Consider the following 53847-nt stretch of genomic DNA (forward strand, 5'->3'; position numbering starts at 1 on the left):
GGCTGGGAAATGGGCGCTTCGCGCCCATTTATTTCGGCTACGAAGAGCAATTGCCGCTAAAGCGGCAATTCGGCCAGAAACGGCCAGGGGGCCAATGGCAACGAATGCCCGTTTTCGCTTCGCGAAAACCCCGGGTTGCTCATGGCAATGAGGCTACTGCATGTCGGTAGCCGCGTCCACCAGGATGCGTGCGTGCCGTACGGCGGCGCGGGCGCGCGGGGGCCCTACGTAGACCATGCCGTAGTGAGCGCCGTCCTTGATTGCCAGGAGGCGCGTGAGAGCCCGTGCCAGTTCCTTGCCGTTGGCCCCCACTTCAGTCACAAGGTCCACGGCCTGGCCGTGGTCCTGGCCACGTGGCCGGCGGCCGAACTTGAAGCCGCAGGCCGCGTCGGTGGCGGCAATACCGGCGAGCACTGCAAGTGATGCCGCCACGCCAGGGTGGGCCAGGTCGTCGGGATCGTCGGCGACGAGCTCGGCCACCTCGAGGAAAGCCTGGGCCTGGCTCAGTCGGACACGGGCCTGCTCCGGGCTGCACGCCTGGGTCCGGCCCGTTCCCTTGGGAGTCACTCGGCGGTCCTGTGTGCCAGCTGGTTCCGCAGACGCCGGAAGTCAGGACCGGCCAGCGGGATCGTGTCCTTGATCCAGTCCTGCACGATCGGTTCGCCGGCCACGAAGTGCTCCTCCAGTTCGGAAAGGCTCAGATCGTACATCTGTGCCATGTTCCCGCTCCACCCGCGAATGGACTCTCCCAGCTCGGATAGCTGATCATCCCAGGCGTTCTCGGATTCGGTGCTGAATTCCTCGTGTACGAGCAGAATGTCAACGTCGCTGGCGATATCCCCATCGCCGCGGGCCGACGAGCCGAACATGCTCACGTGCACCGGCTGAACCGGCCAGGCCTTGATCGCCTCGCGAATCCGCTCGAGCAGGATCTGCCGGAGCCCTGCCAGTTGCTCCACCGCGGCTGCAGCAACGTGCTCGCGGTTCAGCACGTACAACGTGCTCGCGCCAGCCTCCGTCGCCGTGACCAGACCGGTGGCACGAAGGCGGGCGAGAACCTTCCGTACGCCGGGGGCGCTGCCGGTCCTCGCCAGCTGCTGCACCTGGCGGCCAGACAGAGGCCGCGTCGTACCGGCCAGCACCTGCAGCACGGGCCCATCCAACGACGGCACCACGGTGCCGATCGGCCGAGACATGTCCATGGATAGAAACTATAGGTTCTCTATAGCAAGAATAGTTACTACGCCCCAGTTACTACACGAGCCGCTACTGCGGGCGCTGACTGGGCGGTGCGGCCAGTCGGGCGCACGAGCGCTGCGGGGCGGTCGTACGGGGCATTCTGGCCCGCTGAGCCGCGGTTTCGCGACCGCCGGCCAAACTCCGGGAATTGGAACGGGGAGGCACCGCGGGTGCGTGATCCTTCACCGCGGCCCTCCCCGAGTCTTGGGTCGGTCGTCGATCTGCAGTTGTTGACTGGGCCCCGTCACGCGGAGCCCGTGGTCACTTCGGCGCTCTCAGAAGGTGAATCAGACGGCCGGCGATGTAGGCCTCCCGCTCGGCCCAGCCGTCGAGCATGTCCCTGCGCTTCTCGGCGGCGTGGTAGTCGAGGCTCAGTTCCAGGTCCTCGAGCTCGGCCTCCGAGTCGTCCCGCTCCTTCTGGATCGCGTCGTACGCCTCCAGCAGCGACCGCAGGTCCGGGGCCGTGGCAACCAGGTTCTCGGTCAGCGCGGTGGCGGCGTCCAACCACTCGGCGGGCTGTTCGCTATGGGCGGCGATCGCCCGATCAAGTCGGGCGAGGATCGTGGTCATCTCGTCTCCTTCAGCAGTGCGCCGCGAACGGCTGAACCAGGGCCTCGCGGATCGCCCGGGCGGCACGCTGCGCGGGCTCCATGTCGAGCAGGTCCGCCACCGAGCCCCGCAGGTCGACCGCCAGTTGCTCGAAGGCCGTCTCGTACAAGAGGCCAGCCAGATAGGCCGCCTCTCGGCGCAGGACCTCGCACTGACGGAGTTCGTACGGGAGCCGGACCAACGCTTCGTCGATCGCCGACAAGGAGTTCAGGGCCCGGACATGCCGGGTGGAGTTCAGCGTGGTCGTCATCGTGGGAAATCCCTTCTGTGCTTGCGGTTTCGGGGGTGGTTGTCGCTACTTGCCGTGCATGTAGGCGATGAGCGCCACGGCGTCGGCGAACGACGGGGCAGCCATCAGCGGCTCCTCTTCGATGCCTTCGACGAGGCCGTAGATGCGGACCTTGTTCGGGTTGCTCGTGTCGAGCACCCAGCCCGGAATCCCGGGGTGCGTCAGCCGCGCCGAGTCCGCCGGGTCGGCGACCCAGGTCGACCGGTCCGCGATCGTGCTGACATCCGGCATCGGAATCCGCTGCGCTCGCGGGAGGTCTTGGTCGTTCCGGTCCATTGCCTTGCTCTCCTTCGATGCCCTTGCTATCTGACAAGAATCAGTCTGCCCCATGGCTTGCCGTTTGACAAGGTTCTAGTTAAGATTGATCTTGCCGAACAGCAAACCGAAGGAGTGCCGGTGACCCAGGAACAGCTCGCAACAGGAACCGTGACGGATGGCCCCTCACGCAGCACCGGAGGCGCAATCGAGATCCACGCCGCGATCCACTTGAAGGACTACGAGGTCGTGTGGTCGACAGCGGCGCACACTCACGAGGACTTGATCGCGGCCATCAAGAAGTACGCCGTCGAGGAGTACTGCGCCGAGCCAGCCGACTACCCCGAGATCGCGGACGAGCAGCAGGCCGCCGAGCAGCACGGCGACGTACTCGATCGGATCGGAGTCCTGGTCACCGAGACCTTCTCCCTGCCCGCCACCGCCGACGCACCCGAGGACTGCCCCAGCAGCCCCTACACCCCAGGCCTGCCGGAGTGCGTGCCGATCGGTGATCGCGACCACGACGCCCACCGCTCGGGAGCCACGGGCTGACCCCCGCACCCGCGCCGGACCCTCGGAGAGTCCCGGCGCGGGTGCACCCCAGCAGCTCGCCGGCCACCTCCCCGGCACTCACCAACCGAGGAATCACAACCCCCATTCGAGAAGGGCAATCACGACCGATGACCAACACTTCGAACACCACCTTTGCCGACGTACTCGACTACGTGGGATCGACCGAGAACAGCGACGAGATCCGCGCACTGTTCGACACCGGCAACGCCCGCATCCGCCAGCTGCGCGCCATGGACGCGGCGAAGATGGCAGCCACGCTGAAGAAGGGCGACAAGGTCGAGACCCACGGCCTCAAGCCGAAGTACCTCAACGGCCTCATCGGCGAGGTCGTGAGCATCGGCCGCACCAACCGCGGTACGGCGGTCACACTCGACTGCGGCCCGCACATCGACCTGGGCCGGTACGGCAGGAACGGCATCTTCCGCGACGTCCCCACCTCGGCCGTCCGGCCGATCGAGCCCCAGACCGAACCGAACAACTAACCCCTCCCCTTGCTAATTGACAAGGCTTCCGGTATGATTTACCTTGTCAGACAGCAAAGATGAGGGAGTAACGGGTGACTCAGGAACACAGCACCGCGACGGACCAGTTCGCCGATCTCCAGCGCGGCGACCTGGTCCAGCTGCGGAACGATTTCAAATGGCTCAGCGGCAAGTTCGCCGGGAAGATCGTCGAGATCACACACGCCAAGGACTACGGCAACGAGGTCCCCGGCCTGGTGATCTACACCGGCCAGATGCGAGCCCGGGGCTCGGTCGTCTTCCACGCGATCCCCTTCACCTCGGCCGAGATCGCCACACGCGCGGCAGGCTGGTGCTCCACCGGCACCTGCGCCGCGCCGGTCATCAACGAGAACGAGCCCTGCGACGAGCACCGGCCACCGGCAGGCCCGCCCCGGCCGCTGACCCCTCCGGACTCGCTGGTGCACTTCGCCCACCAGCTGTACGCCGAACGGCTCCACGCCTTCGAACCCGCGCACGTGGGCGGGCCCTGCTGGGTCCTGGCCAGCGAGGTCGACGCCGACGACCACGTGACGATCGTCAACGCCGACGTCGTCAGCATCTACACCTGGAAGGCCTGGGACCCGTGCGGCGACGGCGGAGACCCCTTCGTCACGATCGACTTCGAGTACGACGACGACATCCCCGGCGCGAAGCTCCAGGCCACACTCCAGGCCCTGGACGAGCTGGAGGACATCTACCGCCTCACCTTCCGGGCCGCCCGGTGACCGAGACCGCAACGACGACCCGGGGCCAGCTCGACCAGCTGGCCCCGGCGTACGGCACCGAGCCCGCCATGGGCATCGTCTTCGATCTCTGGGAAGGCGAACGCCTCGAACTCACGCTCAACACCGGCAGCACCGTCCGGGGCTACTGCGTACCGTCCCGCGACCGGCTCCTGGTGCGCGTGTACACCGAGGCCACCTGCGACGAGTCCGCTCCGGGCCGCCTGACCATCTACAGCACCGCCGCCGTGATCGGCGTCCAGCACCTCGACACCAACCCCGACTACCCCCACCAGACCCAGCTCGCCGGATGAGCACCGGACCCAGAGGAGAACACGGCCCCATGATCGTCCTCGTCACCGACCCCGACGCCCCGTTCGACTCCCCCGCCTACGAAGGCCCAGCCGACCAGGCCCACACGGTCTTCGAACCCGGCTACTACAGCGCCACGGTCGTCTCCGACGACGAGGAGCTCAACGGCTCCAGGGTCCTGCTCCGGGTCACCGACAACAGCAGCTCGGCCGATAGCTGGGAACGCCCGATGGACACCTACGACGTACTGCTCACCGAGACCATCACCTACAGGTATCGCGGCATCATCTCGGACAGCCCGGACGCCGCCGAGTTGGCCGCCGAGCAGCTGCACCTCGCCGACACGAACCGCGACCGGTACGTGGTCGCGGTCGACGACCGCTCGATGAGCGCCACCGTGCGGCCAACGACAGCCCCATGACAGCTGGGTGGGCCGGTCCCCATGCGCGAGGGACCGGCCCACCCAGCACAAACGTGTACAGATCCCCCAGTCCGGCCGAGCTGACCATCAGCCCGGCCGGGCCGCACTCAGTTCAGGAGGAAACCGCGATGTCTCACACCAAGCTCAGCACCGAAATCGCCAATCTGCAGGCCGAACTCGACGCCGGCACCACCCGCCGGCGCATCTGTCTGCCGTACGAGGCCTGGTACGGCGAGGCGGCCCGTAAAGGTCGCCACCACGACGAGATCCACGAGATCTCGGTCGGCCTCGAGTCCTACGCCAACGGCCAGCACGAAGCGTGCGTCGCCGAGTGGCGGCTGGTGTGGACCAGGTTCCGCGACGGCCTGAGCCTGCGCGTCGACGCTGCGGAGGAGGCGTGGGTTGCGATGGCCGCGATCGGCTTCCAGGAGTTCCTGGCCGGGCTCGCGGCTGGCGATCTCGTGTCGTACGACAAGGTCAAGCAGTCCCTGATCGAGTCCGGGTTCGAGGACACCACCGCCTACACCGCGCCCAGGTTCGGGCATGTCTGAACTCCCGTCCCCATCACCACAGGGCCGAGATCCGCACAGCGGGTCGAACCCGATAGCAGGAGACTGACTCCCATGGGCGAGCGATTCGAAGAGAACCCCACCAGCTGGAGCGTGCGGTACCACGTGCCCCGGTCACAGGTCTGGGAAGGGTCGCGCACTCTGACCGCCACGACGGGACGGCGTACCTCGATCACCCGCCATTCCGGCGCGGCGATGTGCAACCGCTACGCGTGGTACGACCGCGACCCGATGACTGCCGAGCAAGGCCCGGAACACCGGTGCCCGCGCTGCGTCACACTGGCCGATCGATACGGCGTCGACTGGCCCGCCGGCCCGGAAGGAGCGAACTGATGACGGGCCTCGGACTGACCGTCACGCAGATGCGTGCGCTGCACGCCGTGTACGACCTGGCCGGCGGCGAAGCGGACGGGCGCTGCGACATGGTCAGCACGAGATGCGCACCCTTTGGGCTGTCGCCCGACACGGCGTCGACGTCGTACGGGCCTCCCGCACAGCACGGACCCCTCCCGATCCCGACCCCGGAGCGGATCCGATGACCCTCGAGATCGCGCCGGGCTTCGCGCTCCCCGATGACGCGGTGACCGAGACTTTCGCGATCCTGGCCAAGCGGCGCGCGGGCAAGAGCAACGCTGCCGTCGTCATGGCTGAGGAGATGTACGACCGCGGCCTGCCGTGGGTTGCAATCGACCCGAAGGGCGACTGGTGGGGTGTCCGCGCCGCCGGCGACGGGAAGGCCCCCGGTCTCGGCGTACTCGTGTTCGGCGGTCGCGCCGGGGACGTACCGCTGGAGCCAACGGGTGGCCGCCTGGTCGCTGACCTGATCGTCCAGAAGCGCCTGACCTGCGTGGTCGACGTCTCGCGGATGACCGGCGCCGACCAGCGCCGGTTCCTCATCGACTTCGTGCTCCGCCTGTACGACGAGAATACCGAGCCTCTGCACGTGTTCTGCGAGGAAGCCGACCGGTACATCCCCCAGCGGGTGACGGGCGACAACGCGAAACTGGTCGGCGCGTTCGAGCAACTGGTGAAGTGGGGCGGGTACAAGGGACTCGGCTGCACCCTCATCACGCAGCGCTCGGCGTCATTGAATAAGGACGTCCTGACACAGGTCGAGACCCTGATCACGCTTCGCACGATCGGCCCGCAGGACAAGGCCGCGATCCTCGACTGGGTCAAGGACCACGCGACCGGTGCTGAAGCGGTCGCCGACCTGCCGTCGCTGGCAGACGGAGAAGCGTGGGTGTTCTCCCCGGAGCGCCTGAAGACGCTGGAGAAGATCAAGTTCCGGCGCCGGCGCACGTTCGACTCCGGCGCGACCCCGAAGGTCGGCGCGAAGCCCCGGCCACCGGCCCGGCTCGCTGAGGTCGACGTCGACGCGATCAAGGAGGCCATGGCCGAAACGATCGAGCGAGCGCAGGAGAACGACCCGAAGGCCTTGCGCGCCCAGATCGCCGAACTGAAGCGCGCCCTGGCCGCCGCCGAACGCGCACGCCCCGAACCGAAGCCCATCGAGGTGCCCGTCGTGACCGAGGAGATGCGCGACGCGCTCGCAGGCGTTGCCGCGGACATCCTCGCTGGCCTCGACGCGGCAACCGCGCAGATGACCGTCACCCTCCAGCCGATGCTGGAAGGGCTCAAGCGCACCAACGTCCAGCTCCCACCGCTGCCCGCGCCGAAACCACCCAAGCTCAACGACGTACGCGCGCCCACGCGCACCGCGAAGACAAGCGACGCGACGCCTGCGCGCCCGGCACCGCGGGCCAACCCCGCCGACGACTCAGTCAGATTGGGCAAGGGAGATCGCAAGGTGCTGGAGGTACTAGCGCAGTGGGCTGAGGGACGCACCCACAACGAGCTGGCGTTCCTCGCCGGGTACTCGTCGAAGGCATCAACGCTCGGGGTGATCTTGGCGAAACTGCGCCGCGCCGGATACGTCGCTGAGGGGCAGCCAATACGACTCACCGAAGACGGCCTGGAAGCTGCTGGCGGTGTGCAGCCGCTGCCCAGCGGCGCCGAGCTGCTGGCGTACTGGCGGAATCACCCGCGGATGGGTGAGGGAGAGCGGAGGGTGCTCGACGTACTGATCGACGCCTACCCGGATGCCCTCAGCAACGAGGAACTCTGCGATCGCGCCGGCTACTCACCCACTGCCTCGACGGTCGGCGTGATCCTCAGCAAGCTGCGCAAGCTCGGCCTGGTCGAGAAGGGCGCCCGGCGAACGGACCCCACTTTCATGACGAGCATCGGAGCTACCCAGTGACCCCCGACACCTCGCGGGTCGCCGACCCACGCCGGATAGCCGACACAGCCCCGATCTACGTACCCGCAGGGAAGTGAGCACTCACAATGAGCGAAACCCCGTACATCGAGGCCAACCTGATCCTCGCCGAGCAACGCGGAGACGATGATGTGGTCGACCAGATGATCGACGACCTGCTACCCGGCGAGCGCCGGGAGCTGGTCGAGGCCTGCGATCGCCTCGCGAGGAAGCTCCGGATCAGAGACGGGCTGATCGCATGGTGACCGCTCCGAGCAGCACTCGGACAGCCCGCACAGCGACTCCGCTAGGTTCTGAGCCAGTATCCAGCCACCGAGAGGAACTCCCCGTCATGGCCGGCGACACCGTCCAACCGCGATACGACGTCGAGGTCGAACTCGAGCGCGGCACCAACACCCCGGCCGTCGAAGGCATCATCGACATGCTGGCCGGGGCCGCACTCGGCGGACGCGAGGTCTCCGAGCGGAGGCTCGTCCTGTACCTCCGAGTGCCCGCGGACTCGCTGCAGCAGGCAATCACCGCTGCCTTCGGTCTCGTCGCGCAATTCGGAGTGCCAGCTGCGGTCTGGGGCGGACTCACCGCGGCAAAGACCTCGAGCCCGCCGGCGGTGCCGGATTTCGTGTCCGTGACCGAGACCGCTGACGCAACGGGCCGTACCCGCCAGGCGATCCTGCAGCAGATCGGAAGCGGCTCTATAAAGGCCGGCAAGGTCGGCCGCGAGTACGCGATCCGGCGAGCGCTCGTCGCCGGGCGCAACACGCCCTGAACCGGCCCTGGGACAGCAGACAGCAGGAGGACGTAGGTGCCTGAGCCAAGCCCTCTGCAGGGAGTCCGCGTACGCGGACTGTGGTCCCTGCACGACGCCGTGCTGGACCTTCGCAGTCCCGTGACGGTGCTGATTGGAGCGAACGGCGCAGGCAAGAGCCAGATGCTAGCCGCGTTCGACATCCTGGGCCGAATCATCGACCACCAGGACGTCGGTCGCTGGCGGCCCATCCCCGCCGGAGCCGAGATCGAGGTCTGGGCCCAGCAGCCAGGATGCCCACCAGACGGCTTCCGCGTGCGCCTCGACCCAACCGGCGAACGGCATGCCCTCGCACCGATGGGCGGCCGGCAGACCAAACCAGGTGCAGGCCTGGTCCAGTCGCTGAACGGCTGCCGGGTTCATCACTTCGACGACACCAGCCTGGACGCTCCGGCCAAGCGGCGGGTCGACCCTGCCGACAACATCACCCTTGCCGACGACGCGCACAACCTCGCGGCTGTGCTCCTCCGGTTGCGAGCTGACGCACCGAGCCGATACCAGCGCATCGTGCGGACGGTCCGCACGATCGCGCCGTACTTCAGTGACTTCGTCTTGGACGTTTCCGGGTCGACGATGAGTCTGCAGTGGCTCGAACATGGGCTCGACCAGCCAATGTCCGCCGGGCAGCTCGGTGACGGGACCTTGCGGTTCATCTGCCTTTCGGTGCTCCTTCTGCAGGACAACCCACCGGGCACGATCATCATCGACGAGCCCGAGCTCGGCCTACACCCCTTCGCGGTTCATCAGGCCGCGGCACTGATGAAGCGTGCGGCCCAGGATCGGCGGGTTGTCGTCTCAACGCAATCGACAACGCTGCTCAACCAGTTCGGTCTGGACGACGTGGCAGTCGCGGAGCGGACTGCTGCCGGCGTCCAACTGCGCCGGCCAGACGCAACTGGACTGGAACCATGGCTCTCGGATACAACCCTCGGCGAGCTCTGGGAGGAGAACCTGCTGGGTGGCCGACCACGCCCCGACGAGTCACCCAGCTGACGAGGCTGCAGCGCCCACCTCGTCATCACCGGGTCTCGGACTCACTGTGCCCAGTACTCCTGTTCCAATGTGCCGGCAAGCTGCACAGCCTCGGCCTCCGGGACGCCGATCGTCACGGCCTGGTCCTTCAGGTGATCCCACACCGTCCACTCACCGGCGGGGCCGCTCGGGTACGCCGTATAGATCATCGGCTCGGACATGGTCCGTCACCCCTTTTCTGCGTATTGGCTGTCAGCCGGTCGCGGCGGTGGTAGAAGATCTGTCTGTCGCCGGGGTCGGTGCAACGAGGTCCGACCTGCGGTCGGCGGTTACCGCTCGATCCGTCGACGCGACTTCGCGGGGTTGTGGACTCGGGCTGGCGCAGGGATCTTGATCTCGTGCACGATCGGGCCCCAGGTCTCTTCACCGATCGTGACCGTGCAGCGCAGGTACACGGTCACGCCATCGGCAGTCGGAGTCAGCCAGATCGCCGGGCGCTTGGGTGTTCCGGCCTTCATTGTCCGCAGGTTCACCTCGGGGTTGTGGCCGAACATCGCTTCGGTGAGCCCGGCACTGAGGCCAGCGACCTCGGTGGGCTCCGTTCCCTCTGCCAGCTCGAGGACGCAGCTGTCCAGGTCCTTGTCGGTCTCCACGATCAGCTCGTAGCCGCCCGGTTCCGCCCGGCCTTCGCCGAGGCGGACGGTCAGGCCTGGGGTGGCGTTGCCGTGCCATTCACGATGCGCGAGCTCGCGAACCGCGGCGGCCTCCGCCAGGGCCTTTCGAGCGATCTCGTTGCTCGTAGCTGCAACGGCCTGGGCCGCTTCGGCGGCGTCAGCCTGTCTCTTGGCGTGCCGGGTCGCGCGGGCTGCAACCACAATCGCCACGAGCGCGAGCAGCGCACTCACAATGTTGAACACCAGGTCACTCAACTTCGTCTCACTCTCTACAACCCATGACGTTGGTGGTTCGACGTGTGGGGCCGACCTTCCGCTCCCCTTCCGCACCGGTACGTCGCGGTGCGCCCTGAAATCAGTCCCCGGCAGGGTCGGTCAGTGCTTCTACTGCCTCGGCGTCGACGGCGGCGTCCTGCTCGCTGAGGCCGATCTGGCGCAGGGCCCGGTCCACGGCGCCGGCCGCCGCCGGTCGCGGGTGCCTCGCCGGTGGCCGGTGGGCCACTGGGGTCGGGCAGTACGACGTAGAAGTTGTGGCGGAGCTCGGTGACAGGCCGGACGGTGGCGCCGCCGGCGGTCGTCATTGTCACCGGCAGGCGGGCGTAGATGCCGAGGGCATCGAACATCTGGGTCCAGAAGTCCTTCACGTTGGTGAACCGGGGAGGAGCGGGGGGTGCCGCGAGGTCGACGGGCACTCGATAGGTCATCACGGGCAGAGCGTCGTACGTCGACGTAGCGGCAGTCAATCGGCCGGATGTGCGCCGCGGCGAATCGCAGCCGAGGCCAGGTGCTGGGTCATTCAGTTGTGCGAAGGGTCGAAGGTTCGCTCGACGGTCCATGTGGTGTCTACCGGGCCTGGCCCGCGGTTCCCGGTGATCAGCCAGGTGGCGTTGGTTACCTGGTCCAGCAGGTCCGGCACGCGCACGGTCACCGACCCACCTTGATCGCGGATGAGCTGGACCAGCAGGGCATACAGCACATCGGGCATCGGACGGCTCCTTCCAGCGGCGGACCCGGTCCGCGGCGTCGAGCAGACCCATGAGGGGTCGGAGATCACCCCATGCTGCCGTCTGCGCAAGCCCGCGACGGTCCAGAAGCCGCACTAATCTGTCCAAAATGCGAACCCTCGCCGGGTGCCGGCGCCGGTCGCTGAGGGCGGGCGCGCGGTGGTCGTTCCTCGGCTGCGTCCCTGCTACCGGTCACACTGTGTGCATGAGGCCTTCGAAGACTGTTGACGAGATCCAGGTGGTACGGCCGCGGGGAGCGTGCTGAGTGGCGATCACCGACGTTGTCGTCGACGACCGGATCCGCGCGGAGCTCGGCGACCGGCTGCACCAGGTCCTGGGCTGCCTGTACGCCGGAAACTGTCAGACATGCGGACGGCCACTGGGCCAGGTTCCGACCACGCTCAGCGTGAGCGACCTCGGCAGTGCGATCGCTGCGGACCTGCACCACGCGACGTGCCGGCTATCCGCGTGGCGGGAGATCCAGATCACCTGGGCCGATGCCCACTTCCGGACCAGCCACACGATCGGGTTCGTCATGCCCGGGGAGAGCCAGGGGCGACCTGACCCGCGCGCCATGCTGCTGGTCAATCCGTCGCTCGAGCAGGTCGTACTGACCCGCGACCGCGGCGGCCGGCCCACGGTTCAGCCGAACGTCGGCTTCCAGGCCGCCGGTCTCCGTACGCCGCTCGAGGTCGGCTTCGATCGACCGCTGGCCGACGTGGTCGCCGAGCTACGTGCCGACCGGGCGGTCGTCGTGTTCGAGTCGGGCCTGTTCGGTCCCTTCGAATTCGTGCTGGACCAGGAGACCTATGAGCTGGCTGCGCGGCATGGCAGCGTGGTCCTGGCCGTCACACACGCGGTCGATCCGCACGCGGTGCGGGGATTGCCCGACCTGGCACCAGTGATGGGTGGCCAGGCCACGGTGATGGGGTTGGTGGAGCTGGAGTCCGTACGACGGGGCCGGCCGAACGTTCCCGGGCCGGACCTGGGAAAGCGCCTGGTTGTGCAGTGGGATCCGCACGAGATCTGGGCCGGAGAGCTCGTCGACCACCAGGCCGAGCTGCTCAGCGATGCCGACGCGAAGGCGTGGGCCGAGCAGCGGCTCGCGGGACGGGAGCTTCACCCGTGGGAACCGCTCGGGGCCGCCGGGCCGGTGGGCTGGAGCACCGTGGTCAAGGACCTGCACAACCAGTTCGTGCTCGTGTGTCACTCCGATGGGTGGAGGCTCGTCGAGCTGTACGCCCGCAGCCAGGGAACCATCGACGAGCCCAACGCCCGCGCCTGGGCATCCGAGGAGATCAAGCACAGGTTGGGGATCCCAGCCGCCGTCTGGACTCCCGGTCCGACCTCGATCGACGCAACGACCCTGTACGCCGCCGTCTGACCTGGAGGCCCCTGTTCTATGACTTCAACGCCCGACGTCTACTTTCTCGCGCTTCACGAGCCGTACGCCGATCAGCAGCAGCCCAGGCCGATCAACGCGACCATCGTCCACGCGGCCACGCTCCTCCACCCCGCACTCCCCCAGCCCGACGCCGGCAGGATCTACCGATGCCTCACCGAGTTCCCAGGCCGCGCTGCCGGGTCGCTCGTTCCACTGTCCACGCTGACGTTCGAACTCGCCGGCGGATCCTTGTGGTCACAGATCGGTGACTGGGAAGCCGTCGTCGCCCAGCTTGTGAGGCTGACCCGGTCCCAGGGATGCGACGCGCTCCGGTTGGGTGTTCCGGAGATCACCGCGGCCTTGCTCAGTGGCGGCCCGAACACCCGGCAGGTTCTTCACCAGGCCGGCGGCGGCCAGCTCGTACTCGGAGCAAGCGATCGGCAACTGCAGCTCGACGAGTTGTCCGGGCACGTACGCGCATTCGTTGCTCAAGGTCCGTTCTGGCCAGGTGACGGCCTGGTTCCGCCCCCGCTCGACCCACCGGTGCTGCCACATCTTCACCGCTGACCCTCAAACGTCGGGGCCCAGAAGCCTGTTGGCTTCCGGGCCCCGACGTTGTTTGTGCACGCCTCAGCCGCGGGCGAACTGCTCCAGGAGCCTGGCTGCGTTGGCCCGGAGCTTGTTCTGCACCGCGTCAGTAACGGTGTCCGGGCCCAGGGCGTCGACCTGGTGGTTCACGTCGTACATGACCCGGTACAGCACCACCGCTTCGGCCGCCTCCAGCCACTTCATGCGCCGATCGGACGGCGGGCGTTGCCCAAGAGCGATGCTGAACCACAGCGGCGGCAGCTCGTCGGGCTCGGCCAGCATCGCCTCGATACGGGTGCGCACCTCGCCCGCGAGCTTCGTACGCGCCGTCTTCCCGGTTATCAGCGTCGACCCGAACTGTTCGAGCAGGGCCTTGTGATCGGCCAGCGCCCGGCGTGCGCGGGAGGCCTGAGGCTTCAACCAGGCCTTGTACTGGGCATGGTCCTTCTGCTCCTTGGCCAGGCTCTCGACCTTCGCCACACCCACCGGGCCACCATCGGCCGGTACGGCGTTCACACCCCGCAGGGCCGACTGTGTCGCCGTGATCAGCTCGGTATCGAGCCTGTCTTTGGTGCTCTCCCACTTCTCCCACGCCACGATCTCTCGCTCGTGCTGTGCGACCTGGGCGTCGGTCAGCAGCTGGGAGGTCATGACCTCGTACGTTCGGGCAGCGGTCGCACTGCGCTTCATCGACGCCGTGACCTCGTCGAGCATGGTCGGCCGACCAGTCGTCAGCGTGACGTGCTGCTCCAGCCAGGCGAGCTGGCGTACGAGGCGGCCGATCACGGTTGCCTGACGGGCTGTGGTCGACGTCAGCTCGTCGACGGACTCTTCGACGTCCTGCTGGAGCTTCTCGACGTCGCCGGACAGGTCATGTGTCGTCCCTTCGAGCATCTCCACATCGCGGCGGACCGATGAGACGCTCTCCTCGAGCTCGCGCTGGTTGGACGAGACCGTGCCCTCGAGGCGGCGCAGGTCTCTGGCCGCGGCATACCCGCCGACTGGTTCGTCGTAGCTCACTGGGCGTCTCCCTCGACTTGTCCCTGGGCGAAGGCCGGATCGCCGCTGATCACTCGGTACCCGGCCACCATCGCGCATGTGAGAAGCGGCCCGATGAAGAACGGCCACGGAAGGACGCCAAGCCCGGCCAGCACGCCAGCGATCAGCAGCACCATTGACACGACAGGCACCGAGACCGGGACGCCGATCCATTTGCCAGCTGCGTCCGTCAGGAACGCGATCGCCGCAACAGCTGCGATCGCAACACAGAAGCCGAGGACGGACAACGACCCTACGAACGCCACGACGACAAGCAGCAGTACGGCGACCGCGTGCACCGCCGCGGCCAGCAACGTTTGCCGGCGGCGGCTCATGCGCAGTTCCTCGCGAGCTGTGTCGGCCTCGGCTTCTTGCCTCAGCTCAGGGATCTGCTCCCGTCGCTTCAGGACCTCGACGACCCAGGCCAGGTCGCCCTCGTCGACCGGCATCTCATCGCCCCGGGCCTTGGCTGCTTCCATTTCGTTGACGATCACGGCCGCATGCTTGAGGTCAGCGTCCAGGTCCTTTTCAAACTCGCGGAGCCATTCAGCTGTGACGCGCTCCGGTATCGCACTGTCGCTACGAGTCATGCACACAGTGTGAGCTCAGGTGCCGACACTTTTGCGGGTGCGGCGCAGACCGTTAGCTGATAGCTGAACTGGTTGAGGAGGTCCGTTAGGTGGGTAAGGCGGACGGCGGATCGGCTTGGCTTTCACCCGCGCCCGGCACAGGCACCGCGTGAGGTCAGCCAAGGTGGCGGACCACCTCGCCACCCAGCAGAGGCTTGTCCTCTGGGCCTTTGATGTAGGGGCCGCGGTAGAGCACCTTGTGGCGCTGCTCGGAGGGGTACCACTGGCGGACCTTGTGCATCCGGACCACCCAGCGGTGGTTCCAGGTTGCTCCGGTCTCTGGGTCGTTTCCGCCGCGGGCGCTGGTGCGGAGGTGGGTTACGCGGACCTCTGGGCTGGTGCCGGCACGTTCGGCCGCGGCGCGGGTTGCGTTCTTCACCGGGGCGTCGCTGATGTCGGTGATCCGCTGTGCGCAGAGTCGCCAGAACGCGTAGAGGAACTTGATCGAGAACAGACCGTCGACGTCGGTGATCTCCGAGCCCGGCACGTAGTCGGCTTCGACGTTGTCCTCGTCCCAGCCCACGGCATCTGCCATCGCCCGGCTCGACGCGTTGACTGCCTGGGCGGCGCGGCGGTGATCTTCGATAGCAGCGCGCTGGTCGCCGGTCGGGGTCCAGTCGTAGCGGGTGCAGCGGATGCCGTCGAGCATCAGGGGTGGAACCGGGGTGCCTTGAAGTTCGGCGTAGCTGGCGAAGTCGCGGAAGGAGTCCGGCTGGATCGGGCCGTACGAGTCTGAGAACGAGGTGACCTGTACGGCGGGAACACGGGTCCAGGCCAATCGACGAAAGCGGCCTCGCTGGTGCTCGTCGACCATCGACAACCCCGCCGTCCCGTCCCACATGTAGGCGAGGTCGTCGCCGAGCTGGCCCTTGGCCGTGGTCACGATCAGCGGCTCGGGCAGCACCAGGAGCCCTTTGAGCGCGGGCAGGTCTTCCTGTGTGAGCAGGGCGATGTCATCGATGGTCAGGCTCAGCGCTGCCGCGACGACGACGTCGCGCATCGCTGGACTGAGCACGTAGAGATCCGCGGCGGTCATGGTTTCGGTCAGGTCGCCGAGGACGGTGTCAGCGACCTCGACCCAGTCGTTTGGCCGCCAGTCCTCGGTGTAACCGAGTCCGGTGGTCAGCAGGAGTGCTGCCGAATCGGAGTCGCCGACCGCGTGCGTCTTGACTTGGTGCTCTTCCATGAACCGGCCGCCCTGCCACAACCGGGCAACCTCGGCGTCGCGCAGGAACGCAGCTGTCGCGACCCGGGCTTCGCGCGCAGTCCGGGCTGCACCAGCCGCGGTCCAGGAATGCTTCTTGCTGGCCACCTGACTCCTCTGCTTGACGAGTACGTAGGGCCATCCAGTGTGGCGGAGAAGGCCGACAATTCGACGCGACGCAACGGTTCAGTGCGTGGTAAGCCAGGCTCCACCGGGCCGCACCATGGTGGCCCGGGAGGTGGGCGGGAGCTCATCTGGCTATCGGGGTGGATGGGTATGACGACGATCAATGAGGAAGAAGTGCGGCGGGAGTGCGAGCGGCAGCTGGCCGACATCTTTGCCTACGTCGACAAGGTGCAGGCACTACTCGACGGCCCGCAGAGCCGGTTCGCGGTGAAGGCAGGGAGCGCACTGGCCGGCGACGACAAGAAGTCGGATCCGTACCACGTGTCCCATGACGCCGGCCGGTTGATCGGTGTCGGGTACCAGCACCTTCACGCTCTCGGCTGCCTGCTTCGATCCGGGGCCCTTCACACCAGCCCGCCGTTCACGCTGGTGCGGGCGGCCATCGAGACCGGATCGATGGCGTACTGGCTCCTGGAACCCAGACGGCGCCCGGCCCGGGTGCTGCGACGGCTCCAGCTAGCGCGTCAGGACGTGTACGACGGCGACACCGCAGCGACCCAAGCCGGCATCCCGGTGAACCGGTCACGCGAGGACCGGCTGAAGGATCTCGAGGCCATCGCGTTGCGGGTCTGCGGGTCGGACAAGATTCCGGGGCTCCGGCCTAGCGAGATCGTCAAGGAGGTGGAGGGCAAGCTGCCCGAGCGGCATGAGCGCCGGCAGTTCCTGGCGTGGCAGGCGTGTTCGGGCTTCACGCATGGACGTCTTTGGCCGGAGGTGTCGTTGCTGAAGCGCGAGCTCATCAGCCAGAACGGCGACGTACAGACGCTGCGAATGACCAATGACCTGACGCGGGTGTGGTGGGTTACCAGGGCAGCGTCGGGGGTCCTCGACGCGGCGGTCGGCATGTTCGATGAGCGGAACCAGGGAAGCTGAGCTGGTCAGGTGCTTGGGAGGTCCGGGAGGTCTTCGGGTGTCAGGTCTGGCCGTATGCGGCGGTAGCGCATCAGGTGGCGAGCGTGGCGTCCCTGGGTGGCGGTGTCAGCGGACACCTCGACGACCACCTGCGGGTCCACTTTCGTCAGGACTTGCTTGGTCGCGCGACTGCTCCACGGGTACGCCGAGATCTCGTCCGGCCACGGATGATCAGGAGCTGCAGGGGTCAGTGCTGCGGCGAGCTGGGCCGACTGAATGGGAGAGAGCGGCCCGGCGCGGCCGACGATGACGAGGTCGCCGGCTTCGTCGTACCGGCCAGCGATCACGACTGCCGGGCGAGTGATGGGGCCAAGGACGCCACCCACGATGACCTCCTGGGTGTCGCGGTGGCGGGTTTTGATCCAGATTCTTGAGCCACCCACGTACCGGGTCGCGGCGCCCTTGGTCACGATGCCTTCGATGCCCATGGAGGCGAGCGTTTCGAACCAGAGCTCCGCTTCGGCACGATCGTCGGTTGCAGGCGTGACTTGCAGCGGCGGGCGCCAGCCGGAGGCGAGGGCTTCGAGGCGCTGCCGACGTACGGTCCAGCGCTGTGTGCGCAGGTCGACCCCTGCGATGGCCAGCAGGTCGAACGCGACGTACGACGCGGGATACTCCGTTGCTCGCGCTCGGGCTGTACGGCGGCCGGCCACGAGGCGCCGCTGCAGCGCGTCGAAGCTGAGCCTGCCGTCGACGTACGCGACGATCTCGCCGTCCAGCACGACACCTTCGGGGATCTGGCGTACGGCGGCTGCGGCCACGTCAGCGAACGCGGCAGTGAGGTCGGTGCCATTGCGCGACCACAGTCGCGTCTCGTCGCCGACCCGGGTCAGGGTCGAGCGGAAGCCGTCCCACTTCGGCTCGTAGCGGCTGCCGCCGGGCAGCTCGTTGGGGCCTGGGATCTGTTCGGCGGCCTTGGCGAGGGCGACGTCGACAGGGCCTTGCAGCCCGGTCGGGATGGCCACAGGCTGGTCAGCTCGGCGGCCGGCCGGGCTCATCAGGTCTCCGGTCCGAGCGAGGGCGACCGACGACGGGCCGGCCGGGCTCATCAGGTCTCCGGTCCGAGCGAGGGCGACCGACGACGATTACCCTCTCGACTTTCAGCGCCGGGTCGCGTTTCGGGCAGAACCGGTGGTGCTCGGGGACGTTGACGGCCCCTTCGCACTTGCCGCAGTGCCATTCACCGGTCACAACGTCCAGCATGCGCCCGGTGGCAATCCTACCCTACGTTTTGTATGACACAACCTAGGTTTTGTAGTACACTACCTGTATGGCAATCACGTGGGCACCGAGCGCAGACAAGCACGGCATCGACCGTGAGGACGCGGTGCACGCGATCATGAATGCGTACTACGTCGAGCAGGAGTTCGACGAACCCCGGCCTCCCGCCACGGTCCGGCCGACGCTGTTCATCGGGCCGCCGCGCCAGTTGGGTGGCGCACTGTTGGAGGTCATGGTCGAGGTCACCCCACCCCGCGATCTGCACATCTTCCACGTGATGCCCGCCAGGGAAAAGCACCTCAAGCGCATGAAGGAGGACCAATGACGAACCACGACTACGACGCGGCAGCCGAGTGGGCTGAGCACGACATGGAGCTGCCAGCCAACTCAAAGACCGCGCTCCGCGGCGATGCAGCCGCCACCTTCGGGCGAGAGCTGCTCGAGCGATCGAGCGGAGGCCGGCCAACTCTCGACCCCAACGCGCCGGGGGCGAAGTCCCCGGTGCGACAGACCCGGCTGCCCCGGCACCTTGACGCAGGCCTGGTCACATTCGTCGACCACAACGACACCACCATCAGCGAGGTTTTCCGGGACGCGCTCGGAAGCTATCTAGACCCCGACCTGATCGCCTACGCCGAGCAGCGGCACCTTAAGCCGGCCGCGGTTCTGCGAGAGGCAATCCAGGAATATCTCGATACGCACAGACGCGCCGGCTGACCCGCTGAGCTAACGCAACTGGCCGACTCCACCGGCGATCAGCTCGCCCGTCCACTCTGGCGTGGACGCGGATGACCTCATGGCCAGATCGGGGTCTGGCCAGTACATGCACGCCTCCAGCCCAGGTTCGGTGAGGTCCTGGCCAGGAAACAAGCTCCTGATTTCGTCGCGCGTACGGAACCAGGCGCTGCCGTGCTCGTTCACGGCCAGGTGCTTCTCGATCTGCCTGACGCGAGCGGTCCGCTCGGGGATTTCGGGATCCATGAAGTGGGAAATCACCGTGTAGGAGCCAGAAGGGAGCGCGTCGACGTAGGTCTGCATAACGCCAGCGAGCTCGGCCACGGGGCCTGGGTGGTAGTGGAGTGTGGCGGTCTGCAGTACTGCGATTGGCTGGGTGAAGTCGAGTAGGTCCCTTATGGCTGGGTGGCTGAGCAGGCTGTCGGGATCGAAGATGTCGCCCTCGACGACCGCGATGCGGTCGTTGACCTCGAGCAGGGCGCGGGCATGGGCCAGCACGATCGGATCCTGGTCGACGTACACCACCCGGGCCGTGGGTTGGAGTTTCTGGACGACGTCGTGCACATGCGCGCCGATCGGCAATCCGGGGCCACAGTCGATGTACTGGGTGACGCCGGCCTCGCCGGCAAGGTACTCGCAGGCCCGGATCAGGAAACCGGCGTTCGCCTCTGGCAGCTTGCGCAGGCCGGGCGCGACGTCGGCAAGGATCGGGGCGAGGAGTGCTCGGTCGACGGCGAAGTTGTCCCGCCCGCCGGCGAGCGCATTCCAGACTCGGGCGACCGAGAGGTCGAAGCCGATATCGGTCACGCGAGTCCGCCTCTAGCGCTGTGTCGGGGACCCGTTGTGGGTCGTGGGTTGGACCGGCGGGCGGGCGCGGACGACGTGATCAGCACGCCCACCCACCGGGTCTGATGGAGTCCTCGGCCTCGGGGAGGGGGCATCCTCACCTGGCTCGGTGGTCAGGGGGCCGGTTGAGGATGGGGCCGAGGACTCCGGTATGAGGGGGCAGAGCCGCGGGACACGGTGGGTTGAGGAGCCCATGGCGCGCACCGGGTGAGGATTCCCGGGCGGCTCTGCCCAGTTCTCAGGGCGAGCCGGCCACCTGGACGGTGGCCTGGGTGAAGTGCTCGATGTGAGCCTTCTTGGACTCGCGGCCGATCGGCTGGACGTGTGCCAGGCCCGGGACCAGGACGTGCCGTACGTCGTACCGCTCGACGGCCGCCATCAAGGCCTGGAATCCGACGCGGCCGTCGACATCGTGCTCGACGTAGATGCTGCCGAGGTGGAAGTCGGCTGCAGCGGCGTACTCGTGCAGGCGGTCCTTGGTGCGCTCCAGGTCGGCCGGGCCGAGGAGCAGTTGTTCGCAGACGTAGCCGACTACGAACGGCCGGGCCGCTGGCTGCGCGGGGGCTACTCGTCCATCCATCGGCGGAAGGTGTCGTTCAGCCGCTGCCACCAGCCGTGTGCCCGGCGTCGTACGGCGTGCGCCACCCTCGACCAGGTCCCAGGCATGATTCACGATCGCTCCCCCGGCCAGGGGGTCAGCGCTGCGAGCTCGGCGGCGGTCAGCGGGACGCAGGTGACAGGCCGATAGCGGAACTGCTGCTGCAGGTAGCCGATCGCCCGGGCCGTTGCCGCCTCGGTGCGGGTGATCTGTTCGAGGATGGCGACTTCACCCAGCCAGACCTGTACCCGGTGCGCGACCGGCGCTTCTACGACGGCCACGGTCACCGGTCGGCCTTCTGCGTGACACCGAGGTAGACGTACCAGGCGAGCGCGATCACATAGAGCGCGACGAATTCCTTGCTCACGTTCCTGTCCCCGTTCCGGCCTGCTGTGGGGCCGCCGGGGCTGAGAATGGGTAGTTGCTTCAACCCCGGCGGTGCGGCACTGGCCGGGTGCCACAAGACCCACCCTTGCCGTCACCTTATGGGCTGGTGAAGTGACACAACGTATTGATCTGCTCGCGCGGTCCGGCAGGGTAATACGGAACGTGTCAGTTGGGAACCGGGGTGTAAGGAATCGGGGCGTACCGTTGGAGGTGTCGAAGTCTCCAGGGAAGGTACGCCCCGATGTTTGAGAATACCCCGTCCGTTGGGGAGACGGTGGCTCGTCTTCGCTACCGGCGCGATTGGACACAGGAAGAGCTGGCTGAGCACGCCAGAGTGTCGGTGGCCACTGTGCGCGCGATCGAGCAAGGCGCACGCGCCGGGCGGATCAAGACGTTGGGCAAGCTGGCTCTCGCGCTTGGGGTCAGCACGTCGGACCTGCTCGCCTCGGCGAGGGGCGTGTCCGTCGTCGCCGATCGAGAGCCGGGCGGCCTGCTGGCGATCCGGCAGGTCCTCACTCCCCCGCTCGGCCTCGACGCCGGCCAAGCTGCCGACGCGGCCGAATCCGTCGACTGGCCCTACGAGCTCAGACGCGCCGAGCTGCTGTACGCCGAGGACAAGTACGACGAGGTCCTGGCCACGGTTCCCGGGCTGATCGAAGACGCCCGGGCGCTGGGATCAGGTGTGGAACTGGCCCAGGCATACCTCTACGCGGCGAACGCGCTGACCCAGGTTCGTCAGCTCGATCTGGCCAACCACGTCCTCGACAAGGCCATGGTCATCGCACAGACAGGCTCGGACGAGATGCTCGCCGCGTGGGTGGCCGGGATCCAGTGCTGGACACTGCTGCTGCAAGGCCGATTCCGCGACGTCGAGCAACTGGCCACGGTTGTTGCCGATCGCATCGAGCCCGGGATGGGCAACGACGACGTCGCCCGGCTCTCGACCTGGGGCTGGTTGATGATGAGGGCCTCTGCGGCGGCCATCCGCGACGCCAGGGTCGATGACGCAGGCGCCTATCTGCAGCACGCCCAGCGAGCCGCGGTGAAGCGCGCGGAGCGAACCAACACGAACGGGTGGGCTCCGCCGCCGGTGCAGCGCTTCTGCAGCGCCACGGTCGGGTTCAAGCAGGTGGAGAACGCCGTACTGCTCGGCGATCACGGCAAGGCCCTCGAGCTCGCCGGCGGAATCGCTCCGTCGCGGATGCCGACCGTCAACAACCTCAATCGGCACCGGCTCGATCTGGCCGCGTCCCAGCTCGCCGTACGACAGCCGGCCGCGGCCGTCGAGCAGCTGCTCGACCTCCGTCAGGCAGCACCGGAATGGATGCGCCACCAAAGCTACGCTCGCAGTGTCGTCAGGGGTCTTCAGCGCTCACGGCGGCGCGGGATCGGCGAGAGCATCGACCTCCTCGCTACGCACGTCGGGATCCCTGCATGACCTCGCGGCACGACCTCGACGACACCGGTGCCGAGCTCACGACGGAGCCACAAGACGTCGCACAGGTCGGCGAGACGCTGTCACGCCGCCGGCGCGATGCGGGCCTGACGCAGGAAGAACTCGCGGAACGCTCGCAGGTCTCGGTATCGGCGATCCGGGCGATCGAGCGTGGAGCCCGGGGTGGCCGGATCCGCACCCTGCAGCGGCTCGCACGGGCCCTTGGTGTCCGGACCAGCGATCTGATGGCGCCGGCGCGCGGTGCCGCGGTCCAGGGTGAGCAGCCTCCGGACGCGCTGCTGCCGATTCGGCGCGCGCTGTACCCGCCGCTCGGCCTCGATCTCACGACAGATCAGCCGGCCAGCCCCGATAGCTGGGACTCCACGCTTCGGTACGCCGAACGGCTCTACGCCGAGGACAAGTACGACGACGTGCTGGGCGCCGTTCCGGTGCTGCTGGAGGAAGCCCAGGCGATCCGGACAGCCGATCCCACGAACACGTTGCCAGCGGCGCAGGCCTACCTCTACGCCGCCCAGGTCCTCACTCAGGTCAGGCAACTCGATCTGGCCAACCATGCGCTCGGCAAAGCGATGGAGATCGCCCACGCATCCAGCGACGAGTTGCTCGCGGCCTGGACCGTCACGATTCAGTGCTGGACCTTGCTCCTGCAGCGCCGGTTTCCCGAGGTCGAGCAGCTCGCGATCGAGACCGCCGGCGGGATCGAACCACGCATGTCCGAGACGTCCCCGTTGAAGGTCGCGACCTGGGGGTGGTTGATGGTTCGGGCCTCAGCTGCCGCGGTCCGTGATGCGCGCGTCGACGACGCGGAGGAGTACATGCGGATGGCGCGCACCGCGGCGACCGGCCTGAACGACGCCAGCCGGAGCGAGCGGTGGATGCCGCCACCCGTGGCTGGGTTCTGCGCCGCCACGGTCGGATTCAAAGAGGTGGAGAACGCCGTACTGCTCGGCGACCACGGCAAGGCCCTCGAGCTCGCCGACCGGATCCTCCCGTCGACCATTCCCACCGCCAACAACCGGCACCGACACCAGCTGGACATCGCCGCGTCCCAGCTGGCTCTTCACAAGCCGAGCGATGCCATCGAGCAGCTGCTCGACGTACGGGAGCAAGCACCGGAGTGGATCCGGCACCAGGGCTATGCCCGCGGCCTGATCGCTGACCTCGTCGAGGCACGCCGGCGTGCGTACGCCGACGAGGTCGGGCTCCTGGCAGACCACATCGGCATCAGGCTCTGACCACAGTCCACGTTTCCCGCCCTCGCCCGGGGTTGTAGGACCACGCCGATCGAGCGCACGCTGAAAACGTGCTCACCGACGACGAGATGGCGTGGATCCGGCTGAGCCACCACGTCGACCAGCTGGAGCAGTTCCTAACCGGCGCCCCTGACGAGATCGCGCGCCGTCGTGCCGCTGGCCTTGATGAGACCCAGCTCGCTGATCTCGTCGAAGGGCTCCAGGCAATCCTGCCGGGCCTGCGCGACCTCGCTGCGGAGCATCGCGTCGTCGAGACGCTTGGGAACCTGCCCGCCGGCACCGGCCTGCACTTCGACGAGCTGGCCGCCGCGACCGGACTCACACCGGAGCGGCTCACCGACGCGCTGCGCCTCCTCGAGGACGACGGCATGCTCGGGCCCGGCCCACACTCCCGGCAGCCCCCGAAGCTCTGACCTGCGAGACGAAAACCAACCCGCCGTCAGTGAACCGAGCGAGTTGTAACGATCGCCCGGGTCGTTCCGATAGCTCCCCCAGGGGGAGGAAGCGATCTGTGATGCGACGACGCTGTCGATACAAGCCAGCCACGCCGGAGCAGTTCACCGCGGACCAGGTCCGGCGGCTGCTCGGGCTGCTCACGATCGTGGCCCGGCCGGTGGTCTGCTGTAAGGACCCGGTACGGCGGGACGACGAGCTGCTGGACCAGCTCTAGCCGGGCGGGGAGCGAGAGAGGTGTGGCGGTCCCGAAGATGGCCTCGGGACCGCCACGAGCGCACTCGTCATGCTCGGGGGGTTTGAGCATCTGTCGTAGTGCGCCGAATCGGGAGGATCAGCTCAGCGGATCGACCCAAACGTTCACTGTGGGCCGTGCCTTGGATCGCGGGCACATGGGTGGCCGGCTGTCTTCTGGCAACGCGACCCACATGTACCAGCGCCACTCCTCGGCAATCCGGATCCAGCTGCCTGCCTCGTCGGTGAAGACTTCCGAGGCGGCACGCAGGTTCGAGTAGCTGGCTGGTTTCCCGCTCTGCTTCGACCGGGCCACCACAACCAGACGCTTCCCGATGACGCTCGGCAGGTCCAGAACGCTCACGAGCTCAAGGCTTGGGCGTGGGTACTGCTTGTACCTGACGTCGGCGGGGTCGCGCAGGTCGGCGGTGAGCGCCTCAAAGGCCTCGTCGGTGAGCTCTGTGCTCTCCGACGAGGCCTGGCTGCCCTCTGCGGGCCCGTTCGGCTCGTCCGCCTTCATCCCTCCATCATGCCGTGTTCAGTCGCTCACGGGGTCACACCGTGGGCCTTGAGCCAGGTGTCGGGGTCAACGGGAACGCCGTTTTTCCGGATCTCAAGATGCAGGTGCGGGCCGGTCGTGTTGCCGCTGTTGCCAACGCGGCCGATGACTTCTCCGGCTTTGACCAACTGGCCGACCTTCACCGCCTGGTCCGACTGGTGGGCGTACCAAGATTCCACCCCATCGGTGTGCTGGATCTTGGTCAGCCGACCGTAGGGGCCTCCGTTGAGCAGGACAGCCGTCACCTGGCCGGCGGTCACCGCCTTGATCGGCGTACCGCTGGGGGCGGCGAAGTCGAGGCCAGTGTGCTTGTCCTGCCAGTTGGACCCGGAGTCGTTGAACCTGGCAGTGAGGTGGTAGGCGCCCTTGTCGACTGGCAGCACGAAGTCCCCACCACCGGAGCTGTCGCTCGCGGCGTTGCCGTACACGCTCACGTGCACGTGGTCCAGGTGCATCGAGGTCGCGTCGGTTGCTCCAGAGGGGTGGGTGTAGGGGCGCCACCCTTCCTTCTGACGCTCGACCGACCAGATCTTCGCGTTCCAGATGACGTACTTCACGCCGAGACCCTTGGCGTTGCTCACGGTGTACGCCGCGACCTGGTCGCCGAGGGCCTTCCCCTCCGGCTTCTCCCAGTCGGGAATCATCGCGTCGACGGCCCGGCCCGAGGGGTGATCCGATTGCGGGTTGGTCTCCCGCTCGCCGACGCCGCCGAAGCTGACGAGCTGCGGGAACTGCTGGTGTACGCAGCGCAGCACTCGCAGGGCATCGGGCGTGAGGCCTTCCTCTACGCCGAGGCCGGATGCCGGGCAGTTCAGTGCGTTGCCGTTGCCGCAGGTCAGCTGGCCGCCCGGGAGGTTGAGCAGTTGTCCCAGCAGCTGGCGGGCCAGCGGCTCGTGCTTGGCGTAGGCCAGGGGGTATGCGGAGTGCTGGACCGCCTGCGCCGCGACGGTGAGCGACATTGCCTGCCAGCCTTTGATGTCGACGAGACCGGGGTTCTTCGTGTGGCTGGCCAGGCCATAGAACGCCTCCGCCGCAAGTGTGGGATTGGTGATCTGCGCGATGGTCCCCCAGCCGCTGGAGGGACGCTGTTGGAACAGTCCCTGGCTGTCGCGGTCGCCCTTGTGCAGGTTGATCAGGTTGCTCTCCTGCATCGCGGTCGCGAGGGCGATCACCAGGCCGTACTCGGGGATCTTGTGGCGCTGGCCGACCGACACGATGATCGCGGCATTGCTGGTCTGCTCGGCAGTCACCTGCTCGAGCGCGCCGACGTTTGGCCGGCAGTCCGCCGTGGGTGGCGTCACGGCTTGGGCCGGGGTCCCGCCGGTCAGCAGGATCATCAGGCCGAGCGGGATGCCGATCAGGGTGACCAGGCCTCCGAGAACGAGGCCGACCAGGATCACCACGAGCAGCTTGCGAATACCCGGCTGACGTAGAACGCTCAGCAGGAACTTCGCGGTGGCCGGGTCCATTCTCGCCTCCTTATCGGGTAGTGCTCGGGGTGGGGTTCGACGGCGTGCTCGGGCCAGGCTCCACGGTGATGACCTTCCATCCCGGCCCGTCAGGGGTCAGGGTTACGTCGACGGTTTGCCCGTTCCGCAGGGAGACCCGGTATTGAGCCGACAACTCTGTCCAGGCGGTCAGCTTCGGCATGCCGTAGCGGCTGGACGCGGGCAGGGCATTGAGATCGGTGGTCGCCAGCGACGTCGCCAGAAACTCCGACGCGACCGCGCGAAGGGCCGCCAGCCGGGCGGCCGGTGGTTTACGCAGCAGCCACGCGTCAACGAATTGAGCAGCGACCATGGCTACCGCCTGGTCGGGACGCTTGGCTGTGCCGTGGTGATCAGTCCCCTCCTCCGGGGCCGACGCGGTCGGCGTACTCGATGAAGGCGAGGGCGTCACGGCGGTCTGGCTGGTCGACGGCGTCGCGGACGTCGAGGTAGCCGCCCCGCCGCCAGATGCGTCGGTCGCCTTGCGCGAGCGAGCCGCATTGCTCACCAGGAAGCTTCCAAGTATCACGGCGGCAACGAAGCAGACTGCCGTCAGGACGATGGCGAGCTTTCCCGGCCGGCGCTTCTCGGCACTGAGATCGACGTACCCATCGCTCAACCGGTCACGGGATCCCCTCACGAGCCACTCCTACCGGGCTCGTCATCCGCCGTACGGTAGATCAGCCACTCCTCGTTGCCGTTGTCGTCGAGCTGCTTCTCGGCGATCGGAACCTCGGTCTCGACGTCATCGCGGTCGTGGACCACGACGCCCGGCGAGTCACGGTAGATCGCATCGTCGCTATCGCTCCCGGCAGGCGGCTGCGCCACGAATCCGCCGCCCGGTGTGCCGCCGCCCGGCTGATCGGCATCGCCAGTACTGGACGCGGAGGATGCATCTGCGTCGGCCGATGCGCCCGTTGTTGAGGGGGCTGGCGGCAGCTCGTGTGGACCGTGGGTGTTGCTGCCCTCGACCTGAGCGTCGGCTGCCCCGCTGGCAGCGGCCGTAGCCGATCCAGCGGCTGTCGCCGGGGCCGAGTCGAGTTTGGCCGGAGCGGGGTTGAGGGCTGGCGCGGGGGGCGCCGGAGCGGGTTCGTCGTCGACGAAGACCTGCTCGTACCGGGTGTTCTTCTGCCCCTCCGACCACGCGGGCTTCGGTGTCGTTTCGACACCGTCGCCAGCGGGCTGCGGCTGCTGCGACGGCTCGGGGTCGGGAATCGGATCGATCGTCTGCTCTTCGTGCGTGACCCGTTCCTCCTGCTCCTCCTGCTCGCGCTTGGCCTCGTCCTTGCCCGCGTCATTCACACCATCGCGGGTTGCCTTGCGGGTGGTCGCGTAGTTCAGCGCCCTCTTGACCATGCCGCCGAGGTAGGAGTGGTTCGGATCCATTCCCGGGATGATCGTCTTCATCGCCCGGAACGGCTTGGTCAGCACGAACGCCGCGATCGTGACCACGATCAGGAAGAACAGCTTCATCAAGGCGTTGGTGGGGGCGCTGAGGAGACTGGCGGTCAAGATCGCGTACAGCGCGCCGGCAAAGGTGAACTTTGCGGCGTTGAACAGGGCCGATGTGAACAGGCCGAACAGCTGCTGCATCGCTGTCCACCCCTTCGGGTGGATCGCGACGATGGCAACCAGCGGGGCACCCATCACGAAACCTCGGGTCATCAGCAGCGCCATCGCGACCATGAGCATCGCAAAGAGGAAGTACAGCCCGGCCGGCCAGGAGAAGCACCCGGCGAAGATCGCGGCACCGAACCGGTTCTCGCCGGACTTGCCGGTGAGGTTCTTGTAGGCCTCCGGGTCGTTCTTCTTGATCTCCTCGGCCAGCTTTTTGAACCGGTCCGCCTTGGCCTTGTTGATCTCCTTCTGCTTCTTCTCGCTGTTGTCGCCCGCAGCGCGGATCGACTTCACGTCGGACCAGGAGTAGTGGGTGGACGCGTACAGGTCTGGCCCGTACTTGGTGGCGGTCTCCGAGTCGGACGATCCGAGCTCGCCCTTGAGCCAGGCCGGGTAGAGCACCTGGCGGTTGATCTGCTCGTCGATGCGACCGGAGCTGAACGGCGACGCGGCGGCATTGACGCCAACGCCGATGACCTTGTCGAACATGTCGTTGGCGCGGGTCGGGTACTGCAGGAAGAACACGCTGACCGTTGCCAGGAGCATGGTGATGCCGACGAGTCGGGAGGTCTCGGCGAAGTCAGCGCGACGGGCCCGCCAGACGAACCAGCAACCGAGCGCCATGACCGAGACCGGGAACCAGACCCGCCAGACCTTCGTGTCGATGTCGAGGTTCATCTGGGTGAGTGTGGAGTTCATCCAGTCGAACGGGTTTCCGGTCACGAAGCTCTTGACCGAGCTCGCGGCAACGGCGGGGATCTTCGCGCTCTCCAGGAAGAGGTTGCCGAGCTTGGTGAACATGACGCCGCCGGGATCGTTCAGCGTGTCCGAGCCGCAGCCGAGGTCGTAGGTGCCCCAGTGCGCGCCGTAGCCATAGACGTCGGTGAACGGGATCTTCGGGTCCTTGAACGGATCCGGTGTCTGGTCCGGGATCTTGCTCCAGTCGGGGTCGGTCGTCAGCCAGCCAGCGATCGTGGTGTCCGGTCCCGTGGGGGCAGGCGGGTCGCCTTCACAGATCGCCGCCGCGGGCCCGGTCTGGAGCACTACGGCGCCGGCGATCACGAACAGGCCGGCCAGCATGCGGATGAGCCACTTGCGGCGGCGTGGGCCCGCGGACGTGGCACCGCGGCGGGACAGCACCTCGAGCAGGCTGGTCATCAGGCAGCCGCCTCTCCAAGTCGGTGGACGTGCTCGTCCTCGGCGCTGAACAGCTTCTGGGCTTCGAGGACGAACTCGGGGTTCGGCACCAGCTCGGTGGCGAGCCGGGTGTGGCCGGGGGTGGTGTTGAGGGTCTCTTTGAGCTCGGGGTTCCAGCCCATGTCGATGCGGATCTTGTCCACCCGGCCGTACGGGTCGCGGTAGATGAACTCGCCGCTGCGGGATTGGCCGGCGCCGGAGGTCCCCGGTGCTGGGCGTGGCGACAGCTTCGTCGCGACGGGGGCGTACTCGGGCGAGACGCGCAGCAGTCGCATCGCCTTCTCGGCGGTCTCCGGGTCCTCCAGGCGGCCGACGAACGCGCCGCCGATCATCGCCTCAACCTTGCCGACGCCCAGGACGTCGTCGGGGTGCTGGCTCGCGGGGTAGACGGCCGTGTTCCATTTTCGGCTGTCGCGCGACAGGCGGACGAACAGGGCCCGGCCGCTGCCCCAGTTGCCCATGAAGTGGTTCTCGTCGAGGAAGATGTTCTTCCGGAGCTTCATCGACCGGCCGTAGATGAACCGGCTGGTGAAGAACGCGGCCAGGTGCAGCAGCGGCTGGGCGTAGAGCTCTTCGGTTGACCAGTCGTCGCGCGAGATGTCCGCGGACGGCAGGACGAGACCCGGCATGGAGATCACGACCAGGGTTTTGTCATCGGCGACGTTGGCGGCGATCTTCTCGTCGGCGCGGCTGGGGAAGATCAGTTCGCCGAGCGGGTACTCCGCGGCGTCGTTCAGCAGCTTGGCCACGCGCTTCGCGTGATCGTTGTTGCCCTGCTCGAGCACGTTGATCACTTGGCGCGGGTTAACGGTGGACTCGCCGCCGACCATGCGGATCGCATCGCGAAGCACCGAGTCGGTCTCGGGGTCGCGCAGGATCGCTGAAGGGAGCAGCATCCGGAAGGTGTCGAAGGCGAGCTGCTTGCGCTCGACCTGGGCCCGGGCCCGGGCCTGCATGTAGCCGCGGGAGTCGCCGGAGAAGGCGTAACCGTCCGGGTCTGGGACGAGTCCCCACGGCGCGAGCGTGCCCGGGGCTTCGTCGGTGAGGTTCAGGTGGCGTGAGTGCGGGGCCAGGGCCGGCATCTCGCAGAGCCGGGCCAGCGGGCCTGAGGGGTCGAGGATGATCGAGGGCTGGCCGCGGCGAGCCCCGTGGTAGGCGAAGGTGCCGATCAGGACAGACTTGCCGCCACCCGGCTCGGAGATGATCGGGTAGACGCCCGGGGCGTTGCCCTGTTCCGGTCCGAAGTGGCCGTCGTGGCGGACTGCTCGCCGGGCGGTCCCGATCGTGTAGCCGATGTACGGGCCGGTCGGCGTACCGACCGTCGAGCTGACGTGCGGCATGGACGCGGCCAGGTAGCCGACCGGCATCTGCCGCTGGTACCCGGTCGTGCTGTAGGGCTCGCCGGGGATGAACTCGCGCAGCAGCTCGCGCTGGCCGGCCGGGTGCGCCATCTCGATGATGTAGCGGTCGGCGTAGGTGTCGATCAGGGTCTGCACCCGGCGGATGCACTCCTCCTGGGTGTCGGCGTAGACCGCGGCCCGGACCGGGCCGACGAACCGGGCCGCGTCGCGCTGCTCGGCTTCGGTGATCTGGTCGTGGTTCTGGACGGCTTCGATGATCGCGCGGTCGACCGCTGGCGGAGGCAGTTCGCCGTGTTCGTCGTAGTGCTTGCGGATGCCCAGGGCGCGGTTGCGGTCGTACTCGGCGACCTTGGTGATCTCTCGGCCGGTCAGGATGCGGCCGGAGGCGGACCACTCGACGGGGAACTCGAGGCGGTCCGAGGCGAGCATCCAGGGGTCCCGGCCGGATTCGGGGAACTTCAGGGTCGGCATCCGGCCGACAGAGACGACCGCGACATAGCGAGTGATCTTGCGGCCGTTGACCCGGGCCCGGATTTCCACGGTGTCGCCCATCGGCGTGTACAGCCAGTCGACAGGGTCGGTGAACGCGAACAGATCCTGCTCGTCCCACACCGCGCCGGAGATGCCGGCGTGCTTGGGGACCGGCATGCCGATTCCGATGCTGCGGTGCATCAGCCACGCCATCTTCCGCGGCGTCAGCGGGGTTCCGTCGATGCCGGATCCGGCGATGAACTGGTTCATCTGGGCAACCTGATCCAGGACCTTTACGGCGTCGTTGGACAACGGCTTCGCGTCGTCGCCTTCGGCGCGCAGCTGCTGGAGTACGCCGCGGGCCGGGGTCATCCCGAGCCTGATGCCGATGGCCACCATCTTCTCGTCGACGGGGGCAGTCATCAGTCGGCGCTGCTGCAGCGCGAGGTAGTTGTTGAAGTCGTCAGCGACGCCAGGAACGTCCGGCAGGCGCGCCGGGCGGTTCGGGAAGCTGCGGTCGAACGCAGCGGGGGTGTCCTCGGCCAGCTGGCGCGCGAACTCGTAGACCGGGTACGGCTTGGGCGTCGTACGAATCCGGATCGCGTGGCCGTCGCCGCTGCCGAGGCCGGCAAGCCGGTTGGTCAGCGACTCCCACACACCGCGCCGCTGCGACAGCGTGTTGAACGCCCACTTCTGGGGCGCCATCTCGTACCACGCCCACAGGCCCGTTGTCGTCGCCTGCAGGTGGCCCACGATTTCCCTGGTCGACAGGTCCATGTGCGCTGAGCGGCGACGCGTGAAACGGGCACCCAGGCGGTTGAGGTCGAACTTCGGGATCTGCATCAGTTGATCTCTTTCCAGTCGCGCGGAATCGGGGTCACCGGACCGCGGCCCTGCGGAAACAGCTCTGCCTCAACGCGAGGGGCAAAGCTGGTCGGAACCGGAGCCATCAGCTGGTCCCGCTGCTCGGCGTCGACGTGCGTCGACGAGTTCTTCCACTCGCTCATCAGATGACGGCGATACCAGCGCAGCGGGCGGTCGTAGTCGATGTGCTTCATCACGCGCGGGGTGATCAGGTATGCAAGAGCAAAACCCCACGTCGGACCACCCATCGCCGCCAGCCAGCCGCTGGCCGGGATCAGCACGAGGACGAGCAGGACAGTCATGATCAGGCCGAGCGACAGGAACACACCCCACTGGACATAGGTCCAGTCGGCCGGCCACCTCAGCCCCTTCGGGCCCAGCCAGACCGCCCGGAGGCGGCGGGGTCCGTCGTCAGTACGTAGCTCCGGCATCGGGCGCCTACTTGTTGAAGATCAGCTTGAGGAGATCCCCGCCGAAGGCCAGGACCAGGCCGCTGCCCATCCCGATGGCGATGAAGACCATGCCGATCACGGAGATCAGGCTCGTTTGGGCGACGTCGGAGATCTGCGCCTTCTTCGACTTACCCATGATCGAGATCCCGATGAACATGCTGAGCAGACCTGCTATCACGATCAGGAAGGCCTGAATCCCGTTGACGTTCAACATCTTGCGTTCCTCCTGCTATGAACGAGCTTGTCCAGTAGGTTACATGCAACAACTTCATTGTACGTGACCAGCCTGCCGATTGCACCCCCTGTACGGTACGAACCGCCACCGACAAGAGACCGGCTGTTACCGGGGGATGTTGGTGAGACGCGGCACCTCCCTTGACGTGACGAAGGCCCCACCTGGTCGACCAGGTGGGGCCTTCGCCGCCGGAGACTCCCGGCAACGATTTCCAACAACAGTCCTCAGCAGAGGCAGCAGTACTGGCGACTCCAGCAGCGCTTCACCACAACCGACCCGAGCAGGCCCCCGAGCACGCTCACCCCGATAACGCCGGCGGAGTACGCACCGACGCAGAACCATGCGGCCAGGCCCAGCGGCGCAGCCACCAACAGCGACACCAGCTGGACCAGTGTCCAGGACCTCACCACGGCAGGGCCCAGGACTGATCAGCCACTACCGCACTGTAAGAGAGACTCGACACGATCCGCGCCTCAATTCCACGCATTTGCAGCTTCCTGCAATCAGATTGAGTTGCTTCCGGCAAGGATCTCACCCCTTTGCCTTACGCAACCGGTGGAACGAGTCATCGGGGTCCAGGTCGTACACCTGCGACTGCCCATCGACCTTCAGCTCAACCCGGATCACAGGATCACCGGTGAAGTCGTCCTCCGCCTCTTCAGGCACGGCAACGACGATGGCGTGTGCCATTTCCGCCACGCTGATCACGTCCCCCACCTTCAGATCGGACGGTTTCACCGGATCCCAGATGTGGCCCTCGGCATCGGTCTCGACAGAGACAGGCGCCGGCGTGAACTCGGCCGGCACGTCCTGAACCACGTCCTGAACCACGTCCTGGACAGCAGCGCTCGACGCGGTCTCCTCATCACCGGACGGCGAGGGAGACACCGGCACCCCGGCCGGGGCATCGGCTGGACCAGGCTTCTCCTCGAGCTCGCCACGCTGCCGCCGTCGGCCAATACGGTCGAGGTCGACCGATCCGCTGCCGGATCCGAATCCGTACCCAGCCCGCTTCCGCAGACCCATCGCCGCGGCCTCGATGCTTCGGGTCTCAGCCGAGGCATCACCCATATCCATGTCGGAGACGTCCGGCGCGACCTCTGTGAGCGCTTCCTGAAACTCCTGGCTGAGCAGCTCGGCGTCCGAGATGTAGACGCCCTTGTAGCGGATCGGGAAGCCGACCCCGACCTCCCGGCCGCGGTGGAACCGGGCGCCGTTGGTCATGCCCTCGCCGACCTTGTTGATCGGGATGACACCGGTCTGGCGGTCGCCCCAGATCTGCTCGGAGCCGATCGGGGACATCGAGCCCATCGACGTGCGGTTCGGGAAGTTGTCGCGCATCTGGGTGTTGTCGCCGAAGTTCTCCTGGTCGGCGCGCTGCATGCCCTGCAGGAGGTGCATCCTGGCTGACCGAGCCAGCTGGGCGATCTCCTTGAGCATGTCCGCGTGCGGTGGTGTCTTCGACGTGGCGCTGCCCTTGCCCCACTTGGCTACCAGGTCCTCCTTGTCGTCCTTCGAGAGCTGCTGCCACCAGGTGGTCAGGTCTTCGAGGTTCTGGGTCACCTCGTCGATGACGATCTGCATGTAGCGCCGATCGAGCTCGGACAGCTCCGGCAGATCGATCTCCATGTGCGGGTGCATCTCTTGGAGCTTGATCAGCGCCCGGGCACTAACCCGGCGATGCATCTGCTTCCACACCGCTGCGATGACCTCGGCCCGGTCTTCGGCCGACGTCGCGACAGCCGCGACACCTGGCATCCCGAGGAAGACGACCCAGTCCTCCGGCTTCGGGGCGATCACGACCTGGATCACGCCCTGCAGCATGAGCGAGGCCATCTGCGCCTTCATCGTCTCGGTCTTGCCGGTGCCGGTCGGGCCGACGACCAGGCCGTGCGGCTGACGCGAGCCGAGCTCGTGCCCGACGATGTGACCTTCCTCGGTGACGCCGTACACGCCAATCGGGGCCGACCCGTAGACGACGTCCTCCCAGAAGGACGGCCGTTGCCACTTCACAGGGTGCGGCAAAACCGGGACCGCCCGGAGAACGACCCGACGCTCCTGGGTGTGCCACTCCGAGCGCCACTGGCCACCGAACCGCTGGGTCACCTTCAACAGAACCCGGCCACGCCAGTTCGGGCTGATGTCCCGGTTTGTTTCGCCGTACCGCAGGGTGATCTCGCTCATCTCCCCTGATGGTGTGCGCCCGGTCACCTCGACCTGAGCATCGGGCACGAGCCCGTCGAGGGCCACGAACAGCCGACCTTCGTCGGTCGCCAGGATCTCTTGGGCCTGTCGCTCGACCTCTTCCGCGGCCAGACGCTCGGCCTCCTCAGCGGCCAGGCGCTCCATCTCGGCCTGCTCCTCGGCTGCGACCCGGGCTGCCTCATCAGCAGCGACGGCTCCCAGGTGCTGGTCGACCGCCTCTGCTGAGGGCACGGTTACCCTGGCCCAGCGGTCGAGCGAGGTCGGCCACTCCACCTCGAGGTACGGCACCGCGAGCCGCAGCTCGAGCGCGGATTGGAGCTTCAGCCGCCACTCGGGTACGTGGTCCTGCGTCGCCGCGGTCAACGACCACTCGAACCGCACCGGTCGTACGCCGCGCCAGCGGCGCACGACGAGGGACCGCTGCGGCCAATCGGCCGGCATCAGACCCCCGACGACCGCTACCAGGAGCCGGACCTGCTCCGCACGTCGACGCTCACGTCGACGTAGCCACCACCGGGCGACCAAGCCCGCGAGCAGGACAGTGACCACCACCGGTAGCCAGCTCAGCGCGACCTCCAGCACGTTGGCCGCTCCCCGGCCAACCGACTCGGCCTTGTCGCCGACCGGCCCGCCGGCACCTCGTACCAAGGGCCACAACAGCTTCAGCAAGGCCGCGGCGCCAGCGGTTCCCAGAATCAGGAACGCCATGCCGACCCATTCCGGCATCGGCCCCCGGCCCTCCCTGGCCGCGGATACACGCCGCGTCGACTCACGCGGTCGAGACTCCCGCACCCGGGCGGGCCGATCGCCACCGCGGCTACTGCCCGCCTCAGCCCTCTCAGCGGAACGAGCGCCACCGCGGCTACTGCCCGCCGCAGCCCTCTCAGCGGAACGCACACCGTCTTCCCGAGACATCACGACCTCCCAATCAGACTGCACGACGTCCTACGAGACACGCTCAACTCCACCACTGTCTGTAACTGACCGTGGCAAACCGCGGACCTGGACAGCACGATCCGGCAGCCGGAGGCAGCGGCCCCGATCGGCACCAGGCTCGACGCCCTCATGACCTCGTCGAGGCCCCCTCAGAGCGACCGTCAGGCGGCGGCGAACACGTTACCTGGGCGAGCTCCTTGGAAGCCTTCAAACGAACGCAAAGAAGGCATCTATTGCAAGTCATGCTTGCCCCTCACTTGACTCCCCGGGTAGGATTGCTCCGGCTGGCGTGGTTCTCAGCGAGGTTCCGACAGCCGGACCATCCAAAACCGGTGCGTCCGTTCGGGTTTTTCCAGCCCCGCTCAGCCATCCTTCTCCCCCTCTTCCGCGCGCCGCCTCGAGTGCTTCTTCTGCTGGAAGTCACGGAGCCGCTCGACCCCCTCGGCACTCGGCCCGGTCGGCAGCTTGGCCGGCGCCGGAGGGAACGGCTTACCGCCGTTCAGTACCCGCTCCCCCTCGAGAATCACCCACCACATCCCCCGCTCAACGCCACCGGCGACCGATGGCAGAACGTAACTGGGGTCCACTTCCTCCCCCCGCTGGATCTCAGCCAGCACCGAGGCGCGCCCCCAGTACGCCAACGCACGCAACCGATCCTTCGCTGCCTCGGAGATGTAGAAGGACTGCTGCACCCGCTTGCCCTGGGAGGCCTCTTCAACAGCGGCCATGACCTCGGACATCGACACCACCTCTTCTGCCTGGCCGGCGGAATCAGACGACCCCGGACCTTCACCGGACGACTTGTCAGTTGGCGACACCATCAGCTCCATTCGAGACGCAACTACCCGTTACGACCCTAGTTGCATTAAACCTGTGTGTCCAACCTGACCAGCCTAAATTTTGATCAGATTCTCAACAGCCTGAGGCTGGAGCTGGGTGGCCACTGGTCCTTGGCCGGCTGACCGGCCAGTGGCCGCCGCTGACCGGCCACCCTATGGCCAGACCGACGAAGTCCGCGAGGGACAGGCGGGCAACCAGGTTGTCCGTGGCCGGGTGGCCGGGTGGCCGGGTGGCCGGTGGCCGGGTGGCCGCCTGGCCGGTGGCCGGTGCGTGGCCGGTGGCCGGTGCGTGGCCGGTGGCCGGGTGGCCGCCTGGCCGGTGGTCCGGTGCGTGGCCGGTGGCCGGTGACTGGTGCGTGGCCGGTGGCCGGGTGGCCGCCTGGCCGGTGGCCGGTGGCCGGTGACCGGTGCGTGGCCGGTGGCCGGGTGGCCGCCTGGCCGGTGGTCCGGTGCGTGGCCGGTGGCCGGCGCCCTGGCCGGTGGCCGCCTGGCCGGTGGCCGGCGCCTGGCCGGTGACCGGCGCCTGGCCGGTGGCCGCCTGGCCGGTGGTCCGGTGCGTGGCCGGTGGCCGGCGCCCTGGCCGGTGGCCGCCTGGCCGGTGACCGGTGCGTGGCCGGTGGCCGGCGCCCTGGCCGGTGGCCGCCTGGCCGGTGACCGGCGCGTGGCCGGCGCCTGGCCGGGTGGCCGGGTGGCCGGCGCGTGGCCGGTGGCCGGGTGGCCGGGTGGCCGGGTGGCCGGGTGGCCGCCTGGCCGGTGGCCGGTGGCCGGTGGCCGGTGGCCGGTGGCCGGCGCGTGGCCGGTGACCGCGCCTGGCCGGGTGGCCGGGTGGCCGGTGACCGGTGACCGCCGCCTGGCCGGTGGCCGGGTGGCCGGGTGACCGGGTGGCCGGTGACCGGCGCGTGGCCGGTGACCGCGCCTGGCCGGGTGGCCGGTGACCGGCGCGTGGCCGGCGCGTGGCCGGTGACCGGGTGGCCGGCGCGTGGCCGGTGACCGCGCCTGGCCGGGTGGCCGGTGACCGGCGCGTGGCCGGCGCGTGGCCGGTGACCGGGTGGCCGGTGGCCGCTTGGCCGGTGGCCGGGTGACCCGGTGACCGGTGGCCGGCGCGTGGCCGGTGACCGCGCCTGGCCGGGTGGCCGGGTGGCCGGGTGGCCGGGTGGCCGGGTGGCCGCCTGACCGGGTGACCGACCCAGAACGGCCAAGGGTCCGGGGCATTGCCCCGGACCCTTGGCAGAGATGCTCAGCGGTACTTAGTTCACGGCTTGCAGGTTCCGACGCCGGTTCGCACCGCGATCCTTCTTCCACTCCTGGATACGCCGGCGCGCTGTGCGCTCCTTCATCCGCAGCTCGGGGTGCTCCTGGAGCAGCCGGGAGTTCACGGTTTTCCCCTCGGCTGCCCAGGAGTCGAGCAGCTCGAACACCTTCTCAAGCGTCCACGGCGCCGGGAGCTCCTCGCCTGGCTCAGCCTCCTGACTGGCCATGGCATCGGCATCACCATCGGTCTGGGCCGGCTCAGCGGGACTTGCCTCGGAGCCCTCGGCCGCCTGCGACATCCCCGCCGACGCGTTGGCCCCGACCGGTGCCGCGGCGTGGTCCTTGGTCGAGTCCACGTCCCCGGCCACCGCCGGATCGACAACCTCGCTCTCGGCATGATCCGACGTCGCCTCCGGACCGTCGCCCCGGGGACCGCCTTCCGGCGGGTCCGTGTCGGGATCCATCGCCGAAGTCGCCTCAGCTCCAGCGGTCGGCGCGGGCGGGAGCTCTGGGCGGTGCCCGCCCGGGCGGAGAACCTCGCTGAGCCGGTCGACGGTTCCTTCGTAATCGAGGCGGTCCTTCAGCATGTCGGTCAGGATCTGCATGTCGTAGGTCGCTGTGGCGATCCGGGCACCTCGCGGCCCGTACTTCTCCCCCTGCTCGGCCTCGATCAGGTCGGAGATGTGCTCCTTGATCGCCGTGTCACGTTGCTCGGCCTCGATCTGAGCCTCGGCGGCGCGGATGCTCTCGTACAAGCCAAGGCCATGCTCGAGCGCGAGCGACCGCGCCCTCCAGGTCACGAGGGGGTGCTGCAGCCACCGAATGAGCCCGTACACGGGGGCGGTCTGAGAGAGCATGCGCCGTCGACGAAGCGCATCGCGGCGGCGAGCGCTGCTGTGAGCGAGCCACAGGATGTAGGCGAACGCCGACAGGCCTGCGAAGCAGAACCCGATGAACCTCTGCGAGTTCCAGTGGCCAGCCAGGTTCACCACGACGGCGGCGAGCGCTGACAGGATCGAGAGGGTCCGGTAGACGTACGCGGTCTCCCCCAGCCGACGCCGTACGTCGGCCAGGCCGGCGGTCGCGACGCCGCCGAGCTCCAGGACCGCGACGGCCGGGGTGACCAGGGCGATCTTGGCCGCGATCGGAAAGGCGTCGGGCCAGCTGATGTGTTCCACGCCTGCCCACACCTGACCGGTGAGCGCGGCCACGGCCGCGGTGGCGTAGAAGGTGTACGCGATCTTGTCCGCCGAGGTGATGGGCACACTGGGCGCTTCGTCGGGCGGCGCGAGGGTGACCGTGTGTGTGGGATTGGTGGACGGCTCTCCAGCCTGGAGGCCGCTGGTAGCGGTGGCGGGTGAGTTCGTCATCATGTGTTGTAAGGCTCCCATTTTCTAGCGTGCTGCTTGGTGGGGGTCTAGGGCTGTCGAGGCTCGCTACAGCTTCGGCAGCCCGCAGCGCTTCACGTTGAAGGCGTGAAACGCATGCCTTTCACGTATTCAGCTGCCAAGCGGGCGGCCGGTGCGGAACTTGCCGGTGAAGGCCTTGTACGGCTCGCCGTCGTTGAACTCCTCGGCGAGGCGCTGGTTCTCCCGGATCAGGGCCGATTCGACGAGCTCGGCCAGACTCCGGGGCCCGCCGTACGGCGCGGTGAACATCACGACCGCCCGCGACTGCGCGAGCACCTCCTCCGGGATACGGGTCGAGAACTGCACCTCGGGGCCACGCTTGCCCTTGGGCTCGTCTGCCGGCGGGGTGGGCGTCTTTCGCGGGGCCTTGCGCTTCGCCGCGGGCTTGGGCTGCTCGACCTCCGCCGCACCCGCGGCCTCAGCCTCGCTGACAGGCGGCGTCGCGTTGGCTTCCGGCTCGGTCGACGGTGCTGTTGCCGGCGTGCTCGCAGCCGACGTGTCCGGCGCGGGACTGGCTGGCGCCGACGCAGCGGGGGCAGGAGTCGTGGCCGGCTGCTGGACAGGCGTGGTCAGCAGGGGCTCTACGTTGGCGGTCAGACGGCTGCCGGGATCGCCGGGGGTCGGCCGGGTACGTACGGGTTTGGCGCTCATGCCGCCTTCTCCTCCTGGGTGAGTTCGTCCAGCTTCTCGGCCAGCTTGTTCATCTTTTCGAGGAGTTCTCGCGGGCGAGCGGCTCCTCCGTAGGCCTGCAGTGGGGCAGCCGCGTCGGTCGCGTCCTTGGCTACGGCCCAGGCCGGGATCGGCGGATCCCAGATCGGAACGTCGGCGAATGACTCGGGGAGGCCGTCGAGCTGGAACTTGTGACCGGCAATGCGCTGGTCGTAGTTGTCCACGATCACGCCGCGCAGTCTTAGGTGGGGGTTACCCAGGCCGATCGCGGCGTTGTCTCTGACGAAGCTGTAGTAGCGCAGGGCACCCTGGACGTCGTCGTACTCCGGTTTGGTCACGACCAGTGCGTGGTCGGAGGCCGCAAGGCTCATCTGGGTCAGGTGACCGAGGCTCGGGGGGCAGTCGATGAGGACAAGGTCGTACTCGTCGTCGACGCCGTCCAGCACGACGTCCAGGCGCTGCATGGCCCCAATCACGCCGGCTTCACTGATCCGGTTCTCGAGGTAGTAGCTGGACGGGATCAGGTCGATCCGTTTCGCGACCTCGTGATCCCAGCCGCAGGGCACGATGACATCGGCGGCGAGACCGGGGCTGGCTTGCCGGAGCGCCTCGGCGATCGTCGGCAACGGGTTGTTGGGATCAGAGTTGAACCCAAGGCGGCGCGTCGCGTTGGCCTGGGGGTCCATGTCGATAACGAGCACTCGACGCTCCCGGGCGCTCATGACCGCGGCCAGCTGGGTGGTCACAAAGGTCTTGCCTGTGCCGCCCTTGTTGTTCCCGAAGCACACCCTCCGGCGCTTAGGCATCGGACTCGCCCTTCAGGTTGAGGGCCGGCCGCGTGGCGTCGCCGCGTCGGTCCGCAAGGTCGACCACGATGAGATCGTCCGTGCCGGCGCGCAGCTCCTGAACGTACGCGGAGAGGCGGATGGTGGCGCTGGTCTTACCCCCGGCGCCCTGGCTGTTTCCCGGCGCCAGCAGGCGCGGAGGCGAAGTAGACATGAAACGCATTCCTTTCTGGTGTTACTAGCCATGATTGCATACCAGGGAACGAACGCATAGCTTGCATGTCATACTTTCGTTGCTTCGATTGTGTGGCTTCCTTGCCTTACAGTCGTTGCTGTGCTTTCAGATGTTGCATCCGTTGCATGCGTAGCCTTCCTTACTTGACTTACTTGACTTGCTTGTCTTGCATGTGTTACTTGCCTTGCATGCCTAGCGTCCCTTGAGGGCTTTACTTGACTTGAGTGGGTTACTTGCTTTACATGCTTCGCGTGCGTAACAGGTCTTCCATGCTTTGCATGCGTTGAAGGTCTTGATTAGCTTTCGTGTCTTGCTGGTCTTGCATGGGTTGCGGTCGTTGCAAGGCTTACAGGCCTTGCGTGCGTTGCTTGGGTTGCACGGCTTCCAAGCCTTCCAAGCGATCCATGCGTTCCTGGCGTTGGTTGGGTTGCTGGCCTTCAGGTGCGTTCCGGGCGCCCCCCTCCGGGCTTGCTCCCGGTCCGGATCCTCTGGTCGGATCAATCCGTTGGAGTCGGGAGCAAGTCGGAGGGGGCCGATTCAGCTTGCCTTCGGTTCCCGCAGCTGGTCGTCGTACAGCTCGCCGAGCAGGCCGAGATCGTCGCCGCCCGCGGCCAGATAACCGACTGGGTCGCTCAAGCGACGTACTCGCTGCTCGATGAGGGGCAGGTAGTCGACTTCGCGCTCAACGGCGATGCAGCGGCGCCCCTCGCGAAGGCATGCCTCGACGGTGGTGCCGCTGCCGGCGAACGGCTCTAGTACGACGCCATCGGCCGGGGTTACCAGGCGGATGAGCCAACGCATCAGATCGACGGGTTTGACTGTCGGGTGCGTGACCAGGTCGTCCGGAGATTCCAGGAAGTACTGCTGCAGGTGGTCAGGTATGTCCTCCTTCTTCAGATCACGCAAGCGCTTCTCCTTCCTCTCCTGCGGCCTTGGCCAGTTCCTGCGCCACGTACTCCTGTTCGGCGGGGGACAGGTCATCCCTCAGCCGCATCGTGTGTCGACGTACGTGCACTCGCTCGCGGTTGTCCGGCTTCGGTTGGTACCTGAACACCGGGAATGAGCGGCTGGGGTGTCCATCGCGCCGCTCGCTGACACCGGCGCTGTCACGGTCGAACATCTCGGCGCTCGAGGTATCGAAGCCGACGTTCGTTGGCCAACGGTCTGGTTCGCCTTCGTCTCCAGGTGTTCGGCAGTGGTCGATGTTCAAGCCGCCGACGCCGTAGGCCATGACGTTGCCCGCGACCGTGCCCTTGAAGGGCTTTCGCGCGACGACACAAGGCTCGAAGGCCGGCTTCAGCGTTGTGCCGAGGCCTGGGTAGCGGGCCGCGGCTTCGGGGTCGACGCGGGCGATCGCAGCGGTCAGGTTGTTCGACTTCACCTGGCCCGTGGCGTAGATCCACGCGATCGAGTCCCGCACATGGAAGCCGGCATCCTCGATACCGGCTGCCAGACGGTGCCAGGTTCGGCTACCACCGAAAGCCAGAAGGTGCCCGCCGGGCTTGAGGACCCGCAGGCACTCGGCTGCCCAGAGGTGGACCCAGTTCTGGAAGCCGACGCCGTGCTCTGCGGCGCGGTGCGTGGCTTTCCAGGGGGCGTCCCAGTCGAGGCCGTCGAAGTGCAGGCCGTACGGCGGATCGGTGACGACAGCGTCGACGGACTCGGCCGGCAGCCGGGAGAGCACATCGAGGCAGTCGCCGTGGTGGAGTTCAACGTTCGGCAGGGGAGACATGTCCTCCAGTGGAGGCAGGAGCGGCGCCGCGGCGTACCGCATCTTCCAGGTCATCTCCGGCGCCGCGCGGGATGTCTGCCGCCGCAGGGAGCTGACCCAAGGATGTCTTGCCGACACGCCCATATGTGACATCTCGCATGCGGTTTCTCGCATATCCTGGTTATGCGAGATTCCGCATATACCTGGAGGTTGCGATGACTGAAGCACCGCGAGAGGCGAAGGCCTATCCGAACGTTGGCTTCGAACAGCCGATGCTGGAGGACTGGTTCGACACGCTGGAGTACGCCGTCGACCTGCTGCGATCAGGCAGCCTGAGGCTGGACGGCTCGCGCGATCCTGCGACCCTGAACGCCCTCAGCACCTGCCTGATCCACCTGGTTTCCAAGCTCCAGCCCCGGCTCGACGGAACGATCGACGCACTCCTGGTCGCACAACGCCTGGCCGGCGGATCGTGGAACGAGCTGTCACGCGACACGGAGGAGGCGATCGGCACGCTCCGGTCGCGGGTGAAGAAGATCGAGACCGATGGCTCCTACTGGGCCAAGTGGGCGCGTGGCGAGCTCAATCCGCACCACGAGCGGTACCCGGTCGAACTCACCGCGCCGACCACCGACTGGGACACCGACAAGCCGGTCGGCGCGCTGCTCGCGTACGTCGATCGCCTGAACGCGCAGGACGCAGCCGACGAGCGGGCCGGCAAGGGCGTCCGGCTCGGGCGGGAGGGCGTGGAGTTCCAGCTGGGAGAAGCCGGCCGGGACTTCCTCAGTGCGATCGCGCCTCTCCGCCCACCGACCGGGCCGATCCAGGGTGGCGTCCGTTCCCTCGACCCCGAGCTGGTGGTCCAGCTGGTCCCCGCGTACGGCGTCGACGGGTGGTGGCACCTCCAGATCCCGCCGCACTCCAGCCGCCTCGCTCAGACCTACATGATCGAGCAGGCCGACGCCGCCCGCCTGCTCGCCGCGGCAACCGCCGACCCGATCATTCCCGGCCGCGGCGAGGCTGCGGGTCAGGACGAAGGGAGCGATCGTGGCTGAAGCCGCACACCTTCGTGTCCTGAAGCTGCGCGCCGAGCTCGGGATCTTTCACACTGCCGGTGAGCTCACGTACGGCGCGGACAGCGACGATCCCGGCAGCGCAGACGAGGCCATGGGCCAGGTCCATCACCTGCTCGGCGCTGCGGCGACCGCCTTGCAAGGAGTCGTGATCAAGCAGGCAGACAGGACCCTGCTCAGCGACACGATCCTGCTCCAGGCCACCGAGGACCTCGAGGACGCCGTACGGATGCTCGGGTACGACAACCGGCGCACCATTGCCGCGCCTCTGGCCTGGGATCTCCTCAAGCAGCTCGTACTGGCCAGCGTGGCGGTCGGGCGTCTCGCCGGGCGCATCCAGGCCGACCTGCCAGCCTCGTTGGCCGAGTACGACGTCTTCGAGGACGACGAGGCACGAGACCCGACTACCAGCGTCAGCGAGGCCGGCAGGCACCTCGGTCGCGCCCGGGACCTCGCCGAGCAACTGGCCAAGGAAATGCAGGCCGCGCAGAAGGCGATCAACGGCCAGAGCCACAACGGACCCAAGGCCGACATCGCGACGCAGAGGCCCTCGTTGTGAAGCGCGGGCTTGGAATCCAGCGGCGGCGTACGCCGGGGTGGAGGCTGCCGGACGGAGCCGTGATCGTGGACCGGACCAGCAGCTGGGGCAACCCGTTCACGACCAAGGACATCCTGGCCGAGGGCGTGGCCGCGACCGAGGGGGAGGCCAGAGCCATCGCCGTACGGAGGTACGCGGACTGGCTTGACGGGAACGGCCCGGACGACCATCCACTCACCCCGAAGCGCTCGGTGTCGAGGGCCTGGATCCTGGCCCACCTTGAGGAGCTGGCCGGCAAGGTCCTGGCCTGCACGTGCCCGGTCGACGAGCTGCCCTGCCACCGCGACGAGCTGGCACGCCGGGCTGCCGAGCGCGCGGTCTATGCGGAGCGGGCTCAGTTGGTCGCGTTGGTGTCCGCGTGCTTCTGGGCTGCGCGAGCGGTCGATCCGGGCGAGCCGATGTGCCCCGACGTGATCTACCTCGAGACTCCGCAGGGGCAGCTCAGCTGGCATCTGGCCGCGGTCGACGTCGAGCGGTTCTTCAGGCACGTCGAACTGGTCGACGAGGGCCATGAACGCGCCCAGTGGGACGGCCACAGCACAACCGAGAAGTACCGCAGGATCAGCGAGCTGACCCAGCAACTCGCAGCGAAGCAACGCGAGGCGGACGAAAACCAGGCTGGTGCCACGATGATTCTTCCGCGGCTCAACCCGACCGACTGGGAACACATCAACGAAGCGTTGACCTGGCTCAAGGTGTCAGTCCGGGACGATCCCGATGGCTGGCCCGAAGTCACTCCCGCATCCATCGAGATCACCTGGGAAAAGACCGTCGTACGGCTGCCACCGACGTCTCGCCTTCTGGCTCAGCCCGGATCCCCCCATCTCAATGACGATACGTCCGAGGACACTCCATGACCGAAACCGTTCTATGGGTCCCCTCGGCGGTCGCAATCCGCGTGAGTGTCTCTCTCCTTCCCGACCCCGCGCTCATCGCCGCGGTAGATGACGCATGGACCACGCTGGACGTCCTGATCGACAGTCCGGCCGGACGACGACACCACCCGTGGGGACAGAACCTCGGCGCTCTCACGGTCTACGGACTGTGGGCGGCACTGGAACTGCGGGAGCGACAGCTGACCTCACCTGAGTCGCGCCGCGAGCAGGTCAGGCGAATCGCAGCTCGCCAGTACGACTTCAGGCACCTCGCGAGCGACTCGATCCAGCTGCATCCCGCCGCGGGACCCGACCGCATCCTCTGGAGTGCGTGGCGCTCCACACAGTGGCTGAAGCCCTCCTGGTGGGGATCCAAAATCCACCAGCAGCATCGGCGAGAACTAGAACAGACATACCCTTGCCATTTGACAAGTCGCTAGCTAAGCTCACCTTGCTGAATAGCAAATCTCCGCCGCGAAGGGAACCCCGATGACCCAGCAGTTCGAAGAGCGCGCCTGGACCGCCGCCCGCACCCTGTCCATCGATATCGACAGAGTGGAGACCACGAACGAGCCCCGCCTCGCCGGGAACGCCGTCGTACCGATCGCCGACCTCGAGAAGGTCGCGCGGCGGGTCGAGGCACTTGAGACGGCTCTCGCCAACGCGGAACGAACCGCCCGGCACACCTCAGCGATGCTGGAGTCGGGCCGATGAGGTGGCTGCAGCCCGATGAAGAGCGCAGGGCCTTCCGGTTCCGGATGACCCGATCCGACCGGCGACGGTGGGAGGCTGCACGGTCGCTGGCTGAGGTTGCCACCCTGACCGCCGAGTGGCTGGAGGGCGGGATCGAGTCTCAGCCGGGATACCAGCCTGGCTACGGGCCGGCAGCTGAGACCGCCGGCCTCATCGGCGTACTGGCGGCAACCAACCGGGCTGGCCTGCTGACGCACGGATCGCAGCCCGGCGAAGAGGTCACGGACGACGACGGCCGGGTCTGGCGGCAGCGCGCGGCCGTTGATCTGCATGTCCCGACCGGGCTCGCTGAACGACTCATCGACCAGTTCCGCGGCACCGGGCTCACCGTGATCAGGGAGAGCCGCATCCTCGGCCGCGACGTCATCGGCACGGTGGACATGCTCAGGCACGACGGCGCGCTGGGGTGCACCACCTGCGACGGTGTGCCCATGACGGCCTTCGGCGGACGTGAGCCGGATCGGTCAGTCAGATTCCGCTACGCCGGGCTCGACGGCGACGCGGTCGACGAGATCTGCGCCGCTGACCAAGTCACCATCGCCGACACGGCCTGGGGCCGCAACGACCGGCTCTGGCCTCTGCTCGAGGCCGCCGTTGCCCAGCACCACAACCCTCGAAGGACAGACCACCCGTGAACATCGCTGACCCCGACAACTGGAAGATCCACCACCTGCTCGACAAGACGAGCCTGAAGTGGGTTCTCGCCGTCGCGCTCGAGCGACACGACGAGGTACCCGAGCTCGACCCCCCGCTGCGGTCCGGCGACCGGCACCGGGCCGCGATCGAACTGCACGACACTCAGTGGGCGATCCTGCGGGATCTCATCGACAAGTACGACCTCGACTCGGTCCTGCGATCGGTGCTGCTGAGGGCGGGGAAGCTCAAGCCCCTCGAGTACGACACCGTCCACGACATGTTCGCCCGGGCGACAGCTGAGCTCGAGCTCATCGACCTGCCCGAGAACCCCATGCCGCCGGTCACGATCACCGAGGTCGCCAACGAGAGTCGCGAACAGGTGAGCGTCGAGCTGACCTTGTCGATGAGCCAGGAGCAGAGCGAGGCTCTCGACGAGGTGTTTCCGCCGTGGGCCTCGGGCAACGTCTGGGCCACCAGGTACGCGAATCTGACCGGCGAAGACGCGCTACAGCTGCACGACTGGCTCGACACCGTCGAGTACGCCGTGCACCTGCTGCGGTCGGGGTCGCTCAAGCTCGACGGGAACCGCGATCCGGCGACCCTGCAGGCATTGGACGCCTGCATCAAGGACCTGGTGATCGGGCTGCAGCCGCGGTTCGAGGGCGTCGTCGCCGCGCTGTACCTGGCGCGTAACACGGCCGGGGGATCGTGGGTGGAACTCGCGAAGCTCACCGGTACCGCCTCGACGACGCTGCAATCCCGCGTGAAGAAGATCCAGGCCGACCCGCAGTGGGTCGACTGGGCGACCGGTGCCCAGAGCCCCGACGCCGATCGGCACCCGGTCGTACTCCACACCCCGCAGTCGCCGGAGCCGAGTGCGCCGGGCAGCCGGCGCCGCGTTCAGGCCGCGACCGGGACTACCGCTGAGGACGGCCGACGATGAGCGGCACCATCAGGCGAACCCCGCCGAACCCGATCGTGCTGTGTGGCGGCATCGCGACCGAGACCATCGGAACCGAACTCGTTCGGGTCGTCGAGGGCCACCAGCCCGAGTTCGTCCGCGCGAGCCACCAGGGCCGACTGCGGTGGTACGGCTGCAGCTGCTGTCCGGAGCCGCGGCACGGGGGTGGCTGGCGGCGGATGTGGCTGGCCAAGGGCTTCGAGCAGCACGTCCGGGCCGCGGTCGTCGCGACGTTGTTCCAGGTGCCCGCGGACGGACGCCTGAGCGACCAGATGGACACCGACACGAAGGTTGGAGGTCCCACGACTCCGCCACCCGCACCGGGGAGGTCATCGAGTTCCTGGACTGGCTTCTGGCCTGGGACGACGTCCATCCGCCCGCGGGAGACCAGCCGACGTTCCCCCAGGTCCTCAACCGCGCGCACCAGGTGTGGTCAGCACTCGGGCTGCCGCCCGACTGGCGCCCGGGCTCCAACACCGCATCGCTGTAACCCGGCCCCGGCCGGCAGGAGTGCCTTCAACACTCCCACCGGCCTTCTTGGGTCCCCGCGAAACCTGACAGGAAACGGAGACTGATCGATGGTAGTAGCAGTCGCATCATCCGCCGACGCGTTCAGCTGCGTGGGCGTAGCTCTCTACGGCGCTCACGCTGTAGCCGACCACTGGGTCCAGACCAACGGTCAGGCCACCCGGAAGGGTCACCGGGCGCCGGAGGGCGTCCATGCCTGCTTGGCGCATGTCGCCTCGTACACCGTGGTGACGGCCGCGGTGGTCGCGCTGGTCTGGCATCTGTTCCAGCTGCCGATCACGCCCGCCGGATTCATCACCGGACAGGCGATCTCGGCCGCGACGCACTACTGGGCCGACCGACGATTCCCGCTCAAGGCGTTGGCTGAAGCGCTCGGGAAGGGCGAGTACTACGAAGCCGGCGGCGCCTACCAGCTGGACCAGTCCTGGCACCTCGGATGGCTGCTCGTAACCGCGATCGTCACGGCAGCACTCTGACCAGGGGAGCCATCGTCATGACCGAGATCGCACGCCGACAGCCCACCAACGAGCCGGCCAGCGCCTCGAGCGGCCATGCAGCCATGCGGCGGCGCATTCTGGCCGCCCTGCTCGAGCACACCATCACCTTCGACCGGATCTGCTTCTGCGGTCAGCGCTTCGCGCCGTGGCAGCCAGGCGAGAAGGTCGAACATCTTGCCGCGGTAATCGCCGAGGCGACCGGGCTGAAGCAGGCCTGGTCGGTCGGGGTCCTCGCAATACACGCCGGCCAGGTGCAGGGCACGGAGCCTCGTTGTGCCTGCGGGGCCGAGGTCCGTGAGACCAGCCTGGACGCCGCCGCCGAGCACCAGGCCGAGGCGCTGACTGCCGCCATTCCAACAGTGAGCATCCAGCTCTACCTCAATTGGGCCAGGACCCGGGCCTCCGAACAGCGTCTGACAGCCCCAGACGCCCGGCTGGCGCACGTTCTGGGCCACGGCGTCAGGTGAGGGCGTGTCCGGCCCCGTCGAGGCTTCAGATCGCCGTACAGCCCTCACAGCTGCTGCCGGGCCGGGCGCGGCTGGCAGGCCCGCTGATCTTCGGGGCCTGCCGGACGGGCTGTAGGCGCCGGCGTACGAAAACTGTCGGGGCCGGCCGCCACACTCACAACCGACAGTCGCAGAGCAGAAACCGTCAGCTAGCAGGGGAGGGCATCGTCGGATGACGGAAACCACGATCGTCGAGAAGGTCAGGTCTGAGCGTCCGATCGGTGCCGGCCGTTGCGCGGACCGGCTTGGTGCGCGCCTGGGCCTGGACGTCGCGCCTGCCGACATCGGCACCCTCGCCGAGGCGGGCCACCTGGCCGTCGTCGACGTGTTCGTGAAGAAGGGCCGCGGCTACGACCTGTATGCACCGGCGGACATCGACGTGCTGACGCCCGAGCAGGTGCAACCGGTGATCGATGAGCGAGCCGCGTGGGTGGAACGGTCGCAGTCGCTTGACGAGGCCGCGGAGTCGCTGGGATGGCACTACCGCGAGCTGAAGGCGGTCATCGACGATCGCGAGCTCGAGGTCCGGATGGGCCGCATTGCCCGGACCGACGTGGAGGCTCTGGCTGGCGACGAGGAGCTGCGTGCGGACCGGCTGGTGACCGCAGACAACGCCGCGGTGATCCTTGACGCCGACCGGCGGCACTTCGACATCTGCGTCGAGGCTGGGTGGATCGCACCGAAGACCCACCACGCAAAGCAGATCAGCCGCTACAGCTCGGTGTCGGTGCCGCTCTACCGCACCGGCGACGTCGAGGCGCTGCTCGATCTCCCGGACGTGAACTGGCACGAGGTTCGTGAGACCCCGAAGGGTGAGCGGTCGCCGCTGCTGGACCTGGTCGGTGGCCGCGCCCCGACCCGCGCGAAGGCGATCAGGGCGTTTCTGCGGGACTTCGGCGACGAGCACTCGATCGAGATGTGGGCCTGGTGGGTGCCCGGCCCAGATGTGTGGGAGATCGACTGGGAACGCCTTGACGGCGGACCAGGCAAGGACGACGTGCTCGCCGCGATCGAGGACCGGCCCGCGGTGGCCCACTACCTCAGCGACCTGCGGCTCAACTCCGCGGCCGGCGCCGCGGTGCGGTTCGCCCGCGCCATGCTCGAACCCGGCCGCGCCGTCGTGCTCGACACCGAGACCACCGACCTGTACGGAGCGGTCTGCGAGATCGCCGTCATCGACGCCTGCACCGGCAAGACGCTGCTCGACACCCTCGTCAACCCCGGCGTGCCGATCGAGCACGGCGCGTATGTCGTGCACGGCATCACCGACGCCGAGGTGACCGCTCCCGGAGTGCCGGACTGGCCGACCGTCTACAAGCGGCTCCTGCGGGTCACCAAGGACCGGATCGTGCTGGCGTACAACGCCGGCTACGACCGCGGCGTCATCGCCGCCGACTGCCACCGCCACGGCATCCGCCGCACCCGCCTGGCCGACCCCAGCCACTGGGCCGACGTCATGATCCCCCGCTCTGACCACGCACACTCCCGACGCTGGCTACCCAACGGCGGCGGTCACCGCGCCCTTGGCGACGTCGAACAGACCCGCGAGCACCTGATCCGCATGACCGCTCCCTGATTGCTTCGGCCAGTGCCGGCGAGGTGACGACCGGTCCCGAAGGTCCGAGGCGGTGTCACGGGCGGTCGGGGGCGGCGCGGAGGTCCTTACCGGAGACCCAGCGGACCCGCTTGTCCTCGCCGCAGAACCGGCCGAACCACTCACCGTCCTGCCTGATCCAGACGTCAACTTCACCGGACTGCCAGTCGGCTCGGTCGGCCGCCTTAGGCTCTTCGAGGCGGCGAACAGAATCCGGGTTCCGGGGGCCATGGGCGTCGTACTGGATCTCCAGGTCGGAAGCTGCCCGTAGAGCTTGTTCTTCGTCGACGAGACCACTCTGCCGCCAGCCATGTACAGCGCCGTCCCAGACCCCATAGGTCCCGGATCCGTCATCCGTCAGCTGCACCCTGAACCGTTCCCGCACTCCAGCAGAGTAACGCAAAATCGAACATATGTTCAGATGCTGCATTGCACAATGACGGCACAGTCGGCCGCAGGCCGTGCCGGGGTGAGGAACGTCGTCACCGGCCGCCAATGGCCGCTGCGTTGTGTGTCTGGCTGGTCACCTACTGCTGTTCTAGGCTGACCGGGTGGACATGGGAACTGCTGATTCGCAGGATCTTCAGGATTCGCGGGAAGGATCGTCAGCGCGTGAAGAGCGTGTGGCGCGTGCGCGGCGGGAGTTTCGGGATGCTGCGCGGCGGGAGGTGCCGTTGCAGTACGGCGTGACCCTGGGCCGTGACCTGGTCGACGAGATGGTGACCGCGACGGTGGTCCGGGTCCCCGAGACCGATTGGAGGCTGGGGGCTTGCGAGCATGTCTCGCCGTGGGCGGAGACCTGGCACCGAGTGCAGCACATCTACCTCGACAAGCCGGCCGACTTCCTGGGTGTTGGTGCGGCGGCCAGATTCCGGATCTGGGATGAGGCCCCGGGAATCGACGATCTGCGATGGCTGGAGACCTGGGGGAGAGTCTTACCCAACGGCGAGGGCCTGACGGCGCCTCAGTTGGCGTGGCCTTCCCTGGCGGCTTGGCTGGGCAAGCATGAGGTGTTGGCCGTCCTGCGCCGAGATGCCAGTGCCATGCGGGTCAAGATGCGGGCCTCGGGCGAACCCAAGCCGGGGTACGAGACCTATCGGGGACGCGTCGGGATCGGCGTGTATCCAGCGGTGCTGAATGCCTGGCACACGCACTGGCCGCTGCTTGGCGGGCTTCCGGATCGGATTCGGATCGTCTACATGAACGGCGACGACGATCATGTCGCCGAGCTCGAGGTTGTCCAGGACCCGTTCGCCGAGCCCTTCCCGCCGACCGAGCGCCACTTGCCGGACTGGTGGGACAACGGAGACCCCTGCGAGATCGGTCCTGTACCCCGATGAGCGATGAACTCCCGCCGGACCATCGGATCCTCGAGCACGAGCGGCGTCAGGCGGCATGGCTGCTGGACTGGCGAGACGAGATCGACGGGGTCGAGCGGTACGCCAAGACGCCGGTGCAGCAGTTCGAGCAGGCCCGGATCGCGCCAGAAAACGTGGTCGGCCGGTTGGGACCGGAGCTGACAGCGATGGCGCGGTTCGCACGTCGCGAGTGGGCAACGGCAGTACGGATGAGGGCCAATCCGGCGATCGCCGACAAGGACGTGGAGTGCTGGAACAACCGGGCCTGGGGCGCGTGCGATCTTCTGGCCTTGGGGCTGGGCGTGCATCTCGATCTGCCGTACGCGGAGGCGATGTGGCTCGCCGAGGGCCTGACCGGATACGAAATAGGAGCCACCCTCACTCAGGGCCCTCCGCGAGAAGGGCCGGTGACCCGGGCATGAAACGGTTCTTCTCGACCAGACCGGGCCACCCGACCAGGTGGCGATCACCGTACGGGAAGCTCCACCTGTACCTGACTGCTCCGGCGGCGGTCCGGGAGCAGGCCGCCCGGTACCAGGAAGCGATGGCCGACCACGAGCAGCTGGTCAGCCGGCAGCCGCTGCAGTACCTGCACTGGACCGTGCAGATGATCGAGCACCACGTCGACGAGCTGCCAGTGGGTCTTCCGGACACCCTGACAGAAACCCTGAAGCGGCAGCTCACCGATCGGCCGTTGCCGCGGCTCCAGCTGACCACCGGCCCGGCCGTTGTCGGGGTGCACGGTGTCACGCTGTGGACCCCGCCACCAGCCACGGTCTTCCTCGACCTGGTCCACCGCTGCCGAAACGCGGTCGAGACCGTCCTCGGCGGATCAGCGCTGGCGCCGCTGTCTCCGCACTTCGCCCCGCACATGGGCCTCGGCTACGGGCTGGTCGACGGCGATTCCGACCCGCTGATTCGCAGCATCAAAGACACCTGGATCGAGCCGGTAACCTCCATCATCACTGCCGTCGATCTCGTCGCCGTCGACCAGCACCCCGAGCAAGGGACCTTCAGCTGGCAACCGATCAGTACCATCGACCTCACCTAGGAGGCCGCTCAACCGAACTGACACAACCGCAGCCGCTGTATTCCGAGCAGTGAAGACCGCCGGGGCAGACGGCCTGTCAGGGCCCGGAGTCTTCAAGTAGTTCGGTGTGAGCCGTGAGGGCTGACAGTGCCCAGGCCAGTGATTGTCGGGTTTCGGTGAGGGCCTGGTCGTGCTGCTCGCGGTTGCCGGCGAACAGTGCTGTCATCGCGGTCTGGGCGTGCCACTGGGCAAAGTCCAGGTGCCCGGGGACCTGGTTGATCGGGTCCGGCATGTCGACTTGGTCCGGTTCGTACGTCCAGCGTTGGGCCTCGTAGTAGTAACGGTCGGCTGGTTGGTAGCGGCGGCGGTCGGCGGCGATCAGCTGGTGGGCATGGAGCGTTCCGCACGCGAACAGCCTCGGGTGCTGTCTGCGGTTGTCGCCTACGCCGAACAGGCTGTCCGCCTCGACATCCGGAGCGCCTGCCGAGTCGGGGCCGCTGGACGGATCGCTCCCGGGGGCAGTCTCCTGGTCACTGGCCGGGTCCTGTGTCCAGGGGTGAAGCGACCAGGGCGTGATCTGGATCCGAGTTGTTCGCGCGCATCCGGGCGCCGCGCAGTTGGCCTGGACAAGATGGTCGGCGTGCACGCACTGGGCGCAGTAACAGAACCTGTTGTGGACACACGCAGAATCTGTGTCGGCCCTTCGGCCTGGCCGCGGTTCGCCATCGGCGTCCCGGCTGCCGCAGTCGCAGTCGGAATCGGATGTTCCCGGCGACACCAGCTCACCGAACACGTCGATCCGA

The 53847-nt window shown here is 67.6% G+C and carries 69 protein-coding genes; 35 read left to right on the forward strand and 34 right to left on the reverse strand.

The window, feature by feature from the left end:
* Positions 1-153: 153 nt before the first annotated feature.
* From ACFV9C_RS41925 to ACFV9C_RS41945, 5 genes are all read right to left on the reverse strand, one after another.
* Positions 154-480 carry a hypothetical protein gene (locus ACFV9C_RS41925; protein ID WP_380203135.1) on the reverse strand — a complete coding sequence of 109 codons (327 nt, stop codon included), beginning with the start codon at positions 478-480 and terminating at the stop codon, positions 154-156.
* Positions 481-563: 83 nt separating this feature from the next.
* Positions 564-1151 carry a nucleotidyltransferase domain-containing protein gene (locus tag ACFV9C_RS41930; RefSeq protein WP_380203137.1) on the reverse strand — a complete coding sequence of 196 codons (588 nt, stop codon included), beginning with the start codon at positions 1149-1151 and terminating at the stop codon, positions 564-566.
* Between the two features lie 349 nt (positions 1152-1500).
* Complete coding sequence (locus ACFV9C_RS41935) at positions 1501-1809, reverse strand: hypothetical protein (RefSeq protein WP_380203139.1); 309 nt, start codon at positions 1807-1809, stop codon at positions 1501-1503.
* A gap of 10 nt (positions 1810-1819) precedes the next feature.
* On the reverse strand, positions 1820-2098 hold the full coding sequence (locus ACFV9C_RS41940; RefSeq protein ID WP_380203141.1) for a hypothetical protein: 279 nt from the start codon (positions 2096-2098) through the stop codon (positions 1820-1822).
* 45 nt (positions 2099-2143) lie between these two features.
* Positions 2144-2413 carry a hypothetical protein gene (locus tag ACFV9C_RS41945; protein ID WP_380203143.1) on the reverse strand — a complete coding sequence of 90 codons (270 nt, stop codon included), beginning with the start codon at positions 2411-2413 and terminating at the stop codon, positions 2144-2146.
* A gap of 120 nt (positions 2414-2533) precedes the next feature.
* On the opposite strand from ACFV9C_RS41945, the gene ACFV9C_RS41950 reads away from it, so the two are divergent.
* From ACFV9C_RS41950 to ACFV9C_RS42005, 12 genes are all read left to right on the forward strand, one after another.
* Positions 2534-2944: a hypothetical protein gene (locus ACFV9C_RS41950; RefSeq protein ID WP_380203145.1), complete on the forward strand. Its 411-nt coding sequence runs from the start codon at positions 2534-2536 to the stop codon at positions 2942-2944.
* A gap of 128 nt (positions 2945-3072) precedes the next feature.
* Positions 3073-3447 (forward strand): hypothetical protein, encoded by a 375-nt coding sequence (locus ACFV9C_RS41955; RefSeq protein ID WP_380203147.1) that lies wholly within the window; start codon positions 3073-3075, stop codon positions 3445-3447.
* Between the two features lie 74 nt (positions 3448-3521).
* Positions 3522-4193 carry a hypothetical protein gene (locus tag ACFV9C_RS41960; protein WP_380203149.1) on the forward strand — a complete coding sequence of 224 codons (672 nt, stop codon included), beginning with the start codon at positions 3522-3524 and terminating at the stop codon, positions 4191-4193.
* Positions 4190-4504 carry a hypothetical protein gene (locus ACFV9C_RS41965; RefSeq protein WP_380203152.1) on the forward strand — a complete coding sequence of 105 codons (315 nt, stop codon included), beginning with the start codon at positions 4190-4192 and terminating at the stop codon, positions 4502-4504. The genes ACFV9C_RS41960 and ACFV9C_RS41965 overlap by 4 nt, the downstream gene beginning before the upstream one ends.
* A gap of 29 nt (positions 4505-4533) precedes the next feature.
* On the forward strand, positions 4534-4923 hold the full coding sequence (locus ACFV9C_RS41970; protein ID WP_380203154.1) for a hypothetical protein: 390 nt from the start codon (positions 4534-4536) through the stop codon (positions 4921-4923).
* Between the two features lie 128 nt (positions 4924-5051).
* Complete coding sequence (locus tag ACFV9C_RS41975) at positions 5052-5474, forward strand: hypothetical protein (protein WP_380203156.1); 423 nt, start codon at positions 5052-5054, stop codon at positions 5472-5474.
* Positions 5475-5546: 72 nt separating this feature from the next.
* Complete coding sequence (locus ACFV9C_RS41980) at positions 5547-5825, forward strand: hypothetical protein (RefSeq protein WP_380203158.1); 279 nt, start codon at positions 5547-5549, stop codon at positions 5823-5825.
* On the forward strand, positions 5825-6031 hold the full coding sequence (locus tag ACFV9C_RS41985) for a hypothetical protein (RefSeq protein WP_380203160.1): 207 nt from the start codon (positions 5825-5827) through the stop codon (positions 6029-6031). Before ACFV9C_RS41980 ends, ACFV9C_RS41985 begins: the two co-directional genes overlap by 1 nt.
* Positions 6028-7755: an ATP-binding protein gene (locus tag ACFV9C_RS41990; protein WP_380203162.1), complete on the forward strand. Its 1728-nt coding sequence runs from the start codon at positions 6028-6030 to the stop codon at positions 7753-7755. Before ACFV9C_RS41985 ends, ACFV9C_RS41990 begins: the two co-directional genes overlap by 4 nt.
* An 86-nt stretch (positions 7756-7841) precedes the next feature.
* Positions 7842-8018 carry a hypothetical protein gene (locus tag ACFV9C_RS41995; protein WP_380203164.1) on the forward strand — a complete coding sequence of 59 codons (177 nt, stop codon included), beginning with the start codon at positions 7842-7844 and terminating at the stop codon, positions 8016-8018.
* Positions 8019-8104: 86 nt separating this feature from the next.
* Positions 8105-8539 carry a hypothetical protein gene (locus tag ACFV9C_RS42000; protein ID WP_380203166.1) on the forward strand — a complete coding sequence of 145 codons (435 nt, stop codon included), beginning with the start codon at positions 8105-8107 and terminating at the stop codon, positions 8537-8539.
* Between the two features lie 120 nt (positions 8540-8659).
* Complete coding sequence (locus ACFV9C_RS42005; protein ID WP_380203168.1) at positions 8660-9571, forward strand: AAA family ATPase; 912 nt, start codon at positions 8660-8662, stop codon at positions 9569-9571.
* Between the two features lie 41 nt (positions 9572-9612).
* Here the strand turns inward: ACFV9C_RS42005 and ACFV9C_RS42010 are convergent, their stop codons facing one another.
* The 3 genes from ACFV9C_RS42010 to ACFV9C_RS42020 form a co-directional block, all read right to left on the reverse strand.
* Positions 9613-9771, reverse strand: coding sequence for a hypothetical protein (locus ACFV9C_RS42010; RefSeq protein WP_380203172.1), 159 nt, complete (start codon positions 9769-9771; stop codon positions 9613-9615).
* Positions 9772-9879: 108 nt separating this feature from the next.
* On the reverse strand, positions 9880-10479 hold the full coding sequence (locus ACFV9C_RS42015; RefSeq protein ID WP_380203174.1) for a hypothetical protein: 600 nt from the start codon (positions 10477-10479) through the stop codon (positions 9880-9882).
* 541 nt (positions 10480-11020) lie between these two features.
* Positions 11021-11209, reverse strand: coding sequence for a hypothetical protein (locus tag ACFV9C_RS42020; protein ID WP_380203176.1), 189 nt, complete (start codon positions 11207-11209; stop codon positions 11021-11023).
* A 284-nt stretch (positions 11210-11493) separates the two neighbouring features.
* On the opposite strand from ACFV9C_RS42020, the gene ACFV9C_RS42025 reads away from it, so the two are divergent.
* Positions 11494-12612, forward strand: a complete 1119-nt coding sequence (locus ACFV9C_RS42025; RefSeq protein WP_380203178.1) for a hypothetical protein — start codon at positions 11494-11496, stop codon at positions 12610-12612.
* A gap of 255 nt (positions 12613-12867) precedes the next feature.
* On the opposite strand, the gene ACFV9C_RS42030 is transcribed toward ACFV9C_RS42025, so the two are convergent.
* The 4 genes from ACFV9C_RS42030 to ACFV9C_RS42045 form a co-directional block, all read right to left on the reverse strand.
* Positions 12868-13173, reverse strand: coding sequence for a hypothetical protein (locus ACFV9C_RS42030; RefSeq protein ID WP_380203180.1), 306 nt, complete (start codon positions 13171-13173; stop codon positions 12868-12870).
* A 69-nt stretch (positions 13174-13242) separates the two neighbouring features.
* Complete coding sequence (locus tag ACFV9C_RS42035; protein ID WP_380203183.1) at positions 13243-14220, reverse strand: hypothetical protein; 978 nt, start codon at positions 14218-14220, stop codon at positions 13243-13245.
* A complete protein-coding gene (locus ACFV9C_RS42040; protein WP_380203185.1) occupies positions 14217-14828 on the reverse strand; it encodes a hypothetical protein in 612 nt (203 codons plus the stop codon). Before ACFV9C_RS42040 ends, ACFV9C_RS42035 begins: the two co-directional genes overlap by 4 nt.
* A gap of 154 nt (positions 14829-14982) precedes the next feature.
* The gene (locus ACFV9C_RS42045; protein ID WP_380203187.1) at positions 14983-16179 is read right to left on the reverse strand and encodes a hypothetical protein; all 1197 of its coding nucleotides are present in this window, start codon (positions 16177-16179) and stop codon (positions 14983-14985) included.
* 168 nt (positions 16180-16347) lie between these two features.
* On the opposite strand from ACFV9C_RS42045, the gene ACFV9C_RS42050 reads away from it, so the two are divergent.
* Positions 16348-17130, forward strand: a complete 783-nt coding sequence (locus ACFV9C_RS42050; protein WP_380203189.1) for a hypothetical protein — start codon at positions 16348-16350, stop codon at positions 17128-17130.
* Between the two features lie 5 nt (positions 17131-17135).
* On the opposite strand, the gene ACFV9C_RS42055 is transcribed toward ACFV9C_RS42050, so the two are convergent.
* Positions 17136-18218 carry an ATP-dependent DNA ligase gene (locus ACFV9C_RS42055; protein ID WP_380203191.1) on the reverse strand — a complete coding sequence of 361 codons (1083 nt, stop codon included), beginning with the start codon at positions 18216-18218 and terminating at the stop codon, positions 17136-17138.
* 221 nt (positions 18219-18439) lie between these two features.
* Between ACFV9C_RS42055 and ACFV9C_RS42060 the strand changes: the two genes are divergently transcribed.
* Both ACFV9C_RS42060 and ACFV9C_RS42065 read left to right on the forward strand, forming a co-directional pair.
* Entirely contained in the window at positions 18440-18715 is a 276-nt protein-coding gene (locus tag ACFV9C_RS42060; RefSeq protein WP_380203193.1) for a hypothetical protein, read from the forward strand.
* Complete coding sequence (locus ACFV9C_RS42065) at positions 18712-19107, forward strand: hypothetical protein (RefSeq protein ID WP_380203195.1); 396 nt, start codon at positions 18712-18714, stop codon at positions 19105-19107. The genes ACFV9C_RS42060 and ACFV9C_RS42065 overlap by 4 nt, the downstream gene beginning before the upstream one ends.
* A gap of 9 nt (positions 19108-19116) precedes the next feature.
* On the opposite strand, the gene ACFV9C_RS42070 is transcribed toward ACFV9C_RS42065, so the two are convergent.
* The 4 genes from ACFV9C_RS42070 to ACFV9C_RS42085 form a co-directional block, all read right to left on the reverse strand.
* On the reverse strand, positions 19117-19932 hold the full coding sequence (locus ACFV9C_RS42070; RefSeq protein WP_380203197.1) for an SAM-dependent methyltransferase: 816 nt from the start codon (positions 19930-19932) through the stop codon (positions 19117-19119).
* Between the two features lie 277 nt (positions 19933-20209).
* Entirely contained in the window at positions 20210-20551 is a 342-nt protein-coding gene (locus ACFV9C_RS42075) for a recombinase family protein (protein WP_380203199.1), read from the reverse strand.
* An 89-nt stretch (positions 20552-20640) separates the two neighbouring features.
* The gene (locus tag ACFV9C_RS42080; protein WP_380203201.1) at positions 20641-20856 is read right to left on the reverse strand and encodes a hypothetical protein; all 216 of its coding nucleotides are present in this window, start codon (positions 20854-20856) and stop codon (positions 20641-20643) included.
* Positions 20853-20999: a hypothetical protein gene (locus ACFV9C_RS42085; protein ID WP_380203203.1), complete on the reverse strand. Its 147-nt coding sequence runs from the start codon at positions 20997-20999 to the stop codon at positions 20853-20855. The genes ACFV9C_RS42080 and ACFV9C_RS42085 overlap by 4 nt, the downstream gene beginning before the upstream one ends.
* Positions 21000-21197: 198 nt before the next feature.
* Here ACFV9C_RS42085 and ACFV9C_RS42090 point away from each other — a divergent pair, with 198 nt between their 5' ends.
* From ACFV9C_RS42090 to ACFV9C_RS42105, 4 genes are all read left to right on the forward strand, one after another.
* On the forward strand, positions 21198-22394 hold the full coding sequence (locus ACFV9C_RS42090; RefSeq protein WP_380203205.1) for a helix-turn-helix domain-containing protein: 1197 nt from the start codon (positions 21198-21200) through the stop codon (positions 22392-22394).
* Positions 22391-23647: a helix-turn-helix domain-containing protein gene (locus tag ACFV9C_RS42095; RefSeq protein WP_380203207.1), complete on the forward strand. Its 1257-nt coding sequence runs from the start codon at positions 22391-22393 to the stop codon at positions 23645-23647. The genes ACFV9C_RS42090 and ACFV9C_RS42095 overlap by 4 nt, the downstream gene beginning before the upstream one ends.
* A gap of 68 nt (positions 23648-23715) precedes the next feature.
* Positions 23716-24078, forward strand: coding sequence for a hypothetical protein (locus ACFV9C_RS42100; protein ID WP_380203210.1), 363 nt, complete (start codon positions 23716-23718; stop codon positions 24076-24078).
* A gap of 101 nt (positions 24079-24179) precedes the next feature.
* The gene (locus ACFV9C_RS42105; RefSeq protein WP_380203212.1) at positions 24180-24335 is read left to right on the forward strand and encodes a hypothetical protein; all 156 of its coding nucleotides are present in this window, start codon (positions 24180-24182) and stop codon (positions 24333-24335) included.
* Positions 24336-24452: 117 nt separating this feature from the next.
* On the opposite strand, the gene ACFV9C_RS42110 is transcribed toward ACFV9C_RS42105, so the two are convergent.
* From ACFV9C_RS42110 to ACFV9C_RS42150, 9 genes are all read right to left on the reverse strand, one after another.
* Entirely contained in the window at positions 24453-24872 is a 420-nt protein-coding gene (locus ACFV9C_RS42110) for a hypothetical protein (RefSeq protein ID WP_380203214.1), read from the reverse strand.
* Between the two features lie 26 nt (positions 24873-24898).
* Positions 24899-26380: a M23 family metallopeptidase gene (locus ACFV9C_RS42115; protein WP_380203216.1), complete on the reverse strand. Its 1482-nt coding sequence runs from the start codon at positions 26378-26380 to the stop codon at positions 24899-24901.
* A gap of 10 nt (positions 26381-26390) precedes the next feature.
* Complete coding sequence (locus ACFV9C_RS42120) at positions 26391-27017, reverse strand: hypothetical protein (RefSeq protein WP_380203218.1); 627 nt, start codon at positions 27015-27017, stop codon at positions 26391-26393.
* 17 nt (positions 27018-27034) lie between these two features.
* Positions 27035-29173, reverse strand: a complete 2139-nt coding sequence (locus tag ACFV9C_RS42125; RefSeq protein WP_380203220.1) for a hypothetical protein — start codon at positions 29171-29173, stop codon at positions 27035-27037.
* Positions 29173-31887 carry an ATP-binding protein gene (locus tag ACFV9C_RS42130; protein WP_380203222.1) on the reverse strand — a complete coding sequence of 905 codons (2715 nt, stop codon included), beginning with the start codon at positions 31885-31887 and terminating at the stop codon, positions 29173-29175. Before ACFV9C_RS42130 ends, ACFV9C_RS42125 begins: the two co-directional genes overlap by 1 nt.
* Positions 31887-32339, reverse strand: coding sequence for a hypothetical protein (locus ACFV9C_RS42135; protein WP_380203224.1), 453 nt, complete (start codon positions 32337-32339; stop codon positions 31887-31889). The genes ACFV9C_RS42130 and ACFV9C_RS42135 overlap by 1 nt, the downstream gene beginning before the upstream one ends.
* Positions 32340-32346: 7 nt before the next feature.
* Positions 32347-32574: a hypothetical protein gene (locus tag ACFV9C_RS42140; protein ID WP_380203226.1), complete on the reverse strand. Its 228-nt coding sequence runs from the start codon at positions 32572-32574 to the stop codon at positions 32347-32349.
* A 552-nt stretch (positions 32575-33126) separates the two neighbouring features.
* Entirely contained in the window at positions 33127-35526 is a 2400-nt protein-coding gene (locus ACFV9C_RS42145) for a type IV secretory system conjugative DNA transfer family protein (protein ID WP_380203228.1), read from the reverse strand.
* Between the two features lie 572 nt (positions 35527-36098).
* The gene (locus tag ACFV9C_RS42150) at positions 36099-36566 is read right to left on the reverse strand and encodes a hypothetical protein (RefSeq protein ID WP_380203230.1); all 468 of its coding nucleotides are present in this window, start codon (positions 36564-36566) and stop codon (positions 36099-36101) included.
* Between the two features lie 215 nt (positions 36567-36781).
* Between ACFV9C_RS42150 and ACFV9C_RS42155 the strand changes: the two genes are divergently transcribed.
* Both ACFV9C_RS42155 and ACFV9C_RS42160 read left to right on the forward strand, forming a co-directional pair.
* The gene (locus ACFV9C_RS42155) at positions 36782-36979 is read left to right on the forward strand and encodes a hypothetical protein (RefSeq protein WP_380203232.1); all 198 of its coding nucleotides are present in this window, start codon (positions 36782-36784) and stop codon (positions 36977-36979) included.
* Entirely contained in the window at positions 36976-37452 is a 477-nt protein-coding gene (locus ACFV9C_RS42160; RefSeq protein WP_380203234.1) for a hypothetical protein, read from the forward strand. The genes ACFV9C_RS42155 and ACFV9C_RS42160 overlap by 4 nt, the downstream gene beginning before the upstream one ends.
* Before the next feature lie 370 nt (positions 37453-37822).
* Here ACFV9C_RS42160 and ACFV9C_RS42165 read toward each other — a convergent pair whose 3' ends face one another.
* The 6 genes from ACFV9C_RS42165 to ACFV9C_RS42190 all read right to left on the reverse strand — a co-directional run bounded on the left by ACFV9C_RS42165 (position 37823) and on the right by ACFV9C_RS42190 (position 42710).
* Positions 37823-39091: a hypothetical protein gene (locus ACFV9C_RS42165; RefSeq protein WP_380203236.1), complete on the reverse strand. Its 1269-nt coding sequence runs from the start codon at positions 39089-39091 to the stop codon at positions 37823-37825.
* 234 nt (positions 39092-39325) lie between these two features.
* A complete protein-coding gene (locus ACFV9C_RS42170; protein ID WP_380203238.1) occupies positions 39326-39886 on the reverse strand; it encodes a hypothetical protein in 561 nt (186 codons plus the stop codon).
* On the reverse strand, positions 39883-40710 hold the full coding sequence (locus ACFV9C_RS42175) for a ParA family protein (protein WP_380203240.1): 828 nt from the start codon (positions 40708-40710) through the stop codon (positions 39883-39885). The genes ACFV9C_RS42170 and ACFV9C_RS42175 overlap by 4 nt, the downstream gene beginning before the upstream one ends.
* Entirely contained in the window at positions 40703-40903 is a 201-nt protein-coding gene (locus ACFV9C_RS42180) for a hypothetical protein (RefSeq protein ID WP_380203242.1), read from the reverse strand. Before ACFV9C_RS42180 ends, ACFV9C_RS42175 begins: the two co-directional genes overlap by 8 nt.
* A 558-nt stretch (positions 40904-41461) precedes the next feature.
* On the reverse strand, positions 41462-41830 hold the full coding sequence (locus ACFV9C_RS42185) for a DNA methyltransferase (RefSeq protein WP_380203244.1): 369 nt from the start codon (positions 41828-41830) through the stop codon (positions 41462-41464).
* Complete coding sequence (locus ACFV9C_RS42190; protein ID WP_380203247.1) at positions 41823-42710, reverse strand: DNA-methyltransferase; 888 nt, start codon at positions 42708-42710, stop codon at positions 41823-41825. Before ACFV9C_RS42190 ends, ACFV9C_RS42185 begins: the two co-directional genes overlap by 8 nt.
* A gap of 140 nt (positions 42711-42850) precedes the next feature.
* On the opposite strand from ACFV9C_RS42190, the gene ACFV9C_RS42195 reads away from it, so the two are divergent.
* The 10 genes from ACFV9C_RS42195 to ACFV9C_RS42240 all read left to right on the forward strand — a co-directional run bounded on the left by ACFV9C_RS42195 (position 42851) and on the right by ACFV9C_RS42240 (position 50638).
* Positions 42851-43690 (forward strand): hypothetical protein, encoded by an 840-nt coding sequence (locus tag ACFV9C_RS42195; protein WP_380203249.1) that lies wholly within the window; start codon positions 42851-42853, stop codon positions 43688-43690.
* A complete protein-coding gene (locus ACFV9C_RS42200) occupies positions 43683-44267 on the forward strand; it encodes a hypothetical protein (RefSeq protein WP_380203251.1) in 585 nt (194 codons plus the stop codon). The genes ACFV9C_RS42195 and ACFV9C_RS42200 overlap by 8 nt, the downstream gene beginning before the upstream one ends.
* A complete protein-coding gene (locus ACFV9C_RS42205; protein WP_380203253.1) occupies positions 44264-45163 on the forward strand; it encodes a DUF4326 domain-containing protein in 900 nt (299 codons plus the stop codon). Before ACFV9C_RS42200 ends, ACFV9C_RS42205 begins: the two co-directional genes overlap by 4 nt.
* Positions 45160-45621 (forward strand): hypothetical protein, encoded by a 462-nt coding sequence (locus ACFV9C_RS42210; protein ID WP_380203255.1) that lies wholly within the window; start codon positions 45160-45162, stop codon positions 45619-45621. Before ACFV9C_RS42205 ends, ACFV9C_RS42210 begins: the two co-directional genes overlap by 4 nt.
* Positions 45622-45670: 49 nt before the next feature.
* Entirely contained in the window at positions 45671-45895 is a 225-nt protein-coding gene (locus ACFV9C_RS42215) for a hypothetical protein (RefSeq protein WP_380203257.1), read from the forward strand.
* Entirely contained in the window at positions 45892-46569 is a 678-nt protein-coding gene (locus ACFV9C_RS42220; RefSeq protein WP_380203259.1) for a DUF6919 domain-containing protein, read from the forward strand. Before ACFV9C_RS42215 ends, ACFV9C_RS42220 begins: the two co-directional genes overlap by 4 nt.
* Positions 46566-47513: a hypothetical protein gene (locus tag ACFV9C_RS42225; protein ID WP_380203261.1), complete on the forward strand. Its 948-nt coding sequence runs from the start codon at positions 46566-46568 to the stop codon at positions 47511-47513. The genes ACFV9C_RS42220 and ACFV9C_RS42225 overlap by 4 nt, the downstream gene beginning before the upstream one ends.
* A 596-nt stretch (positions 47514-48109) precedes the next feature.
* Complete coding sequence (locus ACFV9C_RS42230) at positions 48110-48535, forward strand: transcriptional regulator (protein WP_380203263.1); 426 nt, start codon at positions 48110-48112, stop codon at positions 48533-48535.
* 17 nt (positions 48536-48552) lie between these two features.
* Entirely contained in the window at positions 48553-49023 is a 471-nt protein-coding gene (locus ACFV9C_RS42235) for a hypothetical protein (protein WP_380203265.1), read from the forward strand.
* A 211-nt stretch (positions 49024-49234) separates the two neighbouring features.
* Positions 49235-50638 (forward strand): exonuclease domain-containing protein, encoded by a 1404-nt coding sequence (locus tag ACFV9C_RS42240; RefSeq protein ID WP_380203267.1) that lies wholly within the window; start codon positions 49235-49237, stop codon positions 50636-50638.
* 55 nt (positions 50639-50693) lie between these two features.
* Here ACFV9C_RS42240 and ACFV9C_RS42245 read toward each other — a convergent pair whose 3' ends face one another.
* Entirely contained in the window at positions 50694-51086 is a 393-nt protein-coding gene (locus tag ACFV9C_RS42245; RefSeq protein ID WP_380203269.1) for a hypothetical protein, read from the reverse strand.
* 121 nt (positions 51087-51207) lie between these two features.
* On the opposite strand from ACFV9C_RS42245, the gene ACFV9C_RS42250 reads away from it, so the two are divergent.
* Genes ACFV9C_RS42250 through ACFV9C_RS42260 form a run of 3 tightly spaced genes read left to right on the forward strand, consistent with a single transcriptional unit; the run spans position 51208 to position 53065 of the window.
* Complete coding sequence (locus ACFV9C_RS42250; RefSeq protein WP_380203271.1) at positions 51208-51996, forward strand: hypothetical protein; 789 nt, start codon at positions 51208-51210, stop codon at positions 51994-51996.
* Positions 51993-52436 carry a hypothetical protein gene (locus tag ACFV9C_RS42255; RefSeq protein ID WP_380203273.1) on the forward strand — a complete coding sequence of 148 codons (444 nt, stop codon included), beginning with the start codon at positions 51993-51995 and terminating at the stop codon, positions 52434-52436. The genes ACFV9C_RS42250 and ACFV9C_RS42255 overlap by 4 nt, the downstream gene beginning before the upstream one ends.
* On the forward strand, positions 52433-53065 hold the full coding sequence (locus ACFV9C_RS42260; protein ID WP_380203275.1) for a hypothetical protein: 633 nt from the start codon (positions 52433-52435) through the stop codon (positions 53063-53065). The genes ACFV9C_RS42255 and ACFV9C_RS42260 overlap by 4 nt, the downstream gene beginning before the upstream one ends.
* A 76-nt stretch (positions 53066-53141) precedes the next feature.
* Here ACFV9C_RS42260 and ACFV9C_RS42265 read toward each other — a convergent pair whose 3' ends face one another.
* Positions 53142-53336 (reverse strand): hypothetical protein, encoded by a 195-nt coding sequence (locus tag ACFV9C_RS42265; RefSeq protein WP_380203277.1) that lies wholly within the window; start codon positions 53334-53336, stop codon positions 53142-53144.
* Between the last annotated feature and the right edge of the window lie 511 nt (positions 53337-53847).

The sequence above is a fragment of the Kribbella sp. NPDC059898 genome, from assembly GCF_042730855.1.
Taxonomy (GTDB): Bacteria; Actinomycetota; Actinomycetes; order Propionibacteriales; family Kribbellaceae; genus Kribbella.

Coding starts and splice junctions, on each gene's coding strand:
- ACFV9C_RS42000 (WP_380203166.1), top strand. CDS start 8,105: ATGGCCGGCGACACCGTCCAACCGCGATACGACGTCGAGGTCGAACTC.
- ACFV9C_RS41980 (WP_380203158.1), top strand. CDS start 5,547: ATGGGCGAGCGATTCGAAGAGAACCCCACCAGCTGGAGCGTGCGGTAC.
- ACFV9C_RS42130 (WP_380203222.1), bottom strand. CDS start 31,887: ATGCAGATCCCGAAGTTCGACCTCAACCGCCTGGGTGCCCGTTTCACG.
- ACFV9C_RS42060 (WP_380203193.1), top strand. CDS start 18,440: ATGGCAATCACGTGGGCACCGAGCGCAGACAAGCACGGCATCGACCGT.
- ACFV9C_RS42050 (WP_380203189.1), top strand. CDS start 16,348: ATGACGACGATCAATGAGGAAGAAGTGCGGCGGGAGTGCGAGCGGCAG.
- ACFV9C_RS42065 (WP_380203195.1), top strand. CDS start 18,712: ATGACGAACCACGACTACGACGCGGCAGCCGAGTGGGCTGAGCACGAC.
- ACFV9C_RS42260 (WP_380203275.1), top strand. CDS start 52,433: ATGAAACGGTTCTTCTCGACCAGACCGGGCCACCCGACCAGGTGGCGA.
- ACFV9C_RS42040 (WP_380203185.1), bottom strand. CDS start 14,828: ATGACTCGTAGCGACAGTGCGATACCGGAGCGCGTCACAGCTGAATGG.
- ACFV9C_RS42190 (WP_380203247.1), bottom strand. CDS start 42,710: ATGACCTGGAAGATGCGGTACGCCGCGGCGCCGCTCCTGCCTCCACTG.
- ACFV9C_RS41935 (WP_380203139.1), bottom strand. CDS start 1,809: ATGACCACGATCCTCGCCCGACTTGATCGGGCGATCGCCGCCCATAGC.
- ACFV9C_RS42195 (WP_380203249.1), top strand. CDS start 42,851: ATGACTGAAGCACCGCGAGAGGCGAAGGCCTATCCGAACGTTGGCTTC.
- ACFV9C_RS41985 (WP_380203160.1), top strand. CDS start 5,825: ATGACGGGCCTCGGACTGACCGTCACGCAGATGCGTGCGCTGCACGCC.
- ACFV9C_RS42075 (WP_380203199.1), bottom strand. CDS start 20,551: ATGGATGGACGAGTAGCCCCCGCGCAGCCAGCGGCCCGGCCGTTCGTA.
- ACFV9C_RS42095 (WP_380203207.1), top strand. CDS start 22,391: ATGACCTCGCGGCACGACCTCGACGACACCGGTGCCGAGCTCACGACG.
- ACFV9C_RS42265 (WP_380203277.1), bottom strand. CDS start 53,336: ATGCCGGACCCGATCAACCAGGTCCCCGGGCACCTGGACTTTGCCCAG.
- ACFV9C_RS42020 (WP_380203176.1), bottom strand. CDS start 11,209: ATGCCCGATGTGCTGTATGCCCTGCTGGTCCAGCTCATCCGCGATCAA.
- ACFV9C_RS42135 (WP_380203224.1), bottom strand. CDS start 32,339: ATGCCGGAGCTACGTACTGACGACGGACCCCGCCGCCTCCGGGCGGTC.
- ACFV9C_RS41995 (WP_380203164.1), top strand. CDS start 7,842: ATGAGCGAAACCCCGTACATCGAGGCCAACCTGATCCTCGCCGAGCAA.
- ACFV9C_RS41945 (WP_380203143.1), bottom strand. CDS start 2,413: ATGGACCGGAACGACCAAGACCTCCCGCGAGCGCAGCGGATTCCGATG.
- ACFV9C_RS42240 (WP_380203267.1), top strand. CDS start 49,235: ATGACGGAAACCACGATCGTCGAGAAGGTCAGGTCTGAGCGTCCGATC.
- ACFV9C_RS42175 (WP_380203240.1), bottom strand. CDS start 40,710: ATGCCTAAGCGCCGGAGGGTGTGCTTCGGGAACAACAAGGGCGGCACA.
- ACFV9C_RS42010 (WP_380203172.1), bottom strand. CDS start 9,771: ATGTCCGAGCCGATGATCTATACGGCGTACCCGAGCGGCCCCGCCGGT.
- ACFV9C_RS42245 (WP_380203269.1), bottom strand. CDS start 51,086: ATGCAGCATCTGAACATATGTTCGATTTTGCGTTACTCTGCTGGAGTG.
- ACFV9C_RS42210 (WP_380203255.1), top strand. CDS start 45,160: ATGACCGAAACCGTTCTATGGGTCCCCTCGGCGGTCGCAATCCGCGTG.
- ACFV9C_RS41940 (WP_380203141.1), bottom strand. CDS start 2,098: ATGACGACCACGCTGAACTCCACCCGGCATGTCCGGGCCCTGAACTCC.
- ACFV9C_RS42110 (WP_380203214.1), bottom strand. CDS start 24,872: ATGAAGGCGGACGAGCCGAACGGGCCCGCAGAGGGCAGCCAGGCCTCG.
- ACFV9C_RS42220 (WP_380203259.1), top strand. CDS start 45,892: ATGAGGTGGCTGCAGCCCGATGAAGAGCGCAGGGCCTTCCGGTTCCGG.
- ACFV9C_RS41975 (WP_380203156.1), top strand. CDS start 5,052: ATGTCTCACACCAAGCTCAGCACCGAAATCGCCAATCTGCAGGCCGAA.
- ACFV9C_RS42105 (WP_380203212.1), top strand. CDS start 24,180: ATGCGACGACGCTGTCGATACAAGCCAGCCACGCCGGAGCAGTTCACC.
- ACFV9C_RS42180 (WP_380203242.1), bottom strand. CDS start 40,903: ATGTCTACTTCGCCTCCGCGCCTGCTGGCGCCGGGAAACAGCCAGGGC.
- ACFV9C_RS42145 (WP_380203228.1), bottom strand. CDS start 35,526: ATGCCGGAATGGGTCGGCATGGCGTTCCTGATTCTGGGAACCGCTGGC.
- ACFV9C_RS42230 (WP_380203263.1), top strand. CDS start 48,110: ATGGTAGTAGCAGTCGCATCATCCGCCGACGCGTTCAGCTGCGTGGGC.
- ACFV9C_RS41955 (WP_380203147.1), top strand. CDS start 3,073: ATGACCAACACTTCGAACACCACCTTTGCCGACGTACTCGACTACGTG.
- ACFV9C_RS42125 (WP_380203220.1), bottom strand. CDS start 29,173: ATGACCAGCCTGCTCGAGGTGCTGTCCCGCCGCGGTGCCACGTCCGCG.
- ACFV9C_RS42055 (WP_380203191.1), bottom strand. CDS start 18,218: ATGAGCCCGGCCGGCCCGTCGTCGGTCGCCCTCGCTCGGACCGGAGAC.
- ACFV9C_RS42170 (WP_380203238.1), bottom strand. CDS start 39,886: ATGAGCGCCAAACCCGTACGTACCCGGCCGACCCCCGGCGATCCCGGC.
- ACFV9C_RS42140 (WP_380203226.1), bottom strand. CDS start 32,574: ATGTTGAACGTCAACGGGATTCAGGCCTTCCTGATCGTGATAGCAGGT.
- ACFV9C_RS42150 (WP_380203230.1), bottom strand. CDS start 36,566: ATGGAGCTGATGGTGTCGCCAACTGACAAGTCGTCCGGTGAAGGTCCG.
- ACFV9C_RS42255 (WP_380203273.1), top strand. CDS start 51,993: ATGAGCGATGAACTCCCGCCGGACCATCGGATCCTCGAGCACGAGCGG.
- ACFV9C_RS42115 (WP_380203216.1), bottom strand. CDS start 26,380: ATGGACCCGGCCACCGCGAAGTTCCTGCTGAGCGTTCTACGTCAGCCG.
- ACFV9C_RS42090 (WP_380203205.1), top strand. CDS start 21,198: ATGTTTGAGAATACCCCGTCCGTTGGGGAGACGGTGGCTCGTCTTCGC.
- ACFV9C_RS41990 (WP_380203162.1), top strand. CDS start 6,028: ATGACCCTCGAGATCGCGCCGGGCTTCGCGCTCCCCGATGACGCGGTG.
- ACFV9C_RS42215 (WP_380203257.1), top strand. CDS start 45,671: ATGACCCAGCAGTTCGAAGAGCGCGCCTGGACCGCCGCCCGCACCCTG.
- ACFV9C_RS41970 (WP_380203154.1), top strand. CDS start 4,534: ATGATCGTCCTCGTCACCGACCCCGACGCCCCGTTCGACTCCCCCGCC.
- ACFV9C_RS42235 (WP_380203265.1), top strand. CDS start 48,553: ATGACCGAGATCGCACGCCGACAGCCCACCAACGAGCCGGCCAGCGCC.